Here is a 40,372-nt window from a genome sequence, read left to right as displayed (position 1 = left end):
GCTCGTGGGCGCAGGCCCGGGAATTGGCCGCCATCGCCGAACTCGCCCAGCGGCGCACCCGTGCCGAAGCCGATGACGAACCCGACCACCGGATCCTGTCGGCCCGCGAATCGGTCACCGAAGAAGTCGCCGCGGCCCTCAGCATCACCGGCAACGCATCGGCCACCCTCGTCCACCTGGCCGAGCAGCTCACCGGCCCGCTCGCCGACACCGGCGCGGCCCTCGAAGCCGGACGCATCGACCTGCCCAAAGCCCGGGTCATCAGCGACCTCACCGAGAGCCTTCCCCAGCAGGTAACCCAACGGGTCCAGACGGCGGCGCTGGAGAAGGCGTCCACCCAGACGACCGGGCAACTGCGCCGCCGGATCCGGCGAATCGCCCAGCGCCTCGCGCCCGAAGCCATCGAAGAACGCAAGCAGGAGGCCGTCCGGCAACGACGCCTGGAACTCTGGGACACCCCGTCCGGCACCGCCGACCTGTCCCTCTGCGACCTGGCGGCCGAAGACGCCCACGCCATCTACAACAAGATCACTGCGGCCGCGCACGGGATCAAGACCGACGGCGACCCCCGCCCCCTGAAAACCATCCGAGCCGACCTGGCCGCCCAACTCCTGCAAGGTCTGCCTCTCCCCGAGGCAGTCCGCACCCTCGTTGCCCAGACCTGCGCCGACACCCATTCGACATCAGCTCCCCTGAACGCGGAGAGCAATCCCGTCCCGGTGCGCGTGGCGGCTCATTCCGGTCAGATGCCCGATGGTCCTGCTTCCGTCCCGGCGGCCAGGGGCCTCTCTTGTACTTGGGAGAGCACAGACGATGGGCCTTCCTCGGGTGTGGTCGGCGGCGCATCGCGGACGCGATCAGCAAGCGTCGCCCACAGCGCCCCACATTGTGGCGACGTCCAGCGGCCGGACGGCGAGCCCGTGCGGGCACTGGCCAGACTCGACCACGCCGAGGGCTGCGGCGCGCATCGCGAACCCGATCCGGTCGGGAGTCGCGGTGACCCGGCCTGCGGGTCTGGAGACGACGAACCACCCGATGGCCGCGAAAGTTCAGGTTCGGAGGGGCGTGCTCGCGCTGAGACCGAGATCGCGGTTCTGGCGGACACGATCGCTCAGCGGTTGACCCATGTGAGCGGACGCGTTCCCTCGCGGGAGTTGCCGGGTGCCGTGCGGCGCGCCGTGCAGCGCATCCAGCATGAGCTCGCCGGAGCACGGGAGGCGATGTGCCGAGGGGACGACGAGGCGCATGGCCGGCCCGGCTACCGGCCGTCCGCCGCCATGCGCCGGGAGGTCGAGGCCCGGCACGAGACCTGCGTGTTCCCGAGCTGCAACCAGCCATCCCGCCGGTGCGACCTTGACCACACGGTGCCGTGGCGTCCCGGGACCACGTGCCGCTGCAACCTGGCGCCCCTCTGCCGACGCCACCACAGGTTGAAACAACGCCCCGACTGGCGGCTCGTCCAAGTCTGGCCCGGCCTGCTGATCTGGGTCACACCATCGGGCACCTGGTACATCGTCCGCCCCGACCGGCGATAGCGCTGCGCCGACCGGACGGTCCGGTCCTTCACGGGGACTCGACAGGATGTTCGGCGAGCGGCAGCAGCGCATGCTCACCGCGATCGGTGCTCCGGCCGGATCAGCGCTTCTGCCGATCATCCAGGTCCAGAGTCGGTGCGGCACAGTGGGAGCCGTGCCACGACCACCGCGCGGAGACCATGTTCGCCTCTACCCCGAGATCGGCTCAGCCGGAAGCCTGCAGGCCGCGATGCAGTTCGCGTTCGATCGCGCGGGCTATGAGCTGACCGCGCTCCAGGCCGGTGCGCCCGGTTGGTGGGACTGCGCTACCCGGGTCGGGGAGGGTCATCGACACGTGAGTGTCGTCGCGGCCAGCCAGGAGCGATGCCTGCTGATGGAGTTCTGGAGTCAGGGCGTCATGATGGCCAAGGCCAAGACCGGCGACTTGGACGCTGCAGCCGAAGCCATCGGAACTTGGCAGGCGGGCTATCGCTTGGCTGAACTTAAGAGCGTGTGCCCGTTCGTCGAGTACGGCAGCCTTGCCGAGGCACACGAAAGGGGGAACGCGGTCGAAGCGCAGTGGGTGATTTACCGGACCACAGCGGCCTCACACGTCGACCATGATCTGATCGAGGCCGCCTACGCCCAACCTGAGCTACGAGTCCTGTTCCCCTTCCACAGCCACCGGACGCTGAACTTCAGCCGCTGCACTGGCTTCCCCTACACCCACGACGTTCCTGTGATCAGCCCTGGGACGAATGGGAAATACCGCATCACTTGGTGGCACGACCGCTCACCTGACGGCCCCGCCATCGCAGTGGCCGACAGCCCCTACGACGCCGTCGCTGTGGTCATCGCCCACCTCCCAGACAACTGCGGCCCGGCCGTCGCCGGCGCCGCCAACGATCTTGACAACCCAGCCGCTCGGCCGGGGCGGCCACATGGTTGAACGCCAAGAGGACAGCGCGGCATGACCGGCCACCAGGAACGCCCCCTGCTCTTCCTTGATGTCGACGGGCCGCTCCTGCCGTTCGGCGACGGCTCACGGGGCGTGCGGTCCGGCGCAGGGCCGACCGCGCACCTGGGGCGGCTCGACCCGCAGGTGGGGCTTCGGCTGGCGGCCCTGCCATGCGACCTGGTCTGGGCCACGACCTGGGAGGACGAGGCGAACGCCCTGATCGCGCCCCGGATCGGGTTGCCACGGCTCCCCGTCGTGACCTGGCCCGAGCCCTCCGACGAGCACGAACGCGAGGACCACTGGTTCGGGCTCTGCTGGAAGACCAGAACCGTGGTGGCCTGGGCAAACCAGCGTCCATTCGCCTGGGTCGACGACGAGATCACCGACGCCGATCGGGACTGGGTGTCCACGCACCATCCCGGCCGAGCCCTCCTCCACCACATCGCGTCGGCCCAAGGCATCACCGACGATGACTTCGCAGCCCTCAACCACTGGCTACGAACAGTTTGAGGCACCGAAGGCCCACAGGATTCGACAACTGCTCGCCGAATGTTCGGCAGGCGTCAGCGCTTCAGGGTTGCCAGGAGGGCTGCGAACTCGTCACGTCCCACGACGAGCTTGGGGCCGTGCGGGTTCTTGGAGTCGCGGAGGGCGATCGTCTGGGGGAAACGGGCGACCTCCACGCAGTCACTCCCGGATTGGGTGCCGCTGTGACTGCTCTTGCGCCACGTCGTCGTCACTGAACGCCTCCATAGCCGTCCTGATCACGTCTTTGGACCTGTGCTCGGGAAGAGCCCTCGCGCTGATCCGTGCAAACAGGATCGCGTATTCTGCGGCCTCTACAGGAGACGATATAAGCCGACCGCCACCGAGCGACTCGGTGTAGGCGACCTCACCGAAATCGTCGCCCGTAACGAGCTTCACGCCACCGTCCAGGCCGGGGTGCGCGCCGGTCGCGAAGGTCTGCGGGATCACGTGGACGACGACGTTCGGCCGCTCCGCCACTTCGAGGACGTGCGTGAGTTGCTCCCGCATGATGCGGGGGCTTCCCACGGGCCACCGCAGAGTGGTCTCGCTCAGCAGCACCATGACGAATGTCCGGTCGAGGACGCCCTGTCGATCCATCCGTTCGGTGACGTCCGGCTCGGGGTCGGGCACGCCTCCGCCCGTCAGGAGCGCTCGGGCGTACTCCTCGGTTTGGAACAGACCGGTGATCACCTGCGGCTCGAAGATCCGAATGATGCGCGCCCGCTTCTCGAAGGTTGAGAGCTGTGCCAGCCATTGCGGATCGTGGCCGATGCTGGCGTACCAGACCAGGATCGAGAAGACCCCGCACGTCTCCCACGCCTTGTCGAGGAGGGCCGCGCGTTGCGCGTCCAGGCGGTCTATGCCGTTCTCAATGCGTGAAACGGTCGCCTTGCTCGCGTTGATGATGCGTCCCACCGCTTCGCCGGACAGCCCGCGCTGGTTGCGGCAGAAACGCAAGTAGTAGGCGACGAAGGACCACATGCTGCTCTTCGGGTCCGGCGGTGCGTTGGTGGCCATGGGGGAGGGCCTCTGCGTTCCGTGTTGTTTCGACTGCACTACGTACGCATGCCAACTTAGCGTGACCACGTGACTCTGTGTCGTGATTCGCACACAACTCACGTCGAAGGTCTCAGCGATGATCACTGCACTTGCCCCGGAGGGGGCCTCTCCGCTCGTTCTCGAGCCCGATGACCAGGCGCCCCGGCTTGCCCGGAGGTTTCTCGCGGAGCGGTTCGCCGAGTGGGGGATCGAGGACGATTACGTTGGGCGGCTCGTGGTCTGTGAACTCGTCACCAATGCGTACCGTCACGGTGAGGGGCCGATCGTCGTGCGGGTGTTGCGGGACGAGCGCGACGGCCTGCCGGTGATCGAGGTGTGGGACGGCGGTGAGGGGCGGCCGGTGGTCCGGCCGCAGAACTACGCCGGTTTTTCGGGACGCGGGCTCCAGCTCATGGCGGAGATCGTCCACGCGTGGGGCGTCCGGCCCCTCAACGAGGGCGGGAAGGTCGTGTGGGCGAAGATCGCCATCTCCGAATGAACGAGGCCGTTGTGCTGCTGTTGCTGCAGCATCTCTTTCCCGGGTGGGGCGTTGCGCGGGACGAGCGCGGGGGCTGGCGGGTCGCCAACCGCGGCCTGAACTGGTGCGGCGATCTGGACGGGTTGCTTGCGCTACTCGTCGCAGCCGACCCGGTTGCCGCGCGGCGGGCTGTCAGGCTGCTGCGGGAGGGGGCACGACCCGTGCAAGGGAACTCTCGAAGGGCGGCGGGCGCACGTCCACCAAGCCGGGGAGAACCGGCTTCCGGACGATGCGAATGCCGCCTGCCGCGCTCGCAGTGCCGTCCCCGACGCACGGGGTGCAAGTAGCTTGATGTCGAGATAAATTGGGGATAGCTTGACGTCAAGAGAAAACCTGCGGAAGTTAGGCGGCCCTGGTTATGGGTGATGGAGCCGACTAAGGCAGGATCAAGGTAGACGAGCACCCGTCCCGGCGTGCGCCGCTCCGTGTCGGCCCCCGGGGGACGGGCACATCGAAGACCAAGACGAGCGCCGCGCGCTCATGTCCCGGACCGGACGCGCGGTTGCGATGGAGGAGGAGTCCGTGTCCGCGAACAGCTTCGGCAGCCTTGACAAGCTGCAAGTTGGCGACAAGTCGTACGACATCTATCGGCTGGACGCCGTCGAGGGCGCGGCCCGTCTCCCGTACAGCCTCAAGGTGCTGCTGGAGAACCTGCTGCGCACCGAGGACGGCGCCAACGTCACCGCCGAGCACATCCGCGCGCTCGCGCAGTGGGACTCGCAGGCCCAGCCGAGCAAGGAGATCCAGTTCACCCCCGCCCGGGTGATCATGCAGGACTTCACCGGTGTGCCGTGCGTGGTCGACCTCGCCACGATGCGCGAGGCCGTCCGTGATCTGGGCGGCGACCCCACGAAGATCAACCCGCTGGCGCCGGCCGAGATGGTGATCGACCACTCGGTGATCGTCGACTACTTCGGGACGCCGCAGGCGTTCGAGCGGAACGTCCAGCGGGAGTACGAGCGCAACAAGGAGCGCTACCAGTTCCTGCGGTGGGGGCAGACGGCGTTCGACGAGTTCAAGGTCGTCCCGCCTGGCACAGGCATCGTCCACCAGGTGAACATCGAGCACCTGGCGCGGGTGGTGTTCGACCGGAACGGGGTCGCCTACCCCGACACGTGCGTCGGCACCGACTCGCACACGACGATGGAGAACGGCATCGGCGTCCTGGGGTGGGGCGTCGGCGGCATCGAGGCCGAGGCCGCGATGCTCGGCCAGCCGATCTCGATGCTCATCCCGCGCGTGGTGGGCTTCAAGCTGACGGGCGAGCTGCCCGCCGGGACGACCGCCACCGACCTGGTGCTGACCATCACCGAGATGCTGCGCGAGCACGGTGTGGTCGGCAAGTTCGTCGAGTTCTACGGCGAGGGCGTGCACGCGCTGCCGCTCGCGAACCGCGCCACGATCGGCAACATGAGCCCCGAGTTCGGCTCCACCTGCGCGATCTTCCCGATCGACGACGAGACGCTGAAGTACCTGCGGCTGACCGGGCGCGGCGAGGAGCAGATCGCGCTCGTCGAGGCGTACGCCAAGGCGCAGGGCATGTGGCTCGACCCGTCGGTGGAGCCCGAGTTCTCCGAGTTCCTGGAGCTGGACCTCGGCACGGTCGTCCCGTCGCTGGCCGGCCCGAAGCGCCCCCAGGACCGCATCTCCCTGTCCAACGCCAAGACGACCTGGCGGCGGGACGTGCAGAACTACGTCGAGAGCGTCCTCGGTGCGCTGGACGAGGCGTCCAACGAGAGCTTCCCCGCCTCGGACACCCCGGCGATCACCCAGGAGACCGAGGGCGACAAGCCCCGGCACGTCGACGCCAACGGCTCCGGCCGTCCGCACAAGCGCGTCCCGGTGAAGCTGGAGGACGGGACGGAGTTCGTCCTCGACCACGGGCACGTCGCCGTCGCCGCCATCACGTCCTGCACCAACACGTCCAACCCGTACGTGATGATCGGCGCGGCGCTGCTGGCCAGGAACGCGGTGGAGAAGGGCCTCACGCGCAAGCCGTGGGTCAAGACCTCGCTCGCGCCGGGGTCGCAGGTCGTCACCGACTACTACGAGCGCGCCGGCCTCACCCCGTACCTCGACAAGATCGGCTTCAACCTGGTCGGGTACGGCTGCACCACCTGCATCGGCAACACCGGCCCGCTGCAGCCGGAGATCTCCAAGGCCGTCAACGACAACGACCTGGCGGTCACCGCGGTGCTGTCCGGCAACCGCAACTTCGAGGGCCGCATCAGCCCCGACGTGAAGATGAACTACCTGGCGTCGCCGCCGCTGGTCATCGCCTACGCGCTGGCCGGGACGATGGACATCGACATCCTCAACGACCCGATCGCCGAGGGCACCGACGGCCCCGTCTACCTGCGCGACCTGTGGCCCGAGCCGGAGGAGGTCGCCTCGATCGTCGAGTCGTCCATCGGGCAGGAGATGTTCGTCAAGGACTACGCCGACGTCTTCAAGGGCGACGAGCGCTGGACCGGCCTCGACATCCCGACCGGCAACCTGTTCGAGTGGGAGCCGTCGTCCACCTACGTCCGCAAGGCCCCGTACTTCGACGGCATGGGCGCCGAGCCGGAGCCGGTCACCGACATCCACGGCGCCCGCGTCCTGGCGAAGCTGGGCGACTCGGTCACCACCGACCACATCTCCCCGGCCGGGTCCATCAAGGTTGGCACGCCCGCCGCGCAGTACCTCCGGGACCACGGCGTCGAGATCAAGGACTTCAACTCCTACGGCTCGCGCCGCGGCAACCACGAGGTCATGATCCGCGGGACGTTCGCCAACATCCGGCTCCGCAACCAGCTCCTGGACGACGTCGAGGGCGGCTACACCCGCGACTTCACCCAGGACGGCTCGCCGCAGGCGTTCATCTACGACGCCTCGCGGAACTACATCGACCAGGGCATCCCGCTCGTGGTCATCGCCGGCAAGGAGTACGGCTCCGGCTCGTCCCGCGACTGGGCGGCGAAGGGCACCGCGCTGCTCGGCGTCCGCGCCGTCATCGCGGAGTCCTACGAGCGCATCCACCGCTCCAACCTGATCGGCCTCGGCGTCCTGCCGCTGCAGTTCAAGGACGGCGAGTCCGCCGCGTCCCTCGGCCTCACCGGCACCGAGACCTTCGACATCACGGGCGTCACCGCGATGAACGAGGGCGGCGTCCCGGACGAGGTCACGGTGAAGGCCGACGGCAAGGAGTTCACCGCCACCGTCCGCATCGACACCCCGGGTGAGGCGGACTACTACCGCAACGGCGGCATCCTCCAGTACGTCCTCCGCAACCTGATCCGCAAGTAACCCGCACCACGGCGACGGGCCGCTCCACCAGGGGCGGCCCGTTCCGTGTCCGGAGGCGTCGCCTTTCGGGCGGAGGCCGAAGCCGACGAAGGCTGTGGCGGCGAGCATCGGGCAGGCGGTGACCCTGCGGAAATCGCGCCAGGAGTGCTCCACCGCCCGGCGGGAATGGCCGTCCCGGAACCTCTGATTGGATCAAGGGATGGCTGGCATGAAGAAGATCGGCGATCTGGACGTCTTTCCGCTCTGCCTGGGCGGCAACGTCTTCGGCTGGACCACCGGCAAGGAGCGGTCGTTCGAGATCCTGGACGCCTACGCGGCGGCCGGCGGCGACTTCGTCGACACGTCCGACTCCTACATGGCGTCGGCGCCGGGCAACAGCGGCGGCGAGTCGGAGGCGATCATCGGGGAGTGGGCGGAGTCGCGCGGCAACCGGGACGACATCGTCATCGCGACCAAGGTGGGCAGGCACCCCGACCGCCAGGGGCTGGCCCCGGCGAACATCAAGGCCGCCGCGGACGACTCGCTGCGGCGGCTCCGCACCGACCGCATCGACCTGTACTACACGCACTTCGACGACCCGTCCGTGCCCGTCGAGGACATCATGACGGCACTGGACGAGCTGGTCACCGCGGGCAAGGTGCGGCAGATCGCGGTGTCCAACATCGAGCTGGACCGGCTGGAGGCGTCCCTGGAGTTCAGCGAGCGGGAGGGTACCGCCCGCTACGTGGCCATCCAGCCGCACTACAACCTGGTGTCCCGCGACACCTACGAGGGCCCGCGCCGCGACATCGCCGAACGGCACGGGCTGGCCGCCGTCCCGTACTACGGCCTCGCGTCGGGCTTCCTCACCGGCAAGTACCGTCCCGGCGCCAGCGTGGACAGCGTGCGCGCCGGGCGCGCGGCCAAGCACCTCGACACCGAGCGCGGACGCGCGGTGCTGGCCGCGCTCGACATCGTCGCCGAGGAGCAGGGCGCCGCCGTCGCGACCGTGGCGCTGGCCTGGCTCGCCGCGCAGCCGACCGTCGCCGCGCCCATCGCCAGCGCCCGCACCCTCGACCAGCTCCCGCCGCTCGTCGAGTCCGCCCGGACGACCCTGACCGACGACCAGCTCAAGCGCCTCACCGAGGCATCCGCCTGATGACGCTCTCCTCGGCCGGGATTCCGTCCCGACACGGGACCGACGCATCCGCCTGATGATGACCTGATAAGTCGGGATGTAGCGTCACACAACGTGCCGCATATCGACTTTCTCCTGGTCGGCGGGCTGGCGGCGCTGATCGGCGCGATCGTGCAGGGCAGCGTCGGCCTCGGCGTCGGCCTGGTCACGACCCCGATCGTGACGATGCTGTTCCCGTCGCTGATGCCGGGGGCGATCCTCGTGATCGCGCTGCTGCTTCCGCTCGCGACCCTCGCGCAGGAGGTCCGGCACGTCGAGGTGCGCGGGCTCGGCTGGGCCTTCGGCGGCCGGCTCGCCGGGACGCCGTTCGGGGTGTGGCTGGTGGCGGCCGTCCCCGACCGCGTCCTCGGCGTCATCATCGGCGCGATCGTCCTCGCCGCGCTCGCCATGACGGCGGGGGCGCGGGACGTGCCGCGCAACCGCCGGACGCTGGCCGCCGCCGGAGTCGTCTCCGGCACCACCGGGACCGCGTCCGGGATCGGCGGCCCGCCGATCGCGCTGCTCTACCAGCGTGAGAGCGGCCCGCGCGTCCGCGCGACCCTCGCCCTGTACTTCTTCGGCGGCACGCTGCTGTCCCTCACCGTCCTCGGCCTCGCGGGGCACCTTCCCGCCCGGCAGGTCGTCGCGGGCCTGGCCCTGCTTCCGTTCGTCCTCGCGGGGTTCCTCGTGGCCGGGCCGCTGCGCCGCTACCTGGACGCGGGACGCCTCCGCCTGGCGCTCCTCGTCGTCGTCGGAACGTCCGCGGTGGTGTTGATCGTCCGTAACCTGCTCTGATGCGTCCCGCGAAGGCGGCGCGTTCACGGTGCCGCCGGGCCGCCGGTAATTTTGTTCGATGCGTCCCACGAAGGCCGATCTGGAGGCCGCACGCGACCTCGTCATCCCCGACGTCCTTCCGCCGGACGGCGGGACGCTCCGCGTGCTGTTCAGCGGCATCAACTCGGGCCTCTACTCCGGCGCCACGGGGCACCATTTCGCGCGTCCGGGCAACCGCTTCTGGCCCGCCCTGCACCGCTCCGGCTTCACCGACCGGCTCCTGTCCCCGTCCGAGCAGGACCTCCTGCCGGGGTGCGGCCTCGGCATCACCAACCTGGTGCACCGCACGACCGCTCGCGCGGACGAACTGACCGACGACGAGCTCCGCGAAGGCGGACGCCGCCTGAAGGCCCTCGTCGACCGGTACCGTCCCGCTTACCTGGCCGTCGCCGGCGTCACCGCCTACCGCACCGCCTTCGGCCGTCCCCGCACCCGGATCGGCCCGCAGGACGAGACGTTCGGCGCGGCGCGCGTGTGGGTCCTCCCGAACCCGAGCGGCCTCAACGCGAGCTGGCAGCTCGACCGCCTCGCCGCCGAGTTCCGCCGCCTCCGCGAGGCCGCCGGCGCCCCTGGAGATCTCTGAGGCGTGCGGCACGTTCCTTGCCGCCATCTCGCCTCTGTGCTGATCTCCCGGTCGCGGCGGCTGCGCGCTCTCAGGTGGCGGGGTTGAGGGCGAACATCGTGTCGACCTCGTTGACCAGGGTGGGGTGGGGCTGCCACAGGTCGGTGCGGCCGAGGGCGACGATGGGGCGGGGGAGGGGGCGGACGGCGCCGAGGTGCCAGTGGTGGTGGCCGCGCTCCGCCCAGGGGCCGCAGTCGCAGGAGCCGCCCTGGACGGCGGCGGAGCAGACGTCGTCGAGGTCGGCGACGGCGATGACGGCGCCGATCGTGGCGAGCGGGTCGCGCGGGTCCCAGCCGGCGGCCTGGATCAGCGGCGAGTCGCAGGCCTTCAGGTCGACGCGCATGGAGGCGTGGACGAGGAGGGGGCCGCGGTAGGCGGTGGGCAGGCTCTGGTTCGAGACGGACCCGCCGCCACGCGCGATCGCGAACGCCCAGGGCTGCTGAACACTCATCGCCTGCACGCGGCCACCTCCACTGCTCGTCCCGTCTCCGTCGCCCCCGGGATCGCCGAGGCCCCGGCGGGATGCCGGTGTGCCGCGCGACGATGCCCGAGAGGCTAGGCGCATCCCGGCGAAATTGCCAACGGACGGGTCGAAAGGGTTGATGTCCGTCATGGGACGGCTGCCGGGCCGTTCGACTCCCATGCGGATCTCCTTCGATCACCCATGTGACGCATGAGAACGGGGTCGGGTTGACGTGCTCATGCGACTTATCCCTTGAGTGCTCCCGCCATGAGGCCGCGCATGAAGAAACGGCCCAGCAGCAGGTAGACGAGCAGGGTCGGCAGGGACGCAAGAAGCGCCGATGCCATCTGCTGGTTGTACTGGACGGCGACCGCTCCCGAGCCCGCGGTGTTGTTCAGCATCACGGTGACCGGCCAGCTGTCGGGGGCCCCGAGGAACACCGCGAACAGGAAGTCGTTCCACATCGAGGTGAACTGCCAGATCAGCGTCACCGCGAACGCCGGCGCCGACACGGGCAGGATCACCGACCAGTACGTGCGCAGCATGCCGGCGCCGTCCACGCGGGACGCCTCGATCAGCTCGTCCGGAATCGTGACGTAGTAGTTCCGGAAGATGAGCGTGCAGATCGGGATGCCGTACACGACGTGCGCGAGGACGAGGCCGCGGATCGTGCCCGAGAGTTCCATGTCCGTCAGGAGCCCCGCCAGCGGGATCATGACCGCCTGGTACGGGATGAACATGCCGAACAGGAACAGGGTGAAGACGACGTCCGCGCCCGGGAAACGCCATTTGGACAGGACGAAGCCGTTCAGCGAGCCGAGCACGGCCGAGATGATCGACCCGGACACGGCGATCTTGACGCTGTTCTCCAGGCCCGGCCTCAGCGCGTCCCACGCCGAGCTCCAGCCGGACGTGCTCCAGTGGCCCGGCAGGCTCCACGCGCTGCTCGGGTCCGCCTCGTCCAGCGGCTTGAAGCTGGTGACGATCAGGACGTAGACGGGGATGAGGAACAGCAGCACGAACGCCAGCAGGACGACCAGCTTCACCGCCTGCACGGTGCCGGACGAGCGGCCCGGCGCGCCCACGGCGGTCATCGGGTCCGCTCCGATCGGACGGACCAGACCAGGTACGGGATCACCAGGACGGCCACCGCGACGAGCATGTAGGTGGCGATGGTGGCTCCGTTGGCCGGGTCGTGCCGGTCGAAGATCTCCACGTAGGTGGCGATGGCCGGCACATAGGTGATGATCTGCTTGCCCGCGATCGCCATGATCAGGTCGAACACCTTGAGCGAGATGTGCCCGAGGATGATCAGCGCGGACAGCGTCACCGGGCGGAGCTGCGGGAACACCACGTACCGGTACACCTTCCACTCGGACGCGCCGTCCACCCGCGCCGCCTCGCGCAGATCCTCGGGGACGCTGCGGAACCCGGCCAGATACAAAGCCATGACATATCCGGACATCTGCCAGATGGCGGGGAGGGCCATCGCCGCCATGCCCCAGTCCGGGTCCTGCCACCAGCTGTTCGACAGGAACCCGAGATGGATCTTGTCGAACAGCTGGTTGAACCCGACGGCGCGCTGCGGCGGCGCCGGGTTCATCAGCCATCGCCACACCACCCCGCTGGCGATGAACGACACCGCCATCGGGAACAGGTACACGACGCGGAAGCCCGCCTCCGCGCGGACGCCCTTGTCCATGAGGAACGCCAGGAACGCGCCCAGGACGAGCGCGCCGACGACGAACACGGCGGTGAACAGCAGCGCGTGCTTCACCGCCCCCGGCCAGCTCGGCTGGGACCACAGGTCGACGAAGTTCCTGCCCTTGTCGAACCCGTACTCGGAGATCTCGTCGTGCTTGCCGCTCAGCGCGACCCGCGTGTTCCAGAACAGCAGCCCGTAGACGAACAGGCCGATCGCGACGATGGACGGCGAGACCAGCAGCAGCCCCGGCAGCCACTTGCGGCTGCGCCGGACGAACGACGAGCGGTGCTCCTCCGGCGCCTCCCGGCGGCCGGGGCCGGCTGCTTTCAGGCCCTCTTCCGAGGCGGTCACTGTCCGCTGTTCTTGGCGGCGCTCACCAGCCCCTGCTGGAGCTTGGCCACGTCCTTGTTCTGCAGGAACAGGCCGATCGCGGTGTCGATGTCGGTGTGCCACTTGTTATTGGCGTTCACACCGTGCCAGAACGAGCCCGCGAGCTTGGTCTGCGGGTTGTTCCACTCCTCGAACGCGGTCTGCAGGTAGCCGGTGTAGAGGCTCTTGTCGGCGTCCTTGCGTGCGGGGATGGAGCCCTTCTTCGGGTTGAAGAGGTCCTGGCCCTCCTTGCTGGAGACCTCCTTCAGCCACGCGGTCGCCCCGGCGCGGTGCGGCGCGCCCTTGGGCAGGGTGAAGCTGTCCGAGAGCCACATGTAGGTGCCCTCGGTGCCCGGAGCCGGCGCGTACTTGAAGTCGACGTCGAGCTTCTTGCCGAGGCCGTTGGGGGCGGCGCCGACGAAGTAGCCGTACGCCCAGTCGCCCATGATGTTGAACGCGGCCTTGTCGTCCACGACGGCCTTCGCGGCGCCCTGCCAGTCGGTGGACGCGGCCTCCAGCGTCGTGTACTTCATGATCTCGCCGAAGTCGTTCAGCGCCTTGGTGATCGCCGGGGTGCTCCAGTCGGCGCCCGGCTTCCACAGTGCGTTGTAGCCGTCGGTGCCGAGGCTGCCGAGCAGGACGTTCTCCAGCAGGTGGTCGGCCGTCCACTGCGCGCCGAGCGACAGCGGGATCTTCTTCGTCTTGTCCTTGACGGCCTTCAGCGCCGTGATGAACTCGGAGACCGACTTCGGCGGCCCGCCGACCCCGGCGTCCTTGAGGATGTCCGGGTTGTACCAGAGCACGTTGGACCGGTGGATGTTCACCGGCACCGAGTAGATGTGCCCCTTGTAGGTGATCTGGTCGAGGAGCTGCTGCGGGTAGACCGACTTCAGGTTGTTCTGCTGGTAGAAGTCGTCCAGCGGCTCGATCTGCCCGGCCTTGATGTAGTCGAGGAGTTCCGCGCCGGCGTGGCCCTGGAACGAGTCCGGCGGCTTGCGGTTCTGCAGCCGGCTCGCCAGGACGGCCTTCGCCTGCGTCCCCGACCCGCCGGCGATCGCCGCGTTGACGAACTTCGTACCGGGATTCTTCTTCTCGAAGTCGGCCTGCATGGCCTGCAGCCCGTCGGCCTCGCCCGGCCCCGTCCACCAGGAGAAGACCTCGACCTCGGAGCTGTCGTTCTTGGAGTCTCCGCCGCCGTCACCGCCGCAGCCCGACATGGCGAGGGCACCGGTCATGGCCACGGCCGCGAAGACCGTCCAGCGGCGCCGGAAAGCACGTACTCGCATCGTCCGTCCCTTCGGTAACCCCGGGAGGGCAAGCGTCCGTTCGGACGAGCGCGCCGGTCAACACCGGGGACGGAAAAGTGATCAAGAGGTGATGCGGGGCGGGCGGACCTACCAGGCGAGCGCGGGCGGCAGCCCTCCCGGCCCGGCGTCCGGCCAGTCGAGCGGGGCGCCGAGCGGCGCCAGCTCGGCGAGCTGCAGCCGGTACCAGGGCGAGGACTCGGGCCGCTCCGCCAGCTCCAGGCAGCGCTCCCACGGCCACCACTCGGCCGCCTCGACCTCGCCGGGGTTCGGGTGGACGGCCCCGTCCGCGACGGTGGCGCGCACGACGGGGCAGCGCTCGTGCTCGACGGTCCCGTCCGCGGCGACGGCCCGGTACCGGAAGCGCGGCAGGACGGACGTGAGCGACGCCGCCGGCATGCCCAGCTCGTCGCGCAGCCGCCGCAGCACGGCGTCGCGCAGCTTCTCGCCCGGTGCGGGATGGCCGCAGCAGCTCCCCGTCCAGACACCGGGGAACGTTCCCTTGTCCAGGGCGCGCTGCGTGATCAGGACACGACCTTCCGTGTCGACCACGTAGCAGGAGAAGGCCAGGTGGTACGGCGTGTCCCTGTGGTGGCTGGCGCTCTTCGGAGCGGTTCCGACGGCTTCGTCGTCCGCGTTGAGCAGCACGATCTCTTCGACGCCCATGCTCTACTCCTACCCCATCCCCGGCGAGGAGGCGGCTTTTTCACACCCGGCGCGCGCGTGCCCCTCGGCGCGTCGGGGGCGAACCGGGATTAAACTCGGAACGGCCCGAGACAGGGGAGACCCGATCCCCGACGGAGGAGTTGAAACGAGTGAGCTTGCTGGAGTCGATCAAAGGTCCCGACGACCTCAAACGACTGGACGCCGCTCAACTGTCTCGGCTCGCGGAGGAGATCCGCGAGTTCCTCGTTCAGGCGGTCTCCAAGACCGGCGGGCATCTGGGGCCCAACCTCGGCGCGGTCGAGCTGACGATCGCGCTGCACCGCGTCTTCGACTCGCCGCACGACAAGATCCTCTTCGACACGGGGCACCAGGCCTACGTGCACAAGATGCTCACCGGCCGGCACGACTTCGAGCTGCTGCGCAGGCGCGGCGGCCTGTCGGGCTACCCGAGCCGCGCCGAGTCCGAGCACGACGTCATCGAGAACTCGCACGCCTCGACCGCGCTCTCGTACGCCGACGGGTTCGCCAAGGCGTTCCAGCTGCGCGGCGAGCCCGACCGCGCGGTGGTCGCGGTGGTCGGTGACGGCGCGCTGACCGGCGGCATGTGCTGGGAGGCGCTCAACAACATCGCCGCCGGCGTCGACCGTCCCGTCATCATCGTCGTGAACGACAACGGACGGTCGTACTCGCCGACGATCGGCGGCCTCGCGTCCCACCTCGCCGACCTGCGCGTCACCCAGGGCTACGAGAACGCGCTCGACCTCATCAAGAAGACGGTGCCGCGCGCCCCGGTCGTCGGCAACCTCACCTACGAGGCGCTGCACGGCATCAAGAAGGGCCTCAAGGACGTCCTGCAGCCGCAGGCCATGTTCGAGGACCTCGGCATGAAGTACGTCGGCCCGATCGACGGCCACGACGAGGACGCCGTCGAGCGCGCCCTGCGCCGCGCGCGTGGGTTCGGCCGCCCGGTCATCGTGCACTGCATCACCACCAAGGGGCGCGGCTACGCCCCGGCGGAGAACGACACCGAGGACTGCATGCACGGCGGCGGCGCGTTCGACCCCGCCACCGGCAAGTTCGTCACCAAGAAGGGCGGCCCCGCCTGGACGAAGGTCTTCGGCGAGGAGATGGTGGCGATCGGCCGGGAGCGCCGCGACGTCGTCGGCATCACCGCCGCGATGCTCTACCCGGTCGGGCTCGCGCCGTTCGCGGAGGCGTTCCCCGACCGCATCTTCGACGTCGGCATCGCCGAGCAGCACGCCGTCACGTCCGCCACCGGGCTCGCCATGGGCGGCCTGCACCCGGTCGTGGCGGTGTACGCGACGTTCCTCAACCGCGCCTTCGACCAGGTCCTGATGGACACGGCGCTCCACAGGCAGCCCGTCACGTTCGCCTTGGACCGCTCCGGCGTGACCGGTGACGACGGCGCCAGCCACAACGGCATGTGGGACATGTCGATCCTGCAGCTGGTGCCCGGCATGCGCATCGCCGTTCCGCGCGACGGCGCGCGGCTGCGCGAGCTGCTGCGCGAGTGCGTCGCCGTCTCCGACGGGCCGACCGCGATCCGGTACCCGAAGGGCCCGGCGGCCGCCGACATCGAGGCGATCGGCAAGGCCGGCGGGATGGACGTGCTGGCCCGCCACGACGGCTCCAACGGCACCCGCGTCCTGCTGGTGGCGGCCGGCTCGATGGCGGCGCCGGCGGTCGAGGCGGCCGGGCTCGTCGCCGCGCAGGGCATCGGCGTCACCGTCGTCGACCCGCGCTGGGTGAAGCCGCTCGACCCGGCGCTGCTCGACCTCGCCCGCGACCACGCGCTCGTCGCCGTCGCGGAGGACAACGGCCGCACCGGCGCCGTCGGCGACGCCGTGGCACGGCTGCTGCGCGACAACGGGGTGGACGCCCCGATCCGCACGTTCGGCATCCCGCAGGAGTTCCTCGACCACTCCTCGCGGGGCGAGATCCTCATCGACATCGGCCTGACGCCGCAGGCGCTCGCCCGCGACGTCACCGAGTACGTCGCCCGCATCACCTCGACGGATGCCGAGACCGCGGACGCGACGGAGGCGGAGACGTCGGACGAGAAGCCCTGACCCTGCCGAGCGGGCGCCGGACGCATCGGTGACGTCCGGCGCCCGCGGGCTTTACACGCCGTCGGCGGACATGAGCCGCCAGGAGTGGGTGATGGACGCGGCGGACGTGCCGAGTTCGCGTCCCGAGTACGTCCACCGCCCGCGCAGGCGCCAGGGGCGTCCGGCGCCGTCCTGGACGAAGACCTGCAGCGGGAAGCAGGCGTCGTGCGCGCGGATGACGCCCGCCGGGTCGACCGAGGGGTCGAGCCTGGGCTCGCCCTCGCACCGCACGCCCATGACGGACGTGCGCGGATCCTGGCGCAGGAGCCCCTGCGTCAGGTCGTACACGAGTACGGACACGTAGTCGGGGCCCAGCCACCTGAGGTCGGGGACGGTCTCGGGTGGGGGGAACCCGTACAGTTCTGGACCGCCGGTCACACGCCGCACCGTAGCGCCCGCGTCACATGTCCGTCACTACCTTGCCGGTGGGGAATTCGCGAGAAGATGAATTACACGGGCGTCACTCTGCGCCGCGGCAGGCGGAGGTCATCGCCTCCCAGCGGGCCAGCTTGACCCGCTCGCCGCGGTCGAGGCTCCGCGCGAGGGCGATCTCGGCCGCGTCGAGCTTGAGCCAGTCGGTGTAGGTGACGATGGGCAGCCCGCGCGCCTCCAGCAGTTCCTCGATGGTGCGCTTCGGCGCCGAGTCGCTCTCGGCGGCGTCCGCCAGGAGGTTGCGGACGGTCTCGGCGGCGTCGGACTTGTTGGTGCCGACGACACCGGACGGGCCGCGCTTGATCCACCCGGCGACGTACTCGCCGGGGACGGGCGCGCCGTCGGGCCCGAGGATCCGGCCGCCCTCGTTGGGGACGACGTGGGAGCGCTCGTCGAACGGGACGCCGTCCAGCGGGACGCTCTGGTACCCGACCGAGCGCAGCACCATGCCGACGGGCAGCGTCTCGAACTCGCCGGTGCCGACGACGCGGCCCGACTCGTCCAGCTCCGTCTTCTCCAGCTTGAGGCCCTCGACGCGGCCGGTGCCGAGGATCTCGGCGGGCGCGCGCCAGAACCGGACGTCGATGTGCCGGGCCCGCCCGGGGGCGGGCTCGCCCGTCCAGGCGTTGAGAGCCTTGATGTTGCCGCCGGTCTTGCGGTCGCTCGCGGCCAGTTCGGCGCTCGCCGGGTCGAGGTCCATGTCCTCGGGCCGGACGTGGATGCTCGCGTTGGGCAGCTCGCCCAGTTCGCGGGCCTCCTTCGTGGTGAACTTCGCCTGCGCGGGGCCGCGCCGCCCGATCATGTGGACGCGCTTGACCCGGCTGCGCGACAGCGCCTCGATGACCTGCTCGGGCACGTCGGTGTCGCGCAGCTCGCCGGCCGTCTTCGCGAGGATGCGGACGACGTCGACGGCGACGTTGCCGACGCCGACGACCGCGACCTCCTCCACGGACAGGTCGAACTCGTGGTCGGCGGCGTCGGGGTGCCCGCAGTACCAGTTCACGAAGTCGGTGGCGGCGATGCTGCCGGGCAGCTCCTCGCCGGGGATCCGCATCTGCCGGTCGACCATCGCGCCCGTCGCGTAGATGACGGCGTCGTAGCAGTCGAGCAGGTCCGCGCGGGTGATGTCGCGGCCCAGCTCGACGCAGCCGAAGAACCGGACGCCGGGATTCTCCAGGACCCTCTGCAGGTACCGGGCGATCGACTTGATGGACGTGTGGTCGGGAGCGACGCCGTAGCGGACGAGCCCGTACGGCGTCGGCAGCCGGTCGAACACGTCCACCCGGACGTCGCCGCCGGTCTGCTTGACGAGGGCCTCGGCGGCGTAGATCCCCGCCGGGCCGGAACCGATCACCGCGACGAGCACTGGAGAAGCCATGCGGGCCATTGTGCCCACCCGGGGCCCAAATGCCTACCGTGAGTCCCGTCACGGCGGGGCGGGTCAGTGCTTGGCGGAGGGCGGTTCGGCGACCTGGACGCGGCTGTGCCGGTAGCCGTAGGAGGCGTAGACGATGGTGCCGACGACCATCCAGGCGAGGAACCGCAGCCACGTCTCGACGGGCAGGTTGATCATCACGAACAGGCAGGCGAGCACGGACAGGACCGGGATGACCGGCACCCACGGGGTGCGGAACGCGCGCGGCAGGTCCGGCCGGGTGCGGCGCAGGATCATCACGGCGATGGAGACGACGAGGAACGCGAACAGCGTGCCGATGTTGACCAGCTCGGCGAGTTCCGAGAGCGGGATGAACCCGGCGAGGACGGCGACGATCACGCCCATGATGACGGTCGACCGGTAGGGGGTGCCGAAGCGCGGGTGGACGACCGAGAGCCAGGGCGGCATGAGGCCGTCCCGGCCCATCGCGAAGAAGATCCGGCTCTGCCCGAGCAGCAGGATCATCACGACGGTGGTGAGGCCGATCACCGCGCCGACGCTGATGATGGTGGCGAAGACGGGGTGGCCGACGGCCTTGAACGCGTCCGCCAGCGGCGCCTCCGCGCTCAGCTGGGTGTAGTTCTGCATGCCGGCGACGACGGTCGACACCGCGGCGTACAGGACGGCCGTGACGAGGAGGGAGCCGATGAGCCCGATGGGCAGGTCCCGCTTCGGGCGGCGGGCCTCCTCCGCGGCGGTGGCGACGATGTCGAAGCCGATGTAGGCGAAGAACACGATCGCGACGGCGGCGAAGATGCCGAGCCAGCCGAAGCTGACCGGCGTGATCCCGAATATCACCTGCAGGAGGGGCGCCTTCAGGCCGCTCACCTCCGCGGTCGACTGCGAGGGCGGGATGAAGGGCTTGTAGTTGGCGCCCTTCACGAAGAACAGCCCGGCGAAGATCACCAGCAGCACCACCGACACCTTGATCGCGACGACGACCGCGTTGATCCGCGAGGAGATCTTGATGCCGAGGATCAGCAGCCAGGTCACCAGCAGCACCAGGCAGATGGCGGGGACGTTCACCGTCCCGCCCTCGCCCGGCGGCGCGGCGATCGACGCCGGCAGGGTGATCCCGATGCTGTCCAGCAGGGAGGCGAAGTAGCCCGACCAGCCGACCGACACCACGGCGGCGCCGAGCGCCATCTCCAGGATGAGGTCCCAGCCGATGATCCAGGCGGGGAACTCGCCGAGCGTCGCGTAGGAGAACGTGTAGGCCGACCCGGCGACCGGGACGGTCGAGGCGAACTCGGCGTAGCACAGCGCGGCGAGGCCGCACACGACGGCGGCGAGGATGAACGACAGCGCGACGGCGGGGCCGGCCTTCTCCCTGGCGACCTGCCCGGTGAGGACGAAGATGCCGGTGCCGATGATGACGCCGACGCCGAAGACGGTGAGGTCGAGCGCGGAAAGGTCGCGCCGGAGCCGGTGCGCGGGCTCCTCGGTGTCCTGGATCGACTGCTCCACCGATTTCGTCCGCAGCACGTTCATGCTCGGTGCCCCTCCGCGTCCCGTGGTACTCGGCCGTCTGCCGTATGCCCATATGTGCGCGGCTTATGATCAGTTCAAACGGCGGCGGGTCCGTGACGTGCGGAAATGCCGGAGAAGAGGCGTCCCGAACCACGTTCGGGACGCCTCTTCACCGGGAGCGGCCGGGGATCGGGGCGGGCGGATCAGGCGGGCAGGGAGGCGACCCCCGGCTCCAGGAAGCGGCGGCCGGCCGCCTTCTCGGCGACGCCCGACCTGTCCAGGTACGGGGTGATGCCGCCGAGGTGGAACGGCCAGCCCGCGCCGAGGATCATGCAGAGGTCGATGTCCTCCGGAGCCGCGACGACGCCCTCGTCCAGCATGATGCGGATCTCGTCGGCGAGCGCGGCCAGCGCCCGGTCGAGGACCTGCTCCTCGGTGGACGGGCTCGTCCCGCCGGCGAAGATCTCCACGACTTCGGGGTCGAGGGAGAAGTCCGGCAGGTACACGCCGGACTTGCCGGCCGCCACCATCTTCGCGAGGTTGTCCGACAGCGGGAACCGGTCCGGGAACGCGCCGTGCAGGGTCTCGTTGACGTGCAGCGCGATCGCCGGGCCGACGAGGCCCATCAGGACGAACGGCGGCATCGGCAGGCCGAGCGGCGCGGCGGCCCGCTCCGCGACCTCGATCGGGGTGCCCTCGTCGACCGTCTGGACGATCTCGGCGAGCAGCCGCAGCAGGACGCGGTTGACCACGAACGCCGGGGCGTCCTTGACCAGCACGCACGACTTCTTCAGCGCCCTGCCGGTCGCGAACGCCGTGGCGAGCGCGGCGTCGCCGGTCCGCTCGCCCCGGACGATCTCCAGCAGCGGCAGCACCGCGACCGGGTTGAAGAAGTGGAAGCCGACCACGCGCTCGGGGTGCTTCAGCCCGGACGCCATCTCGGTGACCGACAGGGAAGAGGTGTTGGTCGCGAGGACGCACTCGGCCGAGACGTACTCCTCGACCTCGGCGAACACCCGCCGCTTGACCGACATCTCCTCGAACACCGCCTCGATGACGAAGTCGGCGTCGGCGAACGCGTCCTTCGTCAGCGAGCCGGAGATGAGCGACTTGAGGCGGTTCGCCTTGTCGGGGGAGACGCGGCCCTTGCCGAGCAGCTTGTCGATCTCGCCGTGCGCGTAGCCGACGCCCTTGTCCAGGCGCTCCTGGTCGAGGTCGGTCAGCACGACCGGCACCTCCAGGCGGCGCGCGAACAGCAGCGCGAGCTGCGAGGCCATCAGGCCCGCGCCGACGACGCCGACCTTGGTGACCGTGCGGGCCAGGGACCTGTCGGGCGCCCCGGCGGGCTTCTTCGCGCGCTTCTGGGTGAGGTCGAACGCGTACAGGCCGGCGCGCAGCTCATCGCTCATGATGAGGTCGGCCAGGGCCTCGTCCTCCGCGGCGAAGCCCTCGTCGCGGCCGCGGTCCTTGGCGGCGGCGACGAGATCGAGGGCGCGGGTGAAGGAGGGGGCGGCGCCGTGCAGCTTGCCGTCCAGGTTCCAGCGGGCCATCGCGACGGCGTCGTCCCACGCCTTGCCCTTGTCGACCTCGGGCCGGGTGACGGTGATGTCGCCGTTGAGGACGCGTGCCGTCCAGGCCAGCGACTCCTCCAGGAAGTCGGCCGAGTCGAAGATCGCGTCGGCGATGCCCAGCTCGTACGCCTGCCTGCCCTTGAGCGTCCGGTTCTGCGCGAGCGGGTTCTCGATGACGACCTTGAGCGCCTTCTCCGCGCCGATCAGGTTCGGCAGCAGGTACGTCCCGCCCCAGCCGGGCACCAGGCCGAGGAACGCCTCGGGCAGCGCGAACGCCGGGACTCCGGACGAGATCGTCCGGTACGCGCAGTGCAGGCCGATCTCGACGCCGCCGCCCATCGCCGCGCCGTTGTAGTAGGCGAACGACGGGACGCCCAGCTCACCGAGCCGCCGGAACACGTCGTGGCCCAGCTTGCCGATGGCCTGTGCGTCCTCCCGGCTCGTGATGAGCGGGACGCCCTTGAGGTCGGCGCCGACCGCGAAGATGAACGGCTTGCCGGTGACGCCGACGGCGGCGATGTCATCGCGTCCGGCGATCGTGTCGATGGCGGCGTTCAGCTCGGCGAGGCCGTTGGGGCCGAAGGTGTTCGGCTTGGTGTGGTCGAAGCCGTTGTCCAGTGTGATGAGCGCGAGCGTGCCCGCGCCGTAGGGGAGTGCCACGTCCCGTACGTGCGCGTGCGTGACGACCTCGTCGCCGAAGACTTCTCCAAGACCGCTCACTGTGCTCCCCCCGGGGGCGGTCCCCCGGACCCCCCGAACGACTCCGTCGCTCATTTGCCGTCCTCCCAGTTGACGTTCTCCCAGAGGACGGTTCCGCCCATGCCCATGCCCACACACATCGTGGTCAGCCCGTAGCGCACGTCGGTGCGCTCCTCGAACAGGCGCGCGAGCTGGTTCATCAGCCGGACGCCGGACGAGGCGAGCGGGTGGCCGAGCGCGATCGCGCCGCCCCACGGGTTCACCCGCGCGTCGTCATCGGCGATCTTGAAGTGCTCGAGGAACGCGAGCACCTGCACGGCGAACGCCTCGTTGATCTCGATGAGGCCGATGTCGTCCATCGTCAGGGAGTTGCGGGCGAGGAGCTTCTCGGTCGCGGGGACGGGCCCGATGCCCATGACCTCCGGCTCCACCCCGGCGAACGAGAAGTCGACCAGCCGCATCTTCGGCGCGAGGCCGAGGTCGCGGGCGACGTCCTCGGCCGCCAGCAGGCAGGCGGTGGCGCCGTCGTTGAGCCCGGCGGCGTTCCCGGCGGTGACGTTGCCCTGCACGCGGAACGGGGTCTTCAGCTTGGCGAGGTCGTCCAGCGTGGTGCCGGGGCGCGGCGGCTCGTCCTCGGTGGCGAGCCCCCACCCCTTCTCGGCGGAGCGGATCGCGGTCGGCACGAGGTCCGGCTGGATCTTCCCGGCGGCGTAGGCGGCGGCGACCTTCTGCTGGCTGCGCACGGCGTAGGCGTCCGCGCGCTCCTTGCTGATGCCGGGGAACCGGTCGTGCAGATTCTCCGCCGTCGTGCCCATGACCAGGGCGGACGGGTCGACGAGCTTGTCGGCGAGGAACCGCGGGTTCGGGTCGACGCCCTCGCCCATCGGGTGCCGTCCCATGTGCTCGACGCCGCCGGCGATGACGACGTCGTAGGAGCCGAACGAGATCCCGGCGCCGGACGTGGTGACGGCGGTCATCGCGCCCGCGCACATCCGGTCGATGGCGTAGCCGGGCACGCTCTTCGGCAGCCCGGCCAGGACGGCGGCGGACCGCCCGATGGTCAGTCCCTGGTCGCCGGTCTGCGTGGTGGCGGCGATGGCGACCTCGTCCACCCGGTCGGGTGGGAGGGACGGGTTGCGGCGCATCAGCTCGCGGATGGCGCGGACGACCAGGTCGTCGGCGCGGGTCTCCGCGTACAGGCCCTTGGGGCCGGCCTTGCCGAACGGCGTGCGGACGCCGTCGACGAACACGACGTCGCGTGCGGTGCGAGGCACGGATCGTCCTCCCTGCGGTGGGCTCGGGCTCGGTGGGGGTCGTCGAGCCTCGTGCCGCCCCTGCCTTCGACGGCGGCACGAGTGCCCGCGACAGCGATGCTACTCGCTGGTAACCAACAATGCTACTCGTCAGTAACCACTGACCCGCCGCTGCCCTTGTTCGGTCATTGACGGGTGAGTAACGTGGCGGGGGAGGAGGCACGGTGACGCACGCGAGGCCCGCGTACCGGCCGGGGATGCGCCGGCGGATCGGGCATATCCGCGATCTCGCCGCGCTCCTGCTGCGCACCGGACTGCTGTTCGCCGGCGGCCCGCGCCGGATGCTCCGGCAACTCGGCGCGCTGCGGCGCTGGGGCACCACGCTCGCCGGTCTCGTCGCCTCGTCCGCGGTGCGGTCGCCGTCCCGCCCCGCGCTGATCGACGACGAGGGCGTCCTCACCTTCGCCGAACTGGACGAGCTGGCCGCCCGCCTCGCCGCCGGGCTGCCGCTGCACGGCCCCCGCCCGCGCGTCGGTGTCCTGTGCCGCAACCACCGGGGGATGGCGCTGACGCTCGTCGCCTGCTCCCGGCGCGGCGCCGAGGTCGTCCTGCTCAACACCGGTTTCGGAACGGGCCAGATCCGCGCCGTGCTCGGTGAGCTGCGGCCCGCCCTCATCGTCGCCGACGCCGAGTTCGCGCCGCTGCTGGCCAACGTGCCCATCGCGCTGCGCCGCAACGTGCTGTGGGCCGACCGCCGCCCGCCGGCCGGGATGCCGCTCGCCGCGCCCGTCCCGCTCGCGGCGCTGCCGCCCGCGCCGCGTCCCGCCGTGGAGGCGGCCCCCCGCCCCGCCGCCGGGCCGGGGCCCGGCATCGACGAGATCATCGGCTCGGCGCCCGCGTCCGGCGCGGCGGCCGGGCCGCCGCAGATCCAGAGCCGCACGATCATGCTCAGCTCGGGCACCACCGGACGCCCCAAGGGCGCCCGCCGCCCGCCCCGGCCGGGCCTGTGGCCGCTCGCCTCGATGACGTCCCGGATCCCGCTGCGCGCCCGGCAGACGATGATCGTCGAGGCGCCGCTGTTCCACACCTGGGGGTACGCCGCGCTGCAGATGGCCTGGGCGCTGCGGGCACCGGTCGTCCTGCACCGCCGGTTCGACCCCGAGCAGACGCTGCGGGCCATCGCGTCCCACCGCGACGCCACCGTCTTCGCCGTCCCGGTCATGTGCCAGCGGATCCTGGAGCTGGCCCCGGAGGTCCGCGGCCGCCACGACACGTCCTCGCTGCGGATCTTCGCGCTGAGCGGCGCCGTGCTGCCCGGCGACCTCGCCACCCGGTTCATGGACGCGTTCGGCGACCGGCTCTACAACGTCTACGGGTCCACTGAGGCGTCCTGGGTGTCCATCGCCACCCCGCGCGACCTGCGGCTCGACCCGCGCACCGCCGGGCGCCCGCCGCGCAACACGGCACTGGCGATCCTGGACGCCGACGGCCGCAGCGTGGGCCGCTCCACCCGCGGGCAGATCTTCGCCGCGAACGAGCTGCTGTTCGAGGGCTACACGGGCGGCGAGCCGATGGAGGTCCGCGACGGGCTGCTCGCCACCGGCGACCTCGGCCACATCGACCACCGCGGCCTGCTGTTCGTCGAGGGCCGCAGCGACGGGATGGTGGTGTCCGGCGGCGAGAACGTCCTCCCGAAGGACGTGGAGGACGCGCTGCTGAAACTGCCCGAGGTCCAGGAGGTCGCGATCACCGGGGTGCCCGACGACGAGTGGGGGCAGCGGCTCGCCGCCTACATCGTCCTGCGGCCGGGTGCCCGGCTCGACGCGGACGCCGTCCGCGAGTACGTCCACGCGCAGGTCGCCCGGTACGCGGCGCCGCGCGACGTGCACTTCATCGCCGAGCTGCCGCGCAACGCGACCGGCAAGGTCGTGACCCGCTGGCTCAGCGCGCGCCCAGGCCGGCCGCTACCGGAGGGGCATGTGGAGTGGCCGCGTCCGCGGGCAGCCGGACTGTGATCGACAGGCCGCCGTCCGGCCGCGGCACCGTCTCGATCGTGCCGCCGTGCGCGTTCACCACGGCCCGGACGATCGACAGGCCGAGGCCCGCGCCGTCCCTGGACCCCGTCCGGTCGGCGCGCAGCCGCCGGAACGGCTCGAAGATCGCCGCGACCTCGTAGCCGGGGACGGGCCGCCCGGTGTTGACGACCTGGAGGAACGCCTCCCCGTCCCGCGTTCCGGTGCGGACCCAGACACGGCCGTCCCGCACGTTGTACTTCACGGCGTTCTCCAGCAGGTTCACCGCGCAGCGCTCCAGCAGGACGGGATCACCGGTCACGACCGCCGGCGCGAGCCTCGCCTCCACGTCGACCGCCGGGTCGTCGAGCTGGTCGAGCGCGCTGCGGACCACGTCCGGCAGCGGAGTGCTCACCCGGGTGCCGGGTTCCCGCTCGGACTTGGCGAGCAGCAGCAGGCCCTCGATGAGCCGCTCATGCCGGGCGGTGTTGCCGAGCAGGACGTCCGCGAGCGCCTTCGTCTCCGGCGGGTTCTTCCGGCTCGCCAGCGCGACCTCCAGCACCGTCCGGTTGATGGTCAGCGGCGTGCGCAGCTCATGCGAGGCGTTCGCGACGAACCGCCGCTGGGCGTCGAACGCGCGGTTCAGCCGGTCCAGCATCCGGTCGAACGTGTCGGCCAGGTCCTTGATCTCGTCCTGGGGGCCGTCCAGCGCGATCCGCTCGTGCATGTTGCTCTCCGAGAGCCGGCGCGCCGTCGCCGTCACCCTGTGCAGCGGCCGCAGCATCCGCCCGGCGACCAGGTACCCGATCACCACCGCGACGACGCCGAGCACCAGCATCGTGACCAGCGAACTCTGCAGCAGCTGCGCCAGCACATCGTGCTTCTGCTGCGCCAGCTGCCGGTCGGCATCGGCCTTCAACGCCATCAGCTGGCTCATGTCGCCGTCGAGCGCCATGGCCCGCAGCCGCGAGAGCGCCTCCGGGTCGATGTCGCCGCGGGCAGAGAGCCGGTTGTCCATCGTCCGGACGGTCAGCAGGTACGTCACCGAGACCAGTACCGCCGAGGTCACCAGGAACAGCGACCCGTACACCAGCGTCAGCCGCGTCCGGACGCTCAGCTTCTTCACCGCCGGCCTCTTCACATCGCCTCCAGCCGGTAGCCGGAGCCCGTCACGGTCTCGATCACCGGCGGCTGCCCGAGCTTCCGCCGAAGCGTCGCCATCGTGACCCGGACGATGTTGCTGAACGGGTCGATGTTCTCGTCCCACGCCCGCTCCAGCAGCCGCTCGGCGGACACCACACCGCCCTCGGCCCGCATCAGTTCTTCCAGCACGGCGAACTCCTTCTTGGTCAGCCGCAGCTCCCGCCCGTCCCGTGCGGCCTTCCTCCGGTACGGATCGAGCCGGATCCCCCTGCCCTCCAGCACCGGCGGCACGGGCACCCCCGACCTCCTGGCCAGCGCCCGCACCCGCGCGACCAGCTCACTGAACACGAACGGCTTCGGCAGATAGTCGTCGGCCCCGAGCGACAGGCCGTCCACCCGATCATCGACATCCGAGGCCGCCGTGAGCATCAGAATCCGCCCGGGACTCCGCCGCCCCACCAGCTCCCGGCACACGTCGTCCCCGTGCACCGCAGGCAGATCCCGGTCGAGGACCACGACGTCGTACTCGTTGTAAGAGGCCAGCTCCAACGCCTCGTCGCCGTCATAGACGACGTCAACGGCCATGGCCTCCTCGCGGAGCCCCTCGGCGATGGCGTCCGCGAGCACCCGCTCGTCCTCAACAACCAGAACACGCATGCCGCCGAGCATGCCGCCCGGCAGGTTAAACCCCGATAAGCGCTACCGCCGCCAGCACGTGTAGGTCACGGTGGCCGTGCCGGCGGGCTGGAACGAGACCGTCCCGGTTCCGCGTCCGCCGACGAAGCACAGCACCGTCGGCCTTACGGTCACCGTCACGGAGGCCGACCGTCCCGCCTTCAGCGTTCCGCTGCCGCCTGCGCTGACCCGCCCGGCCCGGTCCCGCACCGCAGCCACCGACCACTTCACCGACCCGCCGACGGCCGTCAGCCTGATGTGACACTGCGCCGGCGATCCGGCCGCCCGAACCCCTTGGCACCCCGCGTCGTTGACCGACAACCGTCCCGGCCCCGTCGGCGCCTTGCGCGACTTCTCGGGCTTGGCCGCCTTCTTCTCCGGCTTCGGCGCGTCCTTCTCGGCCTTCTCCCCGGACGCCGGCGCGGACGTCACCGAGGGCGCCGGCGACGCCGGCGTGATCATCGCCACCGGTGGCGCGGCCGAGGGCTGCGGCTCCGCATCGGCGGACTCGAACAGAACGAGCGTCGCGCCGGTCAACGCGACCGCGGCCGCGGCGCCCCCGATCAGTACCAGCCGCCCCCGCTTCCGCGCGGGGGTCGCGCGGCACTGGTCGCGCACCAGCTCGTACAGCCAGTCCCGGAACGTCCCGGCGTCCGGCACCTCGGCGTCCTGCAGCGCGAGCAGCGCCTCCCGGACGGCCCCCACCGCCCGCCCGCGCTCACCGAGCAGCCCCTCCGCGTACTCGACCAGCTCGGGCCCGTACACGTTGTAGACATGGCCGACCGCCCCCGGCCGCTGCGCTTGAAGCGCCTCGACCAGCCGGAAGTCCTCATTCAACGGCGGCGCACTGGACACGCCGGGGATTATGCCGCCGTGAGCTCGTGCAGTGCTCTTCCGCAACCCACACTTCCCGCCCGGCCTTTGTCACCCGAAGAAGGGAAAGCGAGCGGGTCCAGGCGGCCATGGGGGCCCGCGTGCGCGGCGCCGTCAGCCGAGTTGCTCGGCGAGTCCCACGACGATGCCCTCGGGGCCGCGCACGTAGCAGAGGCGATAGAGGTTCTCGTACTGCTCCAGCTCGCCGACCAGTTCGGCGCCGTGCGCGCGCAGGCGGGCGACGACGTCGTCGATGTCGTCGACTGCGAACATGACGCGGCGAATGCCCAGCGTGTTCGCCGGTGCCTCCTTCGGCTCGGGGGTGATGGCCTTCGGCCTGTGGAACTTCGCCAGCTCCACTCGTCCGGGGCCGTCCGGTACCCGCAGCATGGCGACGTCCTGGCGGACGTCCTCAAGCCCGATGACACGTTCCGCCCAACGCCCTTCGAGCGGCCCCTTGCCTTCAAGCTCCATTCCTAGTTCGACGAAGAACGCGATGACCGCCTCAAGGTCGTCGACGACGATGAGGACGTTGTCCATCCGCTGGAGCGTCACGCTGGGCCTCCTTGGCTCGGTACGGCCACGTCGGCCGCATCTGCCCCTGAGACGGAGCCGGCGAACCGTTATCGACATCCGCGGCAGTGGGTTCTCTCAGAGCTGGCGCGGCTAATGCGGGTGCACCCGATGATCTTGCTGCGTGCCTGCTCAGGGAATCGGACGTCGTCAAGGGGAGTTCGGCCGGGAGCCAATGGCTAGGCTGACCTGGACTTGTCTTCGTTGAAGATGGTGTTCATCTTCTCGGCGCCCGTGGTGATGACGGGCCGGAGTTCGTGCCGGTAGACGGTCTGCGTGGTGTGGGTGCCGGCGTGCCCCACAAGGTCGCTGATCTTCTCCAGGGCAACGCCCTGGTCACTCATGATGGACACGAACGTGTGCCGCAACTCGCGCGGCACCCAGTTCGAGCCGAGGCCAGCAGTGCGTGTGAGGCTCTGGAAGCGGCGTAGGACGTCGTCACTCGTGTAGGGCGCTCCGTTCTCTCGGCAGAAGACGAGGTTGTGCCCCTGCCACAGGTCGCCCGCTGCGAGCTTCTCTGCGGCCTGCCGCTTGCGCAGCGCCGTGAGCGCGTCAACGGCCATGTCCGCCACGGCGATGCCCCGGCGGCTCTTCTTGGTCTTGGTGTCGCCCCCGTCCCGGTCGGAACGGAGAACGTAGACGACCTTCTCTTTGAGATCCACGTCAGCCCACGTGAGCGCTCGGAGTTCCTCCGTACGGAGACCCGAGACGATCGCGAGGATGACGTACGCGCCGAGTCGGTGCCGTGGATCCTGTGCTGCCTTGAGAAGGGTGGTCGCCTGTGCCAGGGAGAGCGACCGCGACCGCCTTGAAGGCCGCTTGCCCCTGGGAGTGTCCACCAGTAGAGCCACATTGCGCCCGACCTTGTCGCGCCGCTCTGCGAGCCGGATCGACCTCCGTAGAAGGCCATGGACGATCTTCAGTGTCTGCGTGGTCATGCTCTCGGCGCAGTCGTCTAGCCACGCCTCAACGTCGTCGGCCGTGAGGTCGGCGAGCTTGACCTTGCCGATTCTGCCGATGATGTGATGATCGGCGAGACCGCGATAGGTCTTCATCGTCGCCTCGCTCTTGTCTTGCTTGGCGAGGTGGGTGAGTAGGGCGTTCACGGCCTTCTCGACCGTGTGGTTCCGCTCCTCCCTGATGCCCTTCTCTAGATCGTCGACGGCCTTGACGAGCTTCTCTTTGACCTGTGCTTTCGTCCGCCCCTTCCTCTTGAGCCGCTTGCGCTTGCCGTCCGGGCCGAACCCGAGCGAGATGGCGCCGGTGTACCCGTCGCCCTCCTCGTAGATCGTCCCCTCGTACTTGCCGATGAGGATCTTCGCCAACCGGATCCCTCCTCGTATCGGTCGAGGTCACCACCGACCATAACTCAAGACGTCCCTAGACGTCCCTTGTGTGGGGAGGTCCGTTCGCGGTCATGTGCGGACGGACCTCCCGGCGGTTGTCAGCGGTTGGCCTCTTCGAGGGAGGTGACGAACTCGGCGATGTGCCGGTCAGTGATGCGGCGCAGCTTGCCGATCTTGATGCTGTGGAGTTGGCCGGTGCGGATCAGGAAGTAGACCTTGTCTCGGCCGATGTTGAGGATCTCGGCCACTTGCTCGACGGTGTACGCCTGCACGGTCACCACCTCCTCTCGCCCGAGCGGTCGTCTCGGGCGCGTGCCTGGTGCGGGTTGGCGATCAACTCCTTGGTTGCGGACGGTGGTTGTCTCCGTCTCGTCTCACGGACGTCTCTCGGCTCCTTACGTGCAGGCGCGCGCCTGAGACGAGACGTTGAGACGATCACGGAGTGTGGTCGGACGCCTTGTAGCGGCCTCGTCCGACCTGGACGGCCCGGCCGGTCTTCACCAGCTCGTTGAGACGCCGGTAGAGGGTCGGCCGGCTCATCTCGGTGATCATGAGTAGGTGAGCGATCGGAAGCCCCTCGTTCGGCGCGCCGTCCAGGGCTTCCCGCAAGACGCTTTCGGCGCGCTCTTCCCCGGACGGCCTCAGCGGGACGGACGGCACCGAGACGGGTCGCAGAAGGGGCGTACTGGCCTCGTCCAGCGCGCGCCGCGAGACCTCGTCCAGGACGGGCCTTAGAGCCTCGTGTCGCTGTGCGGCCTCGCTCACCGCGTCATCGGTGAGCAGGTAGGCGCGGCCTCGTCGGGGCGTGTCGTGTTCGGGTGCGGAGAGCAGGAACTTGCCGGGGGCGTTGAGGGTGTGGGCGTGCCATCCGGCGTTGAGCATCCCTTGTCCAAGGATGAGGTCGACGTCTTTGCGTTCGCGGACGCGGAAGCTCACCCGGACGTCCATCTGTGAGCGGACGGCGCCCTTGCCCATGGCCTTTTGTGTGGGGCGCTGCGTGGCCGCGATGAGCGTCACGGCAACAGCACGTCCACGGCGCGCGATCGAGTCCGTGTCACTTGCCGCGTCCGGTGCGTCATCGGCGAGTTCGGCGTACTCATCGACGACGATGACGAGGAGGGCAGGAAGCTCGGCGCCGGGTCCCAGACGCGCCTGCCGTTCGCCGTGAGCCACTCGGCGCGCGCCTCGAGAATCGTCACGGCATCGCGCAGCATGGCGCGGGCTTGCTCGGGCGTGGTGGCGAGCCGATCGATGCAGGACGCCCACGGCTGCAACTCCATGCCGCGCTTAAGGTCAATGGCCCAGATGACCACATCGCGGCACGCGCTGAGGCTGCCCATGAGGACGTTGATTCCGCCGCTCTTTCCCGAGCCGGCCACGCCTCCGATGAGCCCGTGACGTCGCAGCAGCAGAACGCGTGCGCTGGTCGCGTCTTCGAACGGCCCGAGGTCGATCGGCTCGGTAATGGATGAGACGGACGGTCCGGGCCACGGGATCGCGTCGGCGTGCGGGTCGGTGTTGAGCACCCGGAGTTCGAACCGGTTGGCCTTGTCGTCGCGCGTGGGGAAGACGCGCACCGCGCCGCGGAACGTCCCGAGCGCCGATTCGATCGCGGGCACTTTCGCGGTGACGTCCTGGATGGTCTGGCCACGCGCGAGAGCGAATCGCGCACGCCACCCCCACACGTCCACCACAGCGGACTGTGCACGCGAGCCAGCGAGCCCGATCGACTGCGCGATTTCAGGCCATGCGGCAATCTGCCGATCGACGCGCACCTTGGCACGCCGGCGCCGATGCACCCACCACGGCACGGCGAGCACGAACCCACCCATGGCGAGCACCTGGGGGAGAGGCGAGAACGCGATACCGAGCGCGGTCACCGCCGCAAGCCATCCACCGGCACTCATGACCACGGCCGCGCCGTAGAGCCGCTCGGTGCGGAGAGCGAGCCCGAACCGGTCCCCGGACATGGCCAGCACCCACGCGGTCACCGCCGCGACGGTGAGCAGGTACGGCCACCAGCGCGGACACGTGACGTGCAGGACGAGGCCCGAGACGACGAGCGCGGTCACCAGGTACAGGGGAGCGAGTTCGGACCGGTACCGCCACAGCACCCGAGCCACCAGCACAGCGGCGACGTCCGGGAACTGGTCGTCACGGTCGATGATGACCATCGGTTGAAGCCCGTTGCGGCGCATCTTCTGCGCGTGCCGCCGCATCTGACGCGTCCGGCTCATGAACGCCCCCGCTCGTCCGGCGGAAGGTGTCCCTGGGCGCGCAACTCGTCGCGCAGGTAGTACAGCGGGTCAGGTTCCGCATCCCGCGTGGCCTTGAGGGTGGCGCGTCCCGCGGCTGCCAGGTTCGCGCGGTCACGGCGCACCCTCACCAGCTCGGCCGTGAGGCGCGACACTTCGGAGACGAGGGCTGGGGAATCGGCGAGCGCGGAATTGACGCGTAGCCACAGATCGGCGATGGACGGCATCGCTTCCGACAGAGCGGAGACGATTTCACGGGCGGCGAGGTTGCGGGCACGAACCCCCTGGAGGTCGATCTTGACGTGCTGAGGGATGTCGGGCACTGGGGCATCACTCCCTTCAAGCGGGACGTCAGTTCTGAGAGAGGGACTGGACGAGGACGGTCACCAGCTGGCGGATCTCCGGCGCGGCGCTGGTCGCGGCGAGGAAGAACCCGAACAGCAGGCACACCGCGAGTTGCCACGCGCGCAGGCCCATGTACCGCCATGCGAGCCAGACGACCGCGCCGAGGATGGCGACCAGCGGAATCGAGACGTTCACGCGCTCACCCCCTACGGCCACATGTCGGGGTGGCCGGGCCCGCGCCCGCGCCGCATCCAGCGGGCGCGGGCACGGCATTTGCGGCACCTGCGGTTACCGGGGTCGACTCGCGCGCCGCACGGGCAGCGATGAGCGGTGATGAGGCGAGGCATCCGCATCGGGTCACCGCCCCGCCGGAACGCGCTCGGGAGCGTCGTCACACGTCGTCCGCGCGGTGAGGACGCGACGGGACGCGCTGCCGATCCGGGAGGGCGAGGAATCGCGCCGCATCGCGCGGCGCTCCTCGGCATGGATGCCGATGACCAGCATCGCGAAGATTCCGCAGGTGGAGCCGGCGAGGAAGACGGCGATGATGGAGGCCAGAACGAGGATCATTTGCGACCACTCCTCTCGTAAGGCCCGTGTCCGGCGGGGGCGGTTCGGGCGGTCGGTGCTGTGGTGTGAGAAGAGAGTGCGCCTGACCCGTGGGACGGGATCACTACATGACTGGACGTGTTTATGACGTCCTCGTAGGGTTGACCGCGTCCCAGGACGTCCCGGATTCGGACAGGTGCCTTGCCCAACGAACGCCTACGCGCCGCGCTGCTTCAACGGGGCATGACCCTCGCCGCGCTCGCCGAGGCGATCGAGGTCGATCCCAAGACCGTCGAACGGTGGATCACACAGGACCGCACTCCGTACCGACGGCACCGCTACGCAGTGGCTTCTCATCTCGGCGTGGATGAGACGTACCTTTGGCCCGAGGCTCTGACGAAGGAACAGATCACCTCGGCGTCCGACAGCGAGCTTGTCACCCTCTACCCGCATCGCTGGGCCGTCCCAAGGGACGCGTGGGGACGTCTGTTCGCCGAGGCGCAAGACGAGATCGGCATCCTGGTCTACAGCGGCGTTTTCCTCGCCGAGGACACCGGCGCTCAACGCATCCTCGCCGACAAGGCCAAAGCCGGCGTTCGCGTCCGCATCCTCCTCGGAGACCCGGAATCTCCGCAGGTCGCCGACCGCGGCGAGGACGAGGGCATTGGCGACACCCTTGCCAGCAAGATCCAATACGTGATGGTGCTGTACAAGAAGTTGCGTGCCCTGGAGAACGTCGAGTTCCGGTTGCACGGCACGGTGCTCTACAACTCGATCTACTTCGCCGATGACCAGATGTTCGTCAACACGCACATCTACGGCATAGGCGCATCAGATGCCCCGTTCTGGCACCTGCGACGGCTCCCCGGCGGCGAGGTCGTCACGACCTACATGGAGAGCTTCGAGCGCGTCTGGGAAGCCGCCAAGCCACTACCAACGGGGGACTGACTTGGGCCGCAGGATCGACTACTACGACGACCCCAACGCCCCCGAGGCCAACAGCCTCGTCCCGTCCGTCAACGTCGTCGTCGCCAACGACAACGGCGACATCCTCATGATTCGCCGCACGGACAACGACAACTGGGCAGTGCCAGGAGGCGCGATCGACCTGGGCGAATCCGTCGCACAGGCCGCGATCCGCGAGACCAAAGAAGAGACCGGCGTCGACTGCGAGATCACCGGCCTCGTAGGGATTTACTCAGACCCCAAGCACCTGATCCACTACACGAGCAACGACGAGGTCCGCCAAGAATTCTCGATCCTGCTCACAGGACGTCCCACAGGCGGCGAACCTCGCCCAAGCGACGAGTCGAGCGAAGTCCTCTGGGTCCCCGCCGACAAGGCCGCAGACAGGCAGATGGACCGATCGATGAAGCTCCGCATCGGCCACTACCTGGAGAACAGGCAACAGCCGGTCATCACCTGACCGGCTCAAAGGTGCGACATCAACTCGTCCCGAACGCGGTGAACGGCGCCAATGATGTGCGGGGACGACGTAGTGATGGACCGCGTGACGAGATGACCGTCCCCGTACCGGGACAGGATCTCCGAAAGCCGATCCTCTACCGCCAACTCCTCGCCGTCCGGACTCGTGGTCATGTCGCAGTAGATGAGTGAATCCGTCAGCTCCGGAGGCTCGGTCCCGAACTCGCTCGTCAACTCGTCGACGAGCCCGCGTTCCCGAGCCTCCACAACCGCGCATGAGTGATGAGCCACGAGCCGACACAGATGCTCGTCCGCGTGGTGAGCATCCCGCAGGAAGCGCGCACCGTCGAGGGGATGGAACCCAGTCACTACGAGATCAGGCGCGTAGCCGAGGTCGTGCAGCCAAGCGGTGGCCTCAAGCAGGTCGGCACGGTCGCCGAGTAGGGGCGCGAGCGTCCTAGCCTGGCGCGCGACACCTTGCGTGTGCGCCCAGCGGCGCGGCAACGCGCTCTCCAGGTGATGACGTGCGATTTCGCGTGCCCACTCGGCGGTGCTGTCCATGTCCCTGACGCTACGGGCAGGTCACTGGACATCCACGGACGCCGCGGGACCATCTAGGGACGTCTTGGCAGCACGAACCGTCCCCGACCATGAACACACTCCACCAGTCCAGCGGCCTCCAACTGTTCAAGTGCCCGTCGCACGGTGAACCGCGCGACGCCGTAGCGTTCGCAGATCCTCGACTCGCTCGGCAAGAGACTGCCAACCGGCAACGAGCCGTTCTCGATCAGCGCCCTGAGGTCGGCCGCGATGCGCTCGTACGTTGGCCCCACATTGTCCGCGGGGACTGGCAACACGAACCTGCCCAGGCCCGTTACGACCCTGAACAGCCCCTCGTCCTGGAGCACCCGCAGTGCGTGCCGCACCGTGTCGCGAGCGACGGCGAACTCCCTGCTCAGCTCATGCTCTCCAGGCAACCGCCCACCGGCGGGATAGGTTCCCTCCGCGATACGCGCCCGCAGTACCTCAGCAATCCTCCGGTACGCGGCACCCGAGGCACGTGTCACCGCACACCCCACCACACACGCATGAGGCCCAGAGCGGCGACCGCTCTGGGCCTCACCTCACCCCCGACCTTCACCCCAGATCCACAAAGGCGCCGAGGATGCGCCGAGCAAGCCCACGCCGATGCCTTCCGCCTCCGCCGTAGGAACTCGGCACCGGCGGGCGGGAGGCAGGGTGGCGCGTGGGCCTGCTCGCAGGGGAGACAGCAACCCACCGCCCCGCCGCGTCCGTTTGCGGACGAGGGCTGACGGTCCTTCGGGCAGGTTGTGGCGGCGAGCAGGTGCGTCGATGCCGTCCAGCAGCCCGCGCCATCAGAGCGTGCCCTCCACCGCAGGAAGGCTGTCTCGGTTGGCGAGCCTGCCCTTGACCCACACCACCGCGTCGACGATGCGCTCGGCCTCAGTGATCGGCTGCCCCGACGAGTCGAAGAACCAGAGGTGACCGCCGTCCCGATCGAAGGGCCGGCACGTGATCTTGTCGGACAGCACTGGGTTCTCGTCGCAGCAACCCGGCGCGTCCGGATTGCGCACAGCCAGTCCCGTCGAGGTCAACTCGACGACGAGGCGATGCGCGCGCAGGTGAGCGCCCAGCGCGGCCAACCGCGCCTCGGCCGCGCTCAGACCAGAGAAGGACGTCGACTCGGCATCGGTCTCACGGGGCCGGTCGAAGGACATGGGGCCTCCTCAACGAGGTTGCTTGGGGGGACTTGACCGCTGAGAAACCGCAGGTGCGGAACCTCGGGCATGTCCAGAAGCCTCGTTGGCCGGCCGGGACCTCTCCACCGGCAACTAGGGACGTCTAGGGACGTCCTCTGTTAGCGTCAGTCCTTACCTTGCATCTCAGGAGGTCCGGTGAACGACCTGTTGCGGCGAGCCCTCGAAGAGGCCCAACTCACCGAAGACGACGTAGCCAAGCGCCTCGACGTAGACCCCAAGACCGTCCACCGCTGGCTGTCCGGCCGCATCCCCTACCCCCGCCACCGAGCGTCCCTCTGTGACCTCTTGGACCAGACCGCTGATGACCTGTGGCCCCAGCTCTCCGCACCGCGTCCGCTCCCCGAACCACCGGGCGCCCAGATCCTCGCCACCTACCCGCACCGCTGGGCCGTCCCCCGAGCGGTCTGGCAACACCACTTCGCCAGCGCACGCCACGAGATCGGCATCCTCGCCTACGCCGGCCTCTTCCTCGCCGAAGACCAAGGCGTCATCCGAACCATCGCCGACAAGGCCCGAGAGGGCGTCGCCGTCCGCATCCTCCTCGGCAACCCAGACGGCTCCCGCATCTCAGAACGGGGCGCAGACGAGGGCGTAGGCGACTCCCTAGCAGCCAAGACCCGCAACGCCCTCGTCCTCTACGAACCCCTCCGCGACCTAGACAACGTAGAGATCCGCCTACACGACACAGTCCTCTACAACTCCATCTACCGAGCCGACGACGACCTCTTGATCAACCCCCACGCCTACGGCATCCCCGCATCCCACGCCCCCGTCCTTCACCTCCGCAGCACCCAACCCACCGACATGGCCGCCACATACCAACACAGCTTCGACCACGTCTGGTCCGAGACAACACCATAATTTACCAACTAAACGGCGATGGACGTCGGAAAGTGCGCTTACGAATGAAACGTCTTTTAGGGCGCCGCTTCGCGTCGCGGGTGGCTGCTCACCCTGGCGCGCCGTGCGTGCGGCCCGTTCCGTCCAGTCGCGTCGCGCCAAACCGCCCGACCACATTTTGGCCCTACAAGCATCATCGCCGGGTTCAAATGAACTACGCAATAATGTTGACAGGCTGAAAAATGGGATGCCGACAAGATTAGTCACGGGAAATTTGCGCCAGCCACTGTCCGATTTGATCAACCGGTACGACCGCATCAGCAAGGGCCGTTATCGCGTCCTCTGTAGCAGGTTCCGACAAAATGATTCCTCTCTTCGAGCCAAAGGCGTACCCCACTTCAATGCATACGCTGCGCCCCGTATACCCGCCTTCATCGATGACATAAATCGCATCTGAACAATGAATTTTGTTTAGAAACTCCTTGGTCAGCATCATTTTCTCCTCAGCGGAGACGGCGACTACCTCCTCGCTGTATTCGAACCGCGGGGTGTAAATCTTATAGCCCCTTTCTGCGAGATCCTTTGCAACCACACGCGCGGTCGAATAAAACTTTGAACTACTGCACACAGTGATCGCCTTAACAGAACCGATGTCAGTCATGAGCCACCTCTCACCCAAAAACTTGGTAGAGCCTATGATTTAGTGCATGAACGTGTTTCGTTATCAGGAAAGCGTTCCGTGCAATCGGCAAGACGGTGAAGAAGTCTACCGCCGCCCACCTGCCAACGCGCGTTCAAGATGCATTAGAAGGAGATAGGGCTTCATTTCCGCTTCATCTTTACGCCACTTGAAGGTCCTGTCGCCAGCTCCGATTGCGAGACTCGTCGGGAGACTTGCACCCAATATTTCCCAAAGGAAACCTCCGCTCCGTCTACCCTCTCCTCTAGCAAGTGCGTACTCGGACGATATTGCCTTATAACGGCCCACCAATTCGCGGGCTGTAGCCTCGGGTGTCAATACAGGATCCGATCCACGGGCTACGGCCAAGAGCGAATCATCAAGAAGTGATCGAAAGTCTGAGCTATACCGGCGACACTCCAGTATTTGGTCAGGAGAGAGGTTAGCGAGCGAACCGAGCTGCAGAAGACTTAACACTTCACGGACCACACCGGGCCCAAACGGTTCGCTTGAGCGTGCGCCATTGACCAAAGCGTTGTGAGTTGCCTGACTAGCCAGCAAGCCGTCTTGATTGAGTTCAGAGGAGATTACCAAGGAGGCCAAATGACCCCTTAGATTGATGATTTCCCCAACTCCTTGGCGCAGAGGCCGGCGATGCCCTCTGGGCGAGGATTCGTACGCATGCTCGCGCATGCCACGAAACATCTGATCCATTTCGGTCATATTTGCTGCAAGCGCATCTCGGTCAACTACCAAGTCTGCAGGGCGGCTTTCTCCTCCGGCACCACGTGGACTTCGTGCGTACCCAGCATCATTGACCTCGTACTCATGCGCCCAGAGTTTGATAAATCCCTGCTCACGCAAGTTATTGATCAAATAGGAGAGATCGCGCGACTGGCCTACGTCGGTGGGATCGGTTTCATACGTGGCGCGGATGGCTATGGAATCCGCGAAGAAGATAACAGCTTGAAGGATGCGATCTATTGCCCGCATATCCATCAAGCTGCCATTAAGCATGGTGAGCGACCGTTCCACTTTGGACTCCCATTTATCCCAGAGAACTTACGAAATCAATCTCATACATATGAAGACTCCAGCAATGGTAGTGGATAACGCCCTTTTCTACACTCAAGCCAAGTGTCATGTCGGCGACAAAGTGAGCCCAAGCGATCAATTCTGGGACTAGTCCTACCATAACGTCGGTGCTTCTTGCAGTCAAAAATACATGCAGGACATTTTCTATTATCCTAAAACATCCATCGACCGGAGAAATGGGATAAAGAGAACCGAGATCCTCTTCTGGCCGCCAAGCAGTGAATACGGCAGATCGACTGTTGCGGTCGTTCGCTAGCACTTCTTTAATTTCGGCAATCTGATTGAACTCGGGCTTCTCTCCAGCCTCCCATCGATACAGACGATGATAGAGCATTGATTCGCCTCGCATCGACCCAAGAAGTCGGTCAAGATAGTCCTTGGCCAATTCGGGATACTTATACAGTGTCGGCAAGGCGGTGTTAGTTACGTTATTTATATTTATCGTGAGCCCTGGTATGTCAAAAGACACACCGTTTCGGGTCGCGATCCGGACTGGAGCGTCGTCTCGAAACAGATCGACGACCGCGTTCCAGCCAGACTCGATGGTCTCGATAGTGATCTCCATAGTGATCTCCATTGAAATTCTTGATCAATGAACTATACCCCAGATACTAGCCGACTCTCGAGGTACTTGACGCGCCGATATGCCTCTAAATTTCGGCCTGCCATAAAAGCTATATTATGCACCTCATCACGGCGATTGATCATCCTATCCAAGACTCCAAGTACGGACGGTTCCATCGAAGCCCCCCGTAATCGCCACATTCAGCCCACCCAGCGCTGTGCAGGCTACGGCGTAGACCGGGAGT

42 protein-coding genes are annotated in these 40,372 nt (G+C 68.5%); 13 read left to right on the top strand and 29 right to left on the bottom strand.

What is annotated here, in order from left to right; all coding sequences use genetic code 11:
* The 3 genes from AL2_RS21000 to AL2_RS20990 all read left to right on the top strand — a co-directional run.
* The coding region (locus AL2_RS21000; protein ID WP_157438278.1) for an HNH endonuclease signature motif containing protein at window positions 1–1,535 on the top strand (1,535 nt) is incomplete at its 5' end.
* 46 nt (window positions 1,536–1,581) lie between these two features.
* On the top strand, window positions 1,582–2,463 hold the full coding sequence (locus AL2_RS20995) for a DUF6193 family natural product biosynthesis protein (RefSeq protein WP_067635997.1): 882 nt from the start codon (window positions 1,582–1,584) through the stop codon (window positions 2,461–2,463).
* Window positions 2,464–2,484: 21 nt separating this feature from the next.
* The gene (locus tag AL2_RS20990) at window positions 2,485–2,982 is read left to right on the top strand and encodes an HAD domain-containing protein (protein WP_067635996.1); all 498 of its coding nucleotides are present in this window, start codon (window positions 2,485–2,487) and stop codon (window positions 2,980–2,982) included.
* A gap of 53 nt (window positions 2,983–3,035) precedes the next feature.
* Here the strand turns inward: AL2_RS20990 and AL2_RS20985 are convergent, their stop codons facing one another.
* Together AL2_RS20985 and AL2_RS20980 are read right to left on the bottom strand one after the other, a co-directional pair.
* Window positions 3,036–3,155, bottom strand: a complete 120-nt coding sequence (locus AL2_RS20985) for a DUF397 domain-containing protein (protein ID WP_312032864.1) — start codon at window positions 3,153–3,155, stop codon at window positions 3,036–3,038.
* Between the two features lie 4 nt (window positions 3,156–3,159).
* Entirely contained in the window at window positions 3,160–4,017 is an 858-nt protein-coding gene (locus AL2_RS20980) for a helix-turn-helix domain-containing protein (RefSeq protein ID WP_157438277.1), read from the bottom strand.
* Between the two features lie 118 nt (window positions 4,018–4,135).
* Between AL2_RS20980 and AL2_RS20975 the strand changes: the two genes are divergently transcribed.
* From AL2_RS20975 to mug, 5 genes are all read left to right on the top strand, one after another.
* Window positions 4,136–4,537 (top strand): ATP-binding protein, encoded by a 402-nt coding sequence (locus AL2_RS20975; protein WP_067635993.1) that lies wholly within the window; start codon window positions 4,136–4,138, stop codon window positions 4,535–4,537.
* Between the two features lie 546 nt (window positions 4,538–5,083).
* Window positions 5,084–7,864, top strand: coding sequence for an aconitate hydratase AcnA (gene acnA / locus AL2_RS20970; protein ID WP_174550867.1), 2,781 nt, complete (start codon window positions 5,084–5,086; stop codon window positions 7,862–7,864).
* Between the two features lie 208 nt (window positions 7,865–8,072).
* Window positions 8,073–9,002, top strand: coding sequence for an aldo/keto reductase (locus tag AL2_RS20965; protein WP_218003688.1), 930 nt, complete (start codon window positions 8,073–8,075; stop codon window positions 9,000–9,002).
* Window positions 9,003–9,095: 93 nt separating this feature from the next.
* The gene (locus tag AL2_RS20960; RefSeq protein ID WP_067635989.1) at window positions 9,096–9,815 is read left to right on the top strand and encodes a sulfite exporter TauE/SafE family protein; all 720 of its coding nucleotides are present in this window, start codon (window positions 9,096–9,098) and stop codon (window positions 9,813–9,815) included.
* Between the two features lie 58 nt (window positions 9,816–9,873).
* The gene (gene mug / locus AL2_RS20955; RefSeq protein WP_067635987.1) at window positions 9,874–10,437 is read left to right on the top strand and encodes a G/U mismatch-specific DNA glycosylase; all 564 of its coding nucleotides are present in this window, start codon (window positions 9,874–9,876) and stop codon (window positions 10,435–10,437) included.
* Between the two features lie 70 nt (window positions 10,438–10,507).
* On the opposite strand, the gene AL2_RS20950 is transcribed toward mug, so the two are convergent.
* The 5 genes from AL2_RS20950 to idi all read right to left on the bottom strand — a co-directional run bounded on the left by AL2_RS20950 (window position 10,508) and on the right by idi (window position 14,983).
* Window positions 10,508–10,927 (bottom strand): ASCH domain-containing protein, encoded by a 420-nt coding sequence (locus AL2_RS20950; RefSeq protein WP_210747934.1) that lies wholly within the window; start codon window positions 10,925–10,927, stop codon window positions 10,508–10,510.
* 257 nt (window positions 10,928–11,184) lie between these two features.
* The gene (locus AL2_RS20945) at window positions 11,185–12,033 is read right to left on the bottom strand and encodes a carbohydrate ABC transporter permease (RefSeq protein ID WP_067635983.1); all 849 of its coding nucleotides are present in this window, start codon (window positions 12,031–12,033) and stop codon (window positions 11,185–11,187) included.
* Window positions 12,030–12,995, bottom strand: coding sequence for a carbohydrate ABC transporter permease (locus AL2_RS20940; protein ID WP_067635981.1), 966 nt, complete (start codon window positions 12,993–12,995; stop codon window positions 12,030–12,032). The genes AL2_RS20945 and AL2_RS20940 overlap by 4 nt, the downstream gene beginning before the upstream one ends.
* Window positions 12,992–14,299 (bottom strand): ABC transporter substrate-binding protein, encoded by a 1,308-nt coding sequence (locus tag AL2_RS20935; protein WP_067635979.1) that lies wholly within the window; start codon window positions 14,297–14,299, stop codon window positions 12,992–12,994. The genes AL2_RS20940 and AL2_RS20935 overlap by 4 nt, the downstream gene beginning before the upstream one ends.
* Before the next feature lie 108 nt (window positions 14,300–14,407).
* Window positions 14,408–14,983 carry an isopentenyl-diphosphate Delta-isomerase gene (gene idi / locus AL2_RS20930; RefSeq protein ID WP_067635977.1) on the bottom strand — a complete coding sequence of 192 codons (576 nt, stop codon included), beginning with the start codon at window positions 14,981–14,983 and terminating at the stop codon, window positions 14,408–14,410.
* Window positions 14,984–15,132: 149 nt separating this feature from the next.
* Here idi and dxs point away from each other — a divergent pair, with 149 nt between their 5' ends.
* Window positions 15,133–17,073 carry a 1-deoxy-D-xylulose-5-phosphate synthase gene (dxs, locus tag AL2_RS20925; RefSeq protein WP_067635975.1) on the top strand — a complete coding sequence of 647 codons (1,941 nt, stop codon included), beginning with the start codon at window positions 15,133–15,135 and terminating at the stop codon, window positions 17,071–17,073.
* Window positions 17,074–17,124: 51 nt separating this feature from the next.
* Here the strand turns inward: dxs and AL2_RS20920 are convergent, their stop codons facing one another.
* The 5 genes from AL2_RS20920 to AL2_RS20900 form a co-directional block, all read right to left on the bottom strand.
* A complete protein-coding gene (locus AL2_RS20920) occupies window positions 17,125–17,490 on the bottom strand; it encodes a hypothetical protein (RefSeq protein WP_067635973.1) in 366 nt (121 codons plus the stop codon).
* Between the two features lie 82 nt (window positions 17,491–17,572).
* Window positions 17,573–18,922 (bottom strand): FAD-dependent oxidoreductase, encoded by a 1,350-nt coding sequence (locus AL2_RS20915; RefSeq protein ID WP_157438276.1) that lies wholly within the window; start codon window positions 18,920–18,922, stop codon window positions 17,573–17,575.
* A gap of 63 nt (window positions 18,923–18,985) precedes the next feature.
* Window positions 18,986–20,470, bottom strand: coding sequence for an amino acid permease (locus AL2_RS20910; RefSeq protein ID WP_067635969.1), 1,485 nt, complete (start codon window positions 20,468–20,470; stop codon window positions 18,986–18,988).
* A 182-nt stretch (window positions 20,471–20,652) separates the two neighbouring features.
* Complete coding sequence (locus AL2_RS20905; protein WP_067635967.1) at window positions 20,653–22,740, bottom strand: 3-hydroxyacyl-CoA dehydrogenase NAD-binding domain-containing protein; 2,088 nt, start codon at window positions 22,738–22,740, stop codon at window positions 20,653–20,655.
* A 50-nt stretch (window positions 22,741–22,790) separates the two neighbouring features.
* A complete protein-coding gene (locus tag AL2_RS20900; RefSeq protein WP_067635965.1) occupies window positions 22,791–23,993 on the bottom strand; it encodes a thiolase family protein in 1,203 nt (400 codons plus the stop codon).
* 203 nt (window positions 23,994–24,196) lie between these two features.
* Between AL2_RS20900 and AL2_RS20895 the strand changes: the two genes are divergently transcribed.
* Window positions 24,197–25,987 (top strand): AMP-binding protein, encoded by a 1,791-nt coding sequence (locus tag AL2_RS20895; protein ID WP_245666788.1) that lies wholly within the window; start codon window positions 24,197–24,199, stop codon window positions 25,985–25,987.
* Here the strand turns inward: AL2_RS20895 and AL2_RS20890 are convergent.
* The 11 genes from AL2_RS20890 to AL2_RS20840 form a co-directional block, all read right to left on the bottom strand.
* The gene (locus AL2_RS20890; RefSeq protein WP_245666786.1) at window positions 25,914–27,110 is read right to left on the bottom strand and encodes a sensor histidine kinase; all 1,197 of its coding nucleotides are present in this window, start codon (window positions 27,108–27,110) and stop codon (window positions 25,914–25,916) included. The two genes, AL2_RS20895 and AL2_RS20890, sit on opposite strands and share 74 nt — an antisense overlap.
* 11 nt (window positions 27,111–27,121) lie before the next feature.
* Complete coding sequence (locus AL2_RS20885) at window positions 27,122–27,784, bottom strand: response regulator transcription factor (protein ID WP_067636001.1); 663 nt, start codon at window positions 27,782–27,784, stop codon at window positions 27,122–27,124.
* Between the two features lie 42 nt (window positions 27,785–27,826).
* Window positions 27,827–28,657, bottom strand: a complete 831-nt coding sequence (locus AL2_RS20880; RefSeq protein ID WP_067635963.1) for a hypothetical protein — start codon at window positions 28,655–28,657, stop codon at window positions 27,827–27,829.
* A gap of 132 nt (window positions 28,658–28,789) precedes the next feature.
* On the bottom strand, window positions 28,790–29,215 hold the full coding sequence (locus AL2_RS20875; RefSeq protein WP_210747943.1) for a VOC family protein: 426 nt from the start codon (window positions 29,213–29,215) through the stop codon (window positions 28,790–28,792).
* Between the two features lie 212 nt (window positions 29,216–29,427).
* The gene (locus tag AL2_RS20870; protein WP_067635959.1) at window positions 29,428–30,573 is read right to left on the bottom strand and encodes a tyrosine-type recombinase/integrase; all 1,146 of its coding nucleotides are present in this window, start codon (window positions 30,571–30,573) and stop codon (window positions 29,428–29,430) included.
* Window positions 30,574–30,692: 119 nt separating this feature from the next.
* Window positions 30,693–30,872, bottom strand: a complete 180-nt coding sequence (locus AL2_RS20865) for a helix-turn-helix domain-containing protein (protein WP_067635957.1) — start codon at window positions 30,870–30,872, stop codon at window positions 30,693–30,695.
* Window positions 30,873–31,029: 157 nt separating this feature from the next.
* Window positions 31,030–31,611, bottom strand: coding sequence for a helix-turn-helix domain-containing protein (locus AL2_RS38625; protein ID WP_067635955.1), 582 nt, complete (start codon window positions 31,609–31,611; stop codon window positions 31,030–31,032).
* On the bottom strand, window positions 31,608–32,831 hold the full coding sequence (locus AL2_RS20855) for an FtsK/SpoIIIE domain-containing protein (protein ID WP_067635953.1): 1,224 nt from the start codon (window positions 32,829–32,831) through the stop codon (window positions 31,608–31,610). The genes AL2_RS38625 and AL2_RS20855 overlap by 4 nt, the downstream gene beginning before the upstream one ends.
* Window positions 32,828–33,172: a hypothetical protein gene (locus tag AL2_RS20850; RefSeq protein WP_067635951.1), complete on the bottom strand. Its 345-nt coding sequence runs from the start codon at window positions 33,170–33,172 to the stop codon at window positions 32,828–32,830. The genes AL2_RS20855 and AL2_RS20850 overlap by 4 nt, the downstream gene beginning before the upstream one ends.
* Before the next feature lie 28 nt (window positions 33,173–33,200).
* Window positions 33,201–33,389, bottom strand: coding sequence for a hypothetical protein (locus AL2_RS20845; RefSeq protein WP_067635949.1), 189 nt, complete (start codon window positions 33,387–33,389; stop codon window positions 33,201–33,203).
* A 162-nt stretch (window positions 33,390–33,551) separates the two neighbouring features.
* Complete coding sequence (locus AL2_RS20840) at window positions 33,552–33,764, bottom strand: hypothetical protein (protein WP_067635947.1); 213 nt, start codon at window positions 33,762–33,764, stop codon at window positions 33,552–33,554.
* Window positions 33,765–33,944: 180 nt separating this feature from the next.
* Here AL2_RS20840 and AL2_RS20835 point away from each other — a divergent pair, with 180 nt between their 5' ends.
* Window positions 33,945–34,691 carry a helix-turn-helix domain-containing protein gene (locus tag AL2_RS20835; protein WP_067635946.1) on the top strand — a complete coding sequence of 249 codons (747 nt, stop codon included), beginning with the start codon at window positions 33,945–33,947 and terminating at the stop codon, window positions 34,689–34,691.
* A 1-nt stretch (window position 34,692) separates the two neighbouring features.
* A complete protein-coding gene (locus AL2_RS20830; RefSeq protein WP_067635944.1) occupies window positions 34,693–35,169 on the top strand; it encodes an NUDIX domain-containing protein in 477 nt (158 codons plus the stop codon).
* Between the two features lie 5 nt (window positions 35,170–35,174).
* On the opposite strand, the gene AL2_RS20825 is transcribed toward AL2_RS20830, so the two are convergent.
* The 3 genes from AL2_RS20825 to AL2_RS20815 form a co-directional block, all read right to left on the bottom strand.
* Window positions 35,175–35,729 (bottom strand): HD domain-containing protein, encoded by a 555-nt coding sequence (locus AL2_RS20825; protein ID WP_067635942.1) that lies wholly within the window; start codon window positions 35,727–35,729, stop codon window positions 35,175–35,177.
* A gap of 53 nt (window positions 35,730–35,782) precedes the next feature.
* On the bottom strand, window positions 35,783–36,235 hold the full coding sequence (locus AL2_RS20820; RefSeq protein ID WP_067635940.1) for a GntR family transcriptional regulator: 453 nt from the start codon (window positions 36,233–36,235) through the stop codon (window positions 35,783–35,785).
* 309 nt (window positions 36,236–36,544) lie between these two features.
* Entirely contained in the window at window positions 36,545–36,907 is a 363-nt protein-coding gene (locus AL2_RS20815; protein WP_067635938.1) for a hypothetical protein, read from the bottom strand.
* Window positions 36,908–37,084: 177 nt separating this feature from the next.
* On the opposite strand from AL2_RS20815, the gene AL2_RS20810 reads away from it, so the two are divergent.
* Complete coding sequence (locus tag AL2_RS20810) at window positions 37,085–37,810, top strand: helix-turn-helix domain-containing protein (RefSeq protein ID WP_067635936.1); 726 nt, start codon at window positions 37,085–37,087, stop codon at window positions 37,808–37,810.
* Between the two features lie 238 nt (window positions 37,811–38,048).
* Here AL2_RS20810 and AL2_RS37610 read toward each other — a convergent pair whose 3' ends face one another.
* From AL2_RS37610 to AL2_RS37600, 3 genes are all read right to left on the bottom strand, one after another.
* Entirely contained in the window at window positions 38,049–38,450 is a 402-nt protein-coding gene (locus AL2_RS37610) for a hypothetical protein (RefSeq protein ID WP_157438275.1), read from the bottom strand.
* Between the two features lie 105 nt (window positions 38,451–38,555).
* Complete coding sequence (locus AL2_RS37605) at window positions 38,556–39,503, bottom strand: hypothetical protein (protein ID WP_157438274.1); 948 nt, start codon at window positions 39,501–39,503, stop codon at window positions 38,556–38,558.
* Window positions 39,504–39,516: 13 nt separating this feature from the next.
* Window positions 39,517–40,128 carry a thymidylate synthase gene (locus AL2_RS37600; RefSeq protein WP_168444603.1) on the bottom strand — a complete coding sequence of 204 codons (612 nt, stop codon included), beginning with the start codon at window positions 40,126–40,128 and terminating at the stop codon, window positions 39,517–39,519.
* Between the last annotated feature and the right edge of the window lie 244 nt (window positions 40,129–40,372).

Origin of the sequence: Actinomadura latina NBRC 106108 (assembly GCF_001552195.1) — a bacterium.
Taxonomy (GTDB): domain Bacteria; phylum Actinomycetota; class Actinomycetes; order Streptosporangiales; family Streptosporangiaceae; genus Spirillospora; species Spirillospora latina.
Note: the sequence above shows the minus strand (reverse complement) of the source record. Positions and strands in the feature narration are given on the sequence as shown.

Coding starts and splice junctions, on each gene's coding strand:
- AL2_RS20945 (WP_067635983.1), bottom strand. CDS start 12,033: ATGACCGCCGTGGGCGCGCCGGGCCGCTCGTCCGGCACCGTGCAGGCG.
- AL2_RS20875 (WP_210747943.1), bottom strand. CDS start 29,215: ATGGACAACGTCCTCATCGTCGTCGACGACCTTGAGGCGGTCATCGCG.
- AL2_RS37610 (WP_157438275.1), bottom strand. CDS start 38,450: ATGACTGACATCGGTTCTGTTAAGGCGATCACTGTGTGCAGTAGTTCA.
- AL2_RS20980 (WP_157438277.1), bottom strand. CDS start 4,017: ATGGCCACCAACGCACCGCCGGACCCGAAGAGCAGCATGTGGTCCTTC.
- AL2_RS20885 (WP_067636001.1), bottom strand. CDS start 27,784: ATGCGTGTTCTGGTTGTTGAGGACGAGCGGGTGCTCGCGGACGCCATC.
- AL2_RS20965 (WP_218003688.1), top strand. CDS start 8,073: ATGAAGAAGATCGGCGATCTGGACGTCTTTCCGCTCTGCCTGGGCGGC.
- AL2_RS20915 (WP_157438276.1), bottom strand. CDS start 18,922: ATGGCTTCTCCAGTGCTCGTCGCGGTGATCGGTTCCGGCCCGGCGGGG.
- AL2_RS20995 (WP_067635997.1), top strand. CDS start 1,582: ATGTTCGGCGAGCGGCAGCAGCGCATGCTCACCGCGATCGGTGCTCCG.
- mug (WP_067635987.1), top strand. CDS start 9,874: ATGCGTCCCACGAAGGCCGATCTGGAGGCCGCACGCGACCTCGTCATC.
- AL2_RS20990 (WP_067635996.1), top strand. CDS start 2,485: ATGACCGGCCACCAGGAACGCCCCCTGCTCTTCCTTGATGTCGACGGG.
- AL2_RS20815 (WP_067635938.1), bottom strand. CDS start 36,907: ATGTCCTTCGACCGGCCCCGTGAGACCGATGCCGAGTCGACGTCCTTC.
- AL2_RS20950 (WP_210747934.1), bottom strand. CDS start 10,927: ATGAGTGTTCAGCAGCCCTGGGCGTTCGCGATCGCGCGTGGCGGCGGG.
- AL2_RS20935 (WP_067635979.1), bottom strand. CDS start 14,299: ATGCGAGTACGTGCTTTCCGGCGCCGCTGGACGGTCTTCGCGGCCGTG.
- AL2_RS20975 (WP_067635993.1), top strand. CDS start 4,136: ATGATCACTGCACTTGCCCCGGAGGGGGCCTCTCCGCTCGTTCTCGAG.
- AL2_RS20855 (WP_067635953.1), bottom strand. CDS start 32,831: ATGAGCCGGACGCGTCAGATGCGGCGGCACGCGCAGAAGATGCGCCGC.
- AL2_RS20910 (WP_067635969.1), bottom strand. CDS start 20,470: ATGAACGTGCTGCGGACGAAATCGGTGGAGCAGTCGATCCAGGACACC.
- AL2_RS37600 (WP_168444603.1), bottom strand. CDS start 40,128: ATGGAGATCACTATCGAGACCATCGAGTCTGGCTGGAACGCGGTCGTC.
- AL2_RS20840 (WP_067635947.1), bottom strand. CDS start 33,764: ATGATCCTCGTTCTGGCCTCCATCATCGCCGTCTTCCTCGCCGGCTCC.
- acnA (WP_174550867.1), top strand. CDS start 5,084: ATGGAGGAGGAGTCCGTGTCCGCGAACAGCTTCGGCAGCCTTGACAAG.
- idi (WP_067635977.1), bottom strand. CDS start 14,983: ATGGGCGTCGAAGAGATCGTGCTGCTCAACGCGGACGACGAAGCCGTC.
- AL2_RS20825 (WP_067635942.1), bottom strand. CDS start 35,729: ATGGACAGCACCGCCGAGTGGGCACGCGAAATCGCACGTCATCACCTG.